Genomic DNA, 57,671 nt, shown 5'->3' on the forward strand with positions numbered 1-57,671 from the left:
GGAGTGCCGCTGAACGTGCTCGACGCCGGACCCGAGGACGCGCCGGCCGTCATACTGCTCCACGGCTTCGCCCAGTCCGCCCGCAGTTGGCTCCACCAGCTCACCGCGCCCCGGTCGATCCGGGTGGTCGCACCCGATCTGCGTGGCCACGGTCATTCCGGCAAGCCGGACTCCGGCTATCTGGACGAGCGGGTGTGGGCCGACGACGTGGCGGCCGTGATCGAGGAGCTGCGGCTCGACAGGCCGGTCCTGGGCGGCTGGTCCTACGGCGGCCTGGTGGCCCTCGACTACGTCGCGGTGCACGGCGACTCGGCGCTGTCGGGGCTGCTCACCGTGGACGCGAGCCTGCTGGCGGGCGTTCCGGGCGCGGAGCGGATGTTCGGCCCGGACTTCGTGGCCCTGCTGCCGGAACTGGTGAACGACGACGGCGGGAGCATCACCATCGAGGCCCGCCGAAAACTACTGGAGGTGTCGACCGAGCGCCCCCTTGCGGACGACACGGCAGGGACTCTGCTCGACGCGAGCCTGCGGACTCCACCCCGCGTCTGTGCCGCACTGCTGCAACGCGCGCTGGACCGCAGTGCGGCGGCGGCCGGTGTCACCGTGCCCTGGCTGGCCGTCCAGGGCGGCAGGGACCGGATCGTCGCACCGGCCGCGGCGGAACACATCGCCGCAGTCCAGCCCGCCGCGCAGGTGCGGCTGTGGGAAGGGTCGGGGCATTCCCCGTTCCTGGAGGAACCCGACCGTTTCAACGAGCAGTTGATCGCCTTTGTCACGCGTTCCACCTCCCGGGCCTAGGGAATTCCCTTACCCGAACTGGTTCAAGTCCCAATGGCGGGCGGTCGGTTGACACGCCTAGCGTGACGGCAGGGCGGCAAAGTGAACCGCCCGGAAATCCGAGGAGATTTTCTCATGACGCAGACGCTGAATTCCTCGGCGGCAGCCGAAAGCGGTTCGTCCTCCGGAGCGGGGCTGGACCGGGTGCTGGCGGTGGTCGAGGAGCGGCGGGCCGAATTCGAGGAGAAGCGGCACGTTCCGCGGGATGTGATCGCCGTGTTCAAGGGCGCGGGAATCTACCGGGCGAGCACACCGAAGCAATTCGGGGGCGACGCCCTTCCGCCCGCGGAATTTCTGGGCCTCATCGAGCGGATTTCGGCCGTGGACGCCTCGGCCGGCTGGGTTGCGAGCTTCGCCTGCTCCGGCGTCTATCTGGCCGCTCTGCCGCTCGACACCCAGGCCGAGCTGTACGCGGACGGTCCCGATGTCGCCTTCGCGGGCGGCCTCTTCCCCGTACAGCCCGCCGAGCACGTCGAGGGCGGCTACCGGGTCTCGGGCCGCTGGAAGTTCTCCAGCGGATGCAAGGGCGCGGACATCGTCGGCGTCGGCATCAAGGCGGGCGAGGACAAGGCCGGCCGGCCCCTTACCGCCGTACTGCGGGCGGACCAGGTGGAGATCGCCGAGAACTGGGACGTCGTCGGCCTGCAGGGCACCGGCAGCCACGACCTGGTGGTCGACGGGGCTGTCGTACCGGAAGCGTGGACGTTCGTCCGCGGCGGCGATCCCACCGTCGACGAGCCGCTCTACCGCTATCCGACCGTCCCCTACGCCGCACAGGTCCTGGCCGTCGTCGGTCTCGGAACGGCCCGTGCCGCCCTCGACCACGTCATCGCCCAGGGCGGCCGCTCCGGCTACACCGGCGCACCCAAACCCGCCGAACGCGCCACCTACCGCATCTCGGTCGGCCAGGCGGAGGCCCAACTCCGGTCCGCGCGCGCCTTCTTCTACGAGGCCACGGAGGAGGCGTGGGCGACCGTCGAGGCGGGAGACCCGGCGACGGACGGTCAGGCGAGCGCGCTGCGCCTGGCTTCCGCGCACCTCGCCAAGACCTCCTTCGAGGTCGTACGGGCCGCCTATCAGCTCGGCGGCATCGGCGCCGTCGCCGACGGCAGCCCCCTCCAGCGCCACCTGCGCGACGCGTCGGTCGTCCCGCAGCACGCCTTCCTCCAGGAGGGCATGTACGACGGCGCGGGCGCGGTCCTCATGGGCGTCCAGCCCTTCCCCGGCTACCTCTGAAAGGCGGGCATTCCATGCCTGAATCCCCCCTGCGGGTGCTCTTCTGCATCGGCGTCAACCAGAACTTCTTCGACCTGCCCACCGGCCGGGGCAAGTCCGTCTGGGACGGCTTCACGACCATGCTCACCCAGTTGTACGAGCTGCCCGGCGTCACCGTCCTCGGCAGCATCGACGACGACCAGCACTTGGTCGGCCCGTCCGACTCCTGGCCGTGGACCTGTTACCTCCTGGCCGACGTCGTCGACCAGCCGGCCGTCGCGGCGGCCTGCAACCTCTTCCGTACCGTCCAGGTCGGCGAGCACGGTCTGTGGCGCTACATGAAGATCGAGGCGCGCATCGGCCGTCCGCTGCCCGAGCCGGAGGTGACCCGATGACGCACCCGTACTCGTCGCTGGTCGAGTCAGACCGTGTCGCCGGGACCCTGTACACCGACCCGGCCCTCTTCGAACGGGAGATGGACCGCATCTTCCACCGCACCTGGGTGTGGGTCGCGCACGAGAGCGAGATCGCCAAGGCCGGCGACTTCAAGATGGCGTGGGTCGGCCGCCGTCCCGTCATCGTCAGCCGGGACCGACGCGGTGGTATCAACGTCCTGCTCAACCGCTGCCGTCACCGCGGCGCCAGCGTCTGCGAGACCCCCAAGGGCAACGGCAACGGCTTCACCTGCCCCTACCACGCCTGGTCGTACGCCCTGGACGGCACCCTGCGCGGCATCCCGTACCCCGAGGGCTACGAGGACGTCGTGGAGAAGAAGGACCTGCCGTTGCAGCGTCTGAAGGTAGGCAGTTACGCGGGGATGGTCTTCGCGAGCTTCAGCGAGGACATCGAGCCGCTGGAGGACTTCCTCGGCGGGGCCAGGCTGTGGATCGACCGCTTCATGAAGCAGGGCGCGGGCTATCCGATCAAGGTGCAGGGCGAGCACCGGTTCCGGTTCAACGGCAACTGGAAGATCCAGCTGGAGAACACCACCGACTGGTACCACTTCCCGATCGTGCACCGCTCCTGGATGGCGTCGGTCGACGCGGAGACCGCGAGCATGCTGTCGATCATGACCGACGAGAGTGCTGTCACGCACGCCCTCGGCAACGGACACAGCGTCTCCATCTCCGTCCAGGAACACGCCGACCTCGACGTCGACGACGGCACGGAGAAACTCCAGGACCGTTTCAGCCACATCGTCGAGGAGTTGTCCAAGGACAAGGACATGCCGCCGGAGAAGATCCGGCGCATCGTCCGCTCCCTCCACGGCGCCGGATTCAACCTCAACCTGTTCCCGAACGTCGCGATGTCCATGTCCTTCTTCCGGGTCCTGCGCCCGGTCTCGGTCACCGAGACGGAGATCCGGCACGTGGCCCTGGGCCTGGACGGCGGCCCGGAGATCGTCAACCGCGAACGGCTGCGCATTCACGAGCACTTCCAGGGCCCCTTCGGCTTCGGCAGCCCCGACGACGCCGAGGCGTGGAACCGCGTCCAGCGCGGGGTGGCCGGCGGCATCGACATGCCGATCCTGGTCAACCGCGGCCTCGGCCGCGAGAAGCCCAACGACCTCGGACAGCCCACCTCCCACGCGACCGACGAGACCGGGATGCGGGAGGCGTACGACATGTGGAAGAGGATGATGACGGATGGCAACTGAGGCCCCCCGCACGGAGGTTGAGCTTCCGCTGGACGACCCGCGCGCCCTTTCCGCCGTCTCCCTGATCTGGCGCGAGGCCCACCTCCTCGACGCCCGCCGCTACGACGACTGGGACGGGCTGTGGGCCGAGGGCGGCGAGTACGTCGTACCCATCGACCGCGAGGCGACCGACTTCGCCTCCCGACTCAACCTCGTCTACGACGACGACCGGATGCGCCGGATGCGCGTCGAGCGCCTCACCGGAGGATTCTCCATCTCGGCCGCCGCGGCGGCACGCACGGTCCGCTCGGTCTCCCGCTTCGTGGTGACCGGCCGCGAGGAGGACACCATCGAGGTGTGCTCGGCACAGATCCTGGTCGGCTACAAACGCGAGGAGACCTTCGTCCTCGCCGCGGACGTCACCCACCGGATCCTGTTCGGCACGGACGGCCCTCGTATCGCCCGCAAGATCGTGCGGCTGGTCAACTCCGAGGACGCCGTCACGGCATCGGGGTTCCTGCTGTGAGCCCGCACCCTCACGAGGAGGATCGCCGCCGTGTCGCACTCGTGACCGGCGCGGCACGCGGCCTCGGTGCCTGCATCGCCGCACGGTTCTACGACCGCGGCTACTGCGTCGCGCTGACCGACCTGGACGAGGAGGCCGCGACGAAGGCGGCCGCGGAACTCGACCCGGAAGGCCGGTACACCGTCGGGCTCGCGCTCGACGTCCGGGACAAGGACGCATTCGCGCGGGTCCGCGACCAACTCGTCGAACGCTGGGGCACGGTGCACGTCCTGGTGAACAACGCAGGGCAGTCCAGAGTCGAGGCACTGATGGAGATCAGCCCCGAGAGCTTCGACGCCGTCGTGTCGACCAACCTGAATGGCGCCTTCTTCGGCTGCCAGGTCTTCGGCGCCTACTTCGCCGAGCGCGGCTACGGGCGCATCGTCAACATCGCCTCGCTCGCCGGACAGAACGGCGGTACGGCGACCGGCGCGCACTACGCGGCCGCCAAGGGCGGAGTCGCGACTCTCACCAAGGTGTTCGCCCGCGAACTCGGCCCGTCCGGAGTGACCGTCAACGCAATCTCGCCGGGGCCACAGGAACTGCCGATCGTGCGCGAGACGGTCCCGCCGGACCGACTCGCGGCCATCGAAGAGTCCATTCCCGTACGGCGGTTGGGCCGCCCGCGGTTCATCGCCGACATGGCCGTTCTGCTGGCCTCCGAGCACGCGGACGCGGTCACCGGAGCCTGCTGGGACGCCAACGGCGGCCTGTACATGCGCTGACAGCGCCGTCAACTCCCCACCCGAACCACCTGAAGGCAGACGGATGTTCACAGTCACCGTCACCGAGACCCACGACGAAACCGACACGATCAAGGTCCTCCGGCTCGCCCGCTCCGACGGCGCCGCCCTCGCCCCGTACCCGGCCGGCGCACACATCGACGTCACCGGACCGACGGGGATCACCCGCCCGTACTCGCTGTGCGGTCCGCCGCACGACAGCGGCGCCTACACCATCGCCGTGAAACGGGAGGCGGACTCGCGTGGCGGTTCCCAGGCGCTGCACGACAAGACCGTGCCGGGCACGAAGCTGACCATTGGCGCACCCCGGCAGCTCTTCGGCCTCGCCCCGGACGCGGCCCGGCACCACCTGGTGGCGGCGGGCATAGGCATCACGCCCCTGCTGGCGATGGCGTACGAACTGCACGACAAGGGAGCCGAGTTCACGCTGCACTACGTGGCGAGGAGCCGTGCCGAGGCGGCCTTCGCCGGGCTGCTGGAGAAGTCCGCCTTCGCCGGTCGCGTGGTCCGTCACTTCGGGCGCGGTCGACAGGCGTCCCGCGACGCGCTGGCCGGGGCACTCCAGGGGCTTCGGGAGGACACCCACGTCTACACCTGCGGGCCCCACGACTTCATGACGTACGTCCGTGCACTCGCCGCCCGCAGCCTGCCCGAGGAGCGGATCCACTCGGAGTTGTTCCAGGCCGGTGACGTGTCGGACGCCGCCGACGAGCCCTTCGAGGTCGAACTCGACACCGGCGAGGTCTACCCCGTGCCGCCCGGCAGGACCATCGCCGAGGTGCTGGAGGAGAACGGCGTCCCGCTGGACACCTCCTGCCGCGAGGGCATCTGCGGGACCTGCGTCCTGCGGGTCGTCGAGGGCGAACCCGACCATCGTGACCACTGCCTGTCCGCCAAGGAGAAGACGGCCGGCGACCAGATCGCCGCTTGTGTGTCACGGGCGAAGTCACGGCGGCTGGTGGTGGAGCTGTGGTGAGCCGGCCCCGCCCAACCCGGTCCCTACCGAACCACGAGAGGAGCGGCACCGCCGTGACCCCCGACCAGAACGAGTTCCGCGAGGCGATGGCGCACCTCCCGGCCGCTGTGAACATCCTGACCACGGACGGGCCGAACGGCCTTTGCGGCATCACGCTCAGCGCCGTCTGCTCGGTGACCGACGATCCACCGACCGTCCTGGTCTGCGTCAACCGCGCCAGCGCCATGCACGATGTCTTCAGGGCGAACGGGCGGATCGGCCTCAACGTCCTCGGCGGGGAGCAGCAGGAACTCGCCCTGCACTTCGCGGGCGCCACGAAGGTTCCCATGGCCGAACGCTTCACCTGGGACGTCTGGGACCGCACCCAGGACGTTCCCGTCCTCAAGGACGCCCTCGTCACGGCTGTCGGCACGATCAAGCACACTGTCCCGATGGGTTCCCACAGCGTTCTCTTCGTCGAGATCGAGCAGATCCGCACCCGCTCCGGCGGCCAGAGCCTCGTCTACTTCGGCCGCGCCTTCCACCGTCTCGATCCCACGCCGCTCCTACCGGAAGGCGCCCGGTCATGACCCCCGTCGAGGATGCGCTACGGCGCCTGGAGCAGACCGAACCCGAGATCCGCGCCTGGGTGCGGGTGGACGCCGCGGGTGCTCGCGCGGCAGAGCTCGGCGCTCCCGACGGGCCGCTGCACGGCATGCCGTTCGGTGTCAAGGACATCATCGACGTCGCCGGGCTGCCCACCGAGTGCGGCTCGCCCCTGCGCCGGGGCCGTGTCGCCGCAGCCGACGCCTGGCTGGTGGACCGGCTGCGCCGGGCGGGCGCCGTGCCGCTGGGCAAGACGGTCACCACGGAGTTCGCCTACTTCCAGCCCGGGCCGACCCGCAATCCGCACGACCCCGCCCACACCCCGGGCGGTTCCTCCAGCGGTTCGGCCGCGGCCGTCGCCGCGGGCGTGGTGCCTCTCGCCCTGGGCTCGCAGACCGCCGGCTCCCTGACCAGGCCCGCCTCCTTCTGCGGGGTCGCCGGATACGTCGCCCCCGTGGGCGCCTGGTCACTACGGGGCTTCACCGGGCTGAGCCCGAGCCTGGACGCCCCGGGACTGCTCACCACCCGGGTCTCCGAACTGGCCACGGTGATCGAAGCCGTCGACGGCACCAAGGCCGAAGACCCGGACTGCGTACGGCTGTTGGAGTGGCACGGCACCGAGCTGGCGGACGTCGACCCGGCGATGCTCGACGCGGTGCGGCACACCGGACGCGCACTGCACGCCGACAGCCCGGAATTCCCCTTCAGCACAGCGGAATTGGCCGCCTCCCATGCCGTCGTCATGGCCTACGAGGCCGCCCGCACCCTCGCCGACGAAGCCCGGCGTCCCGAGTCCTTGAGCAGCCACCTGAACGAACTCCTCACCCGGGGACGCGAGACCACCGACGACGAGTACGGCACGGCACTGGCCACGGCCCGCACCGCACGCACCGCCGCCCTGGCCCTCCTCACCCGCGTCGACGCGATCCTCGGCCCGGCCGCTCCCGGCCCGGCTCCGCACGGCCTGGACTCCACCGGCACCCCCGTCCTCAGCCGCCCCTGGCAACTGCTCGGCCTGCCCGTGGTCACCGTCCCCGGACACCGCGACCCGCACGGCATGCCGCTCGGCCTCCAGCTCATCGGCCACCCCGACCGCGTGAGCCGGCTGCTCGGCGTGGCCCGTATCGTCGAGGGGGCCGGCCAGTGAAGATCACCGCGATCGAGACCAGGTCTCGACAGCACTTCCGTCGTCCATGTCGTGGACGATGACGAGGAGATACGTCAGTGCCTGCGCTTCCTGCGGCAGAGGGCCCGCAGCAAGGAGTAGCCTTCCGGTGCCAGTTCGAGAGATCTCCGCTCCGCGCCGTCGGCGGTGCTGAGACGCGACAAGCATGGCGACTGGCACGCCTCGGCCTTGCGCTCGAACTCCCGTCGATCGTGGCCGCGGTTGCGTGTGCCTCTTGAAGTCGGCCCGGTGGCGGACGACGAGCGGAGCGTGCGATGGGCAACCGCGTTGGCGTACGCGTTTCAGCTCGTTGTGGCGGGATCCCTCGATGCCACGCGGGCCCGCAGCGCGCTGAGGGCGTAGTACTGGCGCGACTTGACCGTTCCGGCGGGAATCCTGAGGATGCGGGCCGTCTCCTCGATGGTCCGGCCGCACAGATAGGTGAGCACCAACACCTCCCGGTGGTGGTGGGAGAGCTGACGCAGCAGGGAATTCGTCTCGACGGAGAGCAGCACGGATTCGGAGTGATCGGGCAGGACGACGTCGCGGTTGTCGATGCCGACGCTCTCCCGGCGGACACAGGCACTGCGCATGCGGTCGACAATCAGGTTGCGCGCGACGGTCAGCAGCCAGCCCCGCACGGATCCCTCGGTGCTGTAGAGGCGTTCCGTGTGCGGCCACGCACGGATGAGGGTCTCCTGAACTATGTCCTGCGCGGTGTGCCGGTCGCTCAGCAGCTTCTCCGCGTAGGCGAGCAGCGCCGTCGTGTGGTCGGAGACCAGGTCGTCGAGCAACTGCTTCTGATGCGCGGGCGAGGAGATCTCCGCGCCGATGATCGTGTTCATTTTCCAGTTCCTGAGGGGGAGTTCGGTGCGCTCCTCTCCCTCACGCCGGTGCCCGTACTCGCCGCGCATGCGCGGCGAGCAGGGGAACGCGGCCGTAGCGGGGTCACCGGCACGGCATACACAGGGAAGGGCCGGATGGGCCCCGACGAAGCGGCACGGCGAGCGTAGGCAGGTCCCTCTTCCGGAACAGTGACGGTCTTCTGACGCCGGACCGCAACGCCCCGCGCGGAAAGCGATCCGTCCCGGATCGGCCGATCCCTCCTGGGCGGGCCTCTCCCCCGGTCAGGGGTGAGCGGGCTGCTCCCCGGCGCCGGCAGCGGCTGCGTCCTTCAGCTTCCCGCGCACCGCCTCGGCGTCCGGGTGGCCGATGTCGTCGAGAATGTCCAGCGCCTGACGCCAGGCGTCCGCGGCCCGTTCGTGCTCCCCTGCCAAGTAGCGGCTGTCACCGATGTGCACGAGCGTGTCCGCCTCCAGGGAGCGGTCGCGGATCGCCCTGTAGAGCTCCAGCGCGTGCTCGTAGCACGTCAGTGCGCGGTCGTGTTCGTGCAGGTGGTGGTGGGCGTAGCCGAGGCTGTCCCACGCCGCGGCCGCACCGTTGCGGTCGCCGATCTCCTGGTGGACGGTCAGGGCCCGGCCGCACTCCTCCAGCGCCTTCCTGTACCGGCCCGTCAGGATGTGGGTCCAGCCGACCTCGTTGGCCACGCTGGCCTCCCCGCTGCGCCGTCCGGCCTCCCGGTAGAGGACACCCGCCCGGGCGTAGTGCTCCAGAGCCTCCCCGTGGCGGCCGCGCGCGTTGGCGAGAAAGGCCGCGTAGCGGTGCACGCGCCCCTGTCCGGCCTGGTCCCCGATGTCGGCGAACAGGTCCAGGGCGCGGGCCAGATGCTCGGCCGCGTCCTCCCAGCGCTCCAGTCGGCCGTTGGCGAAGCCGAGCGCCCGGTGGGCGTGGGCCTGTCCACGCAGGTCGCCCAGCCGCTGTGCCGCCCTCGCCGCCGTCGTCTGGGCGATGAACTGTTCCTGACGGCGGCCGTTGCGGTCGAGGTACAGCTCGATGGTGGCCGCAAGCTGCCAGCTCTGTTCGCCGCAGCCGCGCCGGGCACTCTGCTCGACGGCGGCGAGCAACACGGACCGGTTGGTCTCCAGCCACTCCGCGGCGCGGGTCTGGTCGGCGAATTCCGACACGATCGTTCCGGGCAGGGGTGGGCCCAGGGTGAGGCGTTCCCGGCTCGTCGCGAGGACGCCGGCCGCCGCGTGCGCGCTGTGCAGGTAGTGGTCGAACATGCGGCGCCGGGCCGCCCTCCGCTCCGGCGGGGCATCCAGCGCCTTGCCCAGTTCGGTCCCGTAGGCGCGCAGCAGTTCGTGGCAGCCGAAGCGTCCCGGCCCGGTCTCCGACACCAGGTGGGCCCGGCACAGCTCGGCCAGCAGCGGCTTAACCTGGGCCCGGCGCTGTCCGGCCAGGCTCGCAGCGGCGGCAACAGAGCAGTCGTCGCCCGGATGGAGCGCGAACAGCCGGAACACCCGTGCCGCCTCCGGGCTGAGGAGCCGGTACGACCACGAGAAAGCGCTGCGGGCGTCGGCAGTGGGCGCCTCGCCGGAGAACGCATGAAGGCTGCCCTCGCTCTCCGCCAGTTCCTCGGCGATGGCGGACAGCGGGAAGGCGGGGTTGATCGCGGCACGGGCGCTGACGACAGCCAGCGCGAGCGGCAGACCCCCGCACGCGGCGACGATGGCGCGGGCAGCGCCCGGGTCCCGCGCGATCCGGTCGGGCCCCAGGCGGTCGGAGAGGAACCGCAGGGCGTCGTCCTCGCCAAGGACGTCCAGCGTCAGAAAGTGCGCGCCCTCGGCGGCCACCAGTCCGTAAAGCTGGTGCCGGCTCGTGACGACGACGAGGCATCCGGGCGCTCCGGGCAGCAGCGGACGCACGTGCTCGGTGTCGCGGGCGTTGTCCAACACGATCAGCACACGGCGCCGGGCGAGCAGGCTGCGGTACAGGGCTGCCTGCGCGTCCAGCCCGGCGGGGACTCGCTGGGCGGGCACCCCGAGGGCGTCGAGGAAGGAGCGGATGGCCTCGGCCGGACTCATCACCGTCCCGCTGGGGTGGAAACCGCGCAGGTCGACGTACAACTGGCCGTCCGGGAAGCGGTCGGCCACCTGGTGCGCCCAGTGCACGGCGAGGGCGGTCTTGCCGACACCGGCCATGCCGCCGATCGCGCTGATGACCACCGTGGAGGCCGAGCTGCCCGGCAGCAGCCCACGGAAACGGGCGAGCTCGTCGAGTCGGCCGGTGAACGAGGGGAGTTTCGCGGGGAGTTGGGCGGGCGGGACCACGAGTGACATCCGGTGGTCCGGGTCGAACGGCTCGGCCGTCTCACTCTCGCGGCCAGTACCGGCCGTCTCACTCTCCCGGCCGGTACCGGCCGTCTCACTCTCCCGGTCAGTACCGGCCGTCTCACTCTCCCGGCGGGTACCGGCCGACTCTGTCCGCGCGTCCACGCTCGTGTGGTCGGCGGATCGGGTTCCCTCGGCAGGAGCCGAGTCGTCCCAGACGTACGTCTGTGCCAGCACCCGCCGTTGCGCGGCCTGGAGCTCCGGGCCGGGCTGGACGCCCAGATCGTCGGCGAGCCGGGCGCGGACGGTCCGGTAGACCTCCAGAGCTTCGGCCTGGTGGCCGGTGGCGGCGAGCATGAGGATCAGCCGGGCCTGCAACGCCTCGTCGAGCATGTGCAGGGCGGCGGCCTGACGCAGGGTCACCAGCACACGTGCGCGCGGTTCCCGCCCTGTCTCCAGCGCCCGCTCGGCCGCGTGCTTGACCGCGGCCAGGTGTTCGCCGTCCACCGCGCCGAAGGCCGGATGAGCCCGTACCTCCGGCGCTATCCCGGAGGCCGTGGGACCTCGCCACAAGGTCAGGGCCTCCACCAGCAGTTCGGTGGCCTCGGCCGGTTCCCCGGTCCTGGACGCGCGCTCCCGCAGGTAACGGAAGCGCAGCAGGTCGAGGGATTCGGGATCGGCGTCCAGGCGGTAGCCGCCCGACGCCCGCACCAGCCACCGTGACGTTCCCCTGCTCGGCATGTCGGGTTCGAACAGGCGGCGCAGTGCCCCGATGTGACGGTGCACGACGTTCACTGCGCTGTCCGGCGGGTTCTGTCTCCACAGGGCGTCGACGATCTCGTGCGTACCAACCGGGTGGTTGGGTTGCGCGAGGAGAAACGCCAGCAACGCGCGCTGCTTGGGCGGTCCCAGCTCGAGCTCGATCCCGCCCCGCCAGGCCCTCAGCGGGCCGAGCACGGTGAAACGCGTATGCACAGTGTCCCTTGTACCGACAAGCGAAGCCGATGAGGGTCGACGACGCCCGGTCACGGGCGTGAGCCGACGGGCCGGGTCCGCTCCGCTCGACAGGACCGGGCCGAAGGGAGCCTACCCCCATCGGTGCGACGGGCCGCCGCCCCGGCGGTCCCACTCCGGAGGCCGTCCTGGGCGGGGAAACCGATGCCGTCTACAGCCGTTCGGCCGTTTCCGGGCCACCGTGCAAGAGCGGCTCACCGTCCCAGCAGCTGCGGCCCTCGTGAAGCGCCACGGCGGCGAAGCGCGGTCACCGGCCCACGGGTTCCGTTGCTGCCTGCGTCGCCGCTGGCACGGCGGCCGTGCACGAGGGCAGGCGGGCAAGGGGGGGTGCTCCCCCGTGCACGGCCCATTTCCGCACGCGGCCGAACGTCGCCGCCCCACACGTGGAGGGCGCCGGACGCAGCAGCAGATTTCTTTCGCCCAGTTGAACTCTCGAGGCTTCCTCCCACGTGTAGCACGTAGCAGCTTCTGGCCCGGTCCGGGAGGTGAGCGCCGCCGCGGTGTCGCGATCTCGTTCGGTCCGCGGGAAGCGGACTCGCCGGGCGGCCGTCTCCGTGCTCGCTCCGGCCGCTTCATGAAGAGAGGAAAATCGCCCCGATGAACAACGAGGAGACCGTGCCGGTGGAGCCGGGCCCTGAGCGCGTGATCGCGGGTCGCTACCGACTGCTGTCCCCCCTCGGCGAGGGCGGCATGGGCACGGTGTGGCGCGCCCACGACGAGGTGCTGCAGCGCGAAGTCGCTGTCAAAGAGGTGCGTGCCCCCGCGGGTCTGCCCGCTCCGGACGTCGAGCGCATGTACACCCGGCTGGAACGCGAGGCCTGGGCCGCGGCCCGGGTGACCCACCCCAACGTGGTCACCGTCTTCGATGTCGCCACGGAGGACGGCCGTCCGTGGATCGTCATGGAGCTCGTCCGCGGACAATCCCTGGCCGACCTGCTCCACCAGGGACCCCTCAGCCCCGCGCGGGCCGCGGAAATCGGCGCCGAGATCCTGGCCGCCCTGCGCGCCGCGCACGCCGCCGGGGTACTGCACCGCGATGTGAAGCCGGCCAACGTCCTACTCGCCGGCGGCGGCAGAGTGGTCCTCACCGACTTCGGCATCGCCACGGTCGAGGGCGACTCCTCCCTCACCAGGACCGGTGAGGTCATCGGCTCACCCGAGTACCTGCCACCCGAGCGCGCCCTGGGCCGCAATCCCGGCCCGGAGTCCGACCTGTGGTCCCTCGGTGTCCTCCTCTACGCGGCGGTCGAGGGCATCTCCCCCTACCGCCAGGACACTCCTCTCAGCACCCTGCGCGCCATCGTCGACGAGAAACTGCCGCCCGCGCGCAGAGCAGGGCCGCTGGGCTCCGTGATCGAGGGGCTGCTGCGCAAGGAGCCGACGGACCGTACGCCGGCCGAGCAGGCCGAGAAGACTCTGCGTCTCGTTGCGTCGGGCGGCACACCCGAGGTCCCCGCCACGCCGACCGTGGTGGATACTCCCCTCGCCGAGGACCCGCGCATCTCCCGGGCCCAGGACGCGCCCGCCGCCGCTGAGCTGCCCACGGCCGGGACGGTCGCGTCGTCGTCCGCCGGGACGGCCGCCGCCCCGCCCACGCCGACACCGGCGGTCGTGACGGGTGCGCCCGAGTCGGCACCGACCGTCACGGGAGGACCCGCGCAGCCAGTGCCGACACACTCCGCCTCCAAAACACCACCCGCCCCCGAGGCCCCTCGGCACAGCCGACGCATTACCGCGGTTCTCGTCGCCGGAGCGGTCGCCTGTGTCATGGGCATCGCCGGGCTGGGCTACGCCCTGACCGGACAGGGGGACGACGGCACGGCGGACCCGAACCGGGCAACCGCGACCGGTTCCCCGTCCACGAGCGCGGACGGCAGCTCGAAGGACGACGCCGAGCCCGCCGCCGCGCCGAGCGCTGACCAGCAGGAGCAGGAAAGTGCCGGATCCCAGATGATCCGTGTGACGGTGACCGGGGCCAGCACCACCTACTCGGGCGCCTGTCCACCGCCGGCGGAGCAAGCGCCCACGTTCACGGTCACGTTCGCCGTGGACCAGGCACCGGCCGAGCTCACCTACCGCTGGGTGTCCAAGGACGGCTCGGTCGTCGACCGGGAGTGGCGGACCGTCACCTTCCCGGAGGGCGGCGACCGTACGGGGCAGGACACGGTGCGGCTCACGGCGTGGCACAAATCGGGAACCTTCAAGAGCGAGATCGGGGTGCAGGTCAAAGGTCCCGAGCTGACGAGTTCGAACACGGTGCCCTTCTCCATCACGTGCACGGACGCGGGGGCATAGCCAAGTCCGGTCCGAGAAGGATCCGCACCGGTCCCGGAACCATTGAACTCGGTCCCGGATCACCTACGTGTTGGCGTCGTACGCGTCCGCCCTCGCGCCGGAACGGCCACGGGGGCGGGCGGGTCTTCGCAGCCGAGCGCCATCACGAGGAGTACGCAGTGCCATCCGTCATCGTGAGCGCCAGCGCCTCATGTCTGCACGCCGAGATCGTGACCGAGGACGCCGGTCCCGTGCTCTACGACCGCGGCAGCCGCAACGGAACACACGTCAACGGGCAGCGCGTCACACGGCACGTCCTGCGCCCCAACGACAGCATCCGGATCGGCGACGAGACCTTCCTCTACGAGGCGTAGGACGCGATGGAGACGGTCATGGGCCTCTACCTGCTCGACACCCCGCGCGTCACCTCCGTCGCCCCGGCACGCTCCGGGTCACCGCCAGCGGGGGGCGGGCCGGTCGGTCTCGCGTTCGCCCCGGCGCTCGAGGAACAGTTCCGGGGCCGGGTGACCGTGACCGTCCACGACGGGCGCTGGGCCACCGACCGCTTCGACGCAGCCGACGCCTCGATCTACTCCCTCGACGACCTGCTGGTCGAGCGCATGGGCGCCATCCGTGAGCGGCTGGCGCCCCGCCTGCCCGGGCAGCCCACTGACGAAGCACTGCGCGAGCACTTCTCGACGCTGAGGCCCGACACCCTGCGGACCCTCCTGGGGAGCGGGGCGTGGGACACCCTGATCGTCGGCGGTGATGAGGCCGACATCGGCCTCTTCTTCCAGACAGATACCCCCGCCGTCGTCGGAGTCGGCGACGTTCGCCGACACCGCTGCGGCCGTGTTCGTTCATGACTACGTACGCCGGACCGAGTTGAGTTCGCAGAAAAGAATCAAGAACAAATCTCGCCGTGCGGAGACCCGGTCCCTGCCTTCGCTGCGTAGGACAGGTTGCAGCTGCTGAAGTGGCGGCGATCTACGGAAAGTTGGAAGACGATGCGCGCGACCGCTCTTGCCAGGGGCCCGGCCGGTCACCCACGTGTCACGGATGGCCCTGGCGCATCGTCATTCGGTAACAAGACACACGGTGCTTGAACACTAAATATCAGTGACGCAGGTCACTGTGCGACTCCGAACTCTGGCCCGACGGCCCTCCGTGTCTCTGGTGAACCCACGGGGATGGAGTAACCAGATGGCGATCCTACGATCTCGTGGCCCACAGGCCACGAGTCATGAAGCATTGATCCGCACGCTCTACGCGGAGCACGGCAAGGCCCTGCTCGCCTACGCGACGCGACTGACCGGCGACCGGGCCTCCGCCGAGGACGTGGTGCAGGAAACACTGATCCGGGCCTGGCGACACCCCGAGGTCATCGCCGACCCTCAAGGATCACTGAGGGGTTGGCTGCTCACGGTGGCCCGGAACATCGTCACCGACCGGTACAGGGCGAAGGCGGCCCGCCCCAACGAGGTGGCTCAGACCGAGACGGTCACGCCGGTCCACCGTGACCACTCCGAGGAGGTGGTCGACTCGGTGGTCATGATGAACGCGCTCAACCAGCTCAAGCCCGAACACCGGGACGTCCTGGTGGAGATCTACTACCGCGGCCGCACGGCGTCGGAAGCCGCGGGACGGCTGGGCATACCGGAGGGTACGGTCAAGTCCCGCGCCCATCACGCCCTCAAGGCATTGCGCAAGTTGTACACCCCCAGCAACCCCGGGAGTGCCCTGAAGCTTCGAAAGGTGGGGGCGGCGTGAGCACGCAGCAGCATCCGAACGGCGAACTGCTCGGCGCCTACGTTCTGGGCGTCCTGGAGACAGGCGAGCGGTCGACACTCGAGGAACACACCGCCGAGTGCGAGGAATGTCGAATGGAACTGACCGCGCTTCAGGAGATGGAGGCGGCACTCGGCGAGGTTCCACCGGAGGCGTTCCTCGAAGGCCCGCCCGAGGACGGGGACCTGCTGCTCCAGCGCACCCTGCGTCAGGTGCGCGCCGAGCAGGCGAGCGCTTGGCGGCGCCGGTCCCTGGCCGTGGGGCTGGGTGCCGCCGCGTCGGCGGCGATCCTGTTCCTCGGGGGCTACGCGGCAGGGGGCAACGACCCTGGAGGCGCCACAGCGGCCCTTCCCTCCGCTTCTCCCTCCACCTCACCGTCCACGTCGAGCTCGCCACCCCCCGAGGGGATCAGGGTCGCGGCGGCGACGGACAGCGGCACGAAGGCCTCGATGACGGTGGAGCTCACTCCGGCGAGCGAGTGGGTCCGCGTGAACGCCTCGGTCGCCGGAGTCCCGGTCGGTGAGCGGTGCCGGCTGGTGGTGGTCTCCAAGGACGGACACCAGGAGACGGCCGCGAGTTGGGTCGTCTCCCCCGGCCCCGCCCCGACGGCCAGCCCCCGGCCCGGCGAGGGCGGCCTCAACGGCTCCGCGGCCGTGGCGCCCGACGAGGTCGATTCGGTGCTCGTGGTGAACGACCAAGGCAAGCAGTACGTCGGCGTCGACATGTGAGATCCGGCCCGAGACAGCAGGAGATCCCCCGGACGCTTCGCCGGGGGATCTCGCTGTGGACGCCCCGGCCGTCGTTGCCGGTGTCGTAGATCCGCGAACTCCGGGTGATGCCGTCGGGGCTGGACCAGCGGAAGCGGACGCCCTGCGAGGACGGCCCTGGACGAGCCGGTGAGGGTGATGCGGGAACCGGACAAGAGGGCCCCTCGGCGGCGGGGATCACCGACAAGTCGGCACGTGCGTCCCGACGTTCACTCCCGGATGTGAACGCCCCGAACTACGGATGCCGTCAGGGCTCTTGATACGGACGGGGTCCCTTGCTTCTCTACTGATAGGAAAGTTTCCTATTGGATAGCTATGTGATCGGAGTTCGCATGACGGCACCCCCACGGTCGTTGCGCCCCGCTGTGCTCGCGGCCCTGCTCAGCAGCGTCCTGCTCCTGCTCGTGAGCGTCCTCCCCACCACCTCCGCCTCCGCGACCACCGACCGGAAGGCCGCGACACCCGCGGCGACCACACCGGTCGGCATCAACGGACAGCTCCAGGTCTGTGGCACCAAGCTGTGCAACAGCCGCGGAAACCCCATCCAACTGCGCGGCATGAGCACACACGGCACCCAGTGGTACCCGCACTGCCTGACCAGCGGTTCGCTCAACGCCCTGGCGCAGGACTGGACGGCCGACGTCCTGCGTGTCTCGACCTATGTGCAGGAGGGCGGGTACGAGACGAACCCGCAGCACTTCACCAACCTCGCCCACTCGCTCATCCAGCAGGCGACGGACCGTGGCATGTACGTGATCGTCGACTGGCACATGCTCACCCCCGGTGACCCGAACACCAACCTGAGCAAGGCGCGGCAGTTCTTCACCGACATCGCCAACCGCAACAAGGACAAGAACAACATCCTCTACGAGATCGCCAACGAACCCAGCGGGGTGAGCTGGTCGCAGATCAAGAGCTACGCGGAGCAGATCATCCCGACCATCCGCGCCATCGACTCCGACGCCCCCGTACTGGTCGGGACCCGCGCGTGGTCCTCGTTCGGCGTCTCCGAGGGCGCCGACGAGTCCGAAGTGGTGAACAACCCGGTCCGGGCGACCAACATCATGTACACCTTCCACTTCTACGCGTACTCGCACCGCGACGAGTACCTGGAAACCCTCTCGCGTGCCGCCGACCGGCTCCCGGTCTTCGTCACCGAGTTCGGCACCCAGAACTACGCCGGCGAAGGAAGCAACGACTTCGCCATGTCCCAGCGCTACCTCGACCTCATGGCGAGCAAGAAGATCAGCTGGACGAACTGGAACTTCTCCGACGACAACCGTTCCGGGGCCGTCTTCAAGACCGGAACCTGCGACAGCAACGGGCCCTGGACCGGCACCTCGCCCCTGAAGCCCGCGGGCGTGTGGATCCGTGACCGCATCGCGACACCCGACAACTTCCCGGTCACTGACTCCTGATCGCCGAAGTCGTTCGGACCGGGACCGGGCCCGACACGCGGCAGGGAACCGGCGGCGGATACCGGAGGTGCACACCCTCGCCTGACCGAACGCCCGTATGGGGCGGCGCCATCGACGAACCGGCCTCGTGGAAACGAGACCGACCTCGGGCGCCGCCCCTCTGGATTCTCCCGGCCGCCGCCGCAAAAGCATCCGATCAGCCCACAGTTACGCAGCCGATACTGAGCTTGATATCTGGCGGCAGCGATGTGCCGGGTTCTCAGGCAGACACTCACACGCTGGGAGGGGCCGTCCGGGCGGGCTGGTGGGTGTGACGGTTACTCGGCGCTCTTGACGAGGGAGTTGAGGGTCGCCTCGGTCATGGTGTCGGGGACGTGGACGCTGGGAGAGAGCTTGTAGCCCTGACCACGGACGGCACCGCCAGGGAACTCTGCGGTGTGGATGTTGAAGTACCAGTTCTGGGCGTTGGCCTTGATGCCGTCCAGCAGATCCTGGTCATCCACGGTAACCGTGCCGTAGACGAACTTCTTGCCGTCCTCGAGCTTCTTCGTGAAGAACGGGATCTTCACATCGCCGTTGACACCCTTGACACCCTTGTGGAGGTGACCGAGGGTCGGCGTCCCGATTCCGGTGAAAGTGAACGCATAGGAGACCTGGTCGCCCTGGATCCGCATCAGGGCGAGCGCGTGCCCGTCCTTGTCACCCACGGCCGGCCCGCCCTCGATCGGCACCTCGTTCGCACCGTTGAGGACCGACGTGAAGAAGGTCGCGTTCTCCTCGTTCTTGTCCCACCGGCCGGCACCCTGCACGGTCTTGCCCCCGGCAGCGTGCTCGCTACCGGCTGACGCGTGCCCGCCGGCAGTCGGGCTACCGGCCGCGCCGCTGGCCCCGGCGCCGGTCGCAGCGTCCTCACCGTTGCAGGCAGTCAGCACGAGCGCACCGGCAACGGCCGATACGACGATCATCCCAAAACGCTTGTTCTTCATGGCAGTTGAGGCCTCTCAAGTAGTGCGGCCACGGTTGTTTCGCGGTCCGTCACCCACCACACGGACGGTCCTCACGACCCAGGTCACCCGATGACACTCCTGAGACACTCCTGAGACGATCCACGATCACTCGGAACACGATCTTGACAGAGAACGCGCACCGAGCGAGCCCGCGAGTGGCCAGTAGGACTCGACGGTTGCGCCGTCCTGCCTTGGCCGGCGCATGGCAGGCGATGCGCCGGCCCTGGCGAACCGAATGGAGACGCGTGCCAGACGCAACTCTCCCTCCAGCGGGGCCAGGTGGTGCTGACCACGGTTCGCGTCCGAAGCCGAGGGCGTGCGCTGGCCACGCCGCATGCCACGGAACGCAGTGGCGCTGGTTGATCACCACCGCGCTGATGGGATCCGGAGTCCGAACGAACGCGTCGGTCGACGCGTCCCACGCTCGACGCGACGCGGGGATTCGGCTACCACTACGGCGTGGACCTCATCGCCGGAGTGGAATTGACTGCGAAGTACTGGTGCCTCACCAACCGGTGGGTTCCTCAGCCCAGGTCCTCCGGCTGGCAGCCGGCCAATAGGGTGCCCACCGTGACTGCCACCCTGAGTTCCACGAAGGCCCGCGCCGCTCTCCGTACATCGGCACGTTTTTCTGCGGAGTTGCTGCTGATATTCGCGATGCTCGCGGTGTCTTTGTGGCTTCTGGGCCGGATGTGGTCGGTGGTGTGGCCGCTCGTCGTCGGCCTGCTGCTGACCACACTGACCTGGCCCCTGGCTGGTTTCCTGCGTCGTCACGGGTGGAAGCCCGCCCTCGCCGCGTCGGCCGTGACCGTGCTGTCCCTCCTCGTCGCAGGCGGCGTCGTGGCACTCATCGCCGTACCGGTGGCGTCCCAGTCCGGTGAGCTGACCGACGGCGTGGTCGAAGGCATCCAGAAGCTGCGTGATTGGGCCTCCGGGCCGCCGTTGAACATCGGCGACGACGACATCACCAAGGCCATGGACAACGCGGTCGCCCGCGCTCAGGAGGGCCTCGGCAGCATGGTCACCACTGTGATCACGGGAGTGAGCACCATCGTCAACGGCGTGGTCACCGCGGTGCTGGCGCTCTTCCTGATGTTCTTCTTCCTCAAGGACGGCCCGCGCTTCCTGCCGTGGCTCGCCCGTCAACTGCCGGGCCGGCTCGCCACCGACATCCCCACCGTGGCCGCCCGTGGCTGGGCAACCCTGGGCTCCTTCGTACGTTCCCAGGCGGCCGTCGGCCTGCTCGACGCCGTTCTGATCGGCCTGGGCCTGTGGGTTGTGGGGGTGCCGCTGGTGCTCCCGTTGGCGGTGCTGACGTTCGTCTCCGCGTTCGTACCGATCATCGGCGCCCTGTTCGCCGGTTTCGTCGCCGTCCTCATCGCGTTGGTCTTCAACGGCCTGACGGACGCGCTGATCGTGCTGGCCATCATCATCGTGGTGCAGCAGCTCGAGGGGAACGTGTTCCAGCCGATGATCCAGAGTCGTGGACTCGGCCTCCATGCGGCCGTGATCCTGCTGGCGGTGACATTGGGCGGCAGCCTGGCCGGCATCGTGGGCAGTCTGCTCGCCGTACCGATCGCCGCGCTGATCGCGGTGGTATGGAACTACGTGCGCGAGCAGCTCAGTGAGCCGTCACAGGAGCCAGTGCCCGAGGGGTGACCTGCCGGTCAGGCCGCGACGGCCGTGGCCGGCGCGCGAACGGCCCCTCCCAGGTCGCGGTGCTCCACTTCGCTTGCGAATCTGCAAGCGAAAGGAGTTCCCTCTCATGGTTCCTGTCACCGCGTCGCCCGTGCGTATCGAGGCATCCGTCGATCCCCGGCTCTCCCGATGGCTGTGGCTGGTGAAGTGGCTCCTCGCCATCCCGCACTACATCGTGCTGTTCTTCCTGTGGATCGGGTTCGTCCTCGTCACAGTGATCGCGTTCTTCGCCATCCTGTTCACCGCTCGGTATCCCCGGTCCCTCTTCGACTTCAGTGTCGGCGTACTGCGATGGAACTGGCGGGTCAGCTACTACGCCCACACCGCGCTCGGCACCGACCGGTACCCGCCTTTCACCCTCGCGGATGTGCCGGACTATCCGGCGCGTCTCGACATCGCCTACCCCGCGCGCCTCTCGCGTGGCCTGGTCCTGGTGAAGTGGTGGCTGCTGGCGATCCCGCAGTACATCGTCGTCGCGATGTTCGCGGGTGGCTGGGGATGGGGCGGAGGCTGGGACGACGACGACGGCGGCTGGCGGGGCGGCGGGCTGATGCCCTTCCTCTCTTTCGTCGCCGTGGTCATCCTGCTGTTCACCGCCCGGTACCCGCTGCACCTCTTCGACTTCCTGGTGGGCCTCGCCCGGTGGGTCGCGCGGGTGACCGCCTATGCCGCGCTGATGACCGACCAGTACCCGCCGTTCCGTCTCGACATGGGCGGGCAAGAGGCCACGCCGGGCCCCCGGCCGGACTCACCGCCGACCGCGCCGCCGGCCTCCCCCATGACAAAGAGCTGAATCCACAAGGGAAACCCCGAAACCGCCCTGCCAGACGATCCACCCGGCAAACTGCCGCCCCCGGCCGGCACGAGCACCCCCCGAACAACGTCACACCAAGTCCCTGAGCCGCCCTCAAGATGACGGCAGCTCAGTGTTGGGTCTGTCGGCAGGCACTCGCTCGATGCGGGTCCAGCCCTTCCAGGAGCTGTTCGGCTTCGTCGAGGTAGTGCGTGGTGAGCAGCACCGTCGTTCCGTAGCCTGCTAGCTCCTTGACCGCATGCCACACCTCGATACGTGCCTCGGGGTCGAGCCCGGCCGATGGATCACCCACGGCTCAGATCCCGGATGGGCCTGGATCAGCGTCAGTGGAAGCAGGAGCGGGTGAAGCGGTCGGCGACCGGCAGTACCGGGTCCTGTCAGGAACTGCTGCGCTGTCAGGTGCGGGAGAGGGCCCGCCGATCAGAGGACCCGTTCCTGGTGGTGATCGACACCCCGTCCGTGCGCGCGGCCGCCTCATGGGGATTACACCGGCCGCTGCCCGACTCGGGCTTCCCCCGTACAGGCCCCCGGGAAGCACATGACGTCGTCGGCCAGGGCACCGCGTCCCTTCCGGCCTTCCGGTACGTCGGCCTACTTCAGGCCACCGGTCACCAGGTCGATACGCCAGTACCGCTGCAAGGACAGGAAGAGCGCGATGACGGGGACGACGGACAGCAGTGTGCCGGTGATCACCAGCGAGTACAGGGATGCCTGGTTGGCGCCATGGCGCAGCAGGCTGTACAGGCCGACCGTCAGCGGGAACTTGTCGTCGCTCGTCACCATGACGAAGGGCAGCAGGAAGTTGTTCCAGATGACGATGAACTGGAGCAGGAAGACGGTGATCAGTCCGGGTGCCATCAGCCGCAGCCCGATCGCGGAGAACATCCGCCACTCGCTCGCCCCGTCCATCCGCCCGGCGTCGAGCAGTGAGTCGGGTACGGAGGCGGCCGCGTAGATGCGGCACAGGTAGATGCCGTAGGGGTTGAACAGCTGGGGCAGGATCACCGCCGGGTAGCTGTCGGTGATGCCGACCCGGGCCAGCAACAGGTACTGCGGCACGGCCAGCACGACCTGCGGCAGCAGGACGCCCGCCAGGATGGTCTTGAACAGCAGGGTGCGGCCGCGGAAGCGGTACTTGGCTATGGCGTAGCCGGTCGCGGCGGAGACGGCGGTGGCCGCGAGCCCGCCGACCCCCGCATAGAGGAAGCTGTTGAACATCCAGTGCCAGAACACGCCCGAGTCGTACGAGGAGAGGTCGGCGATGTTGTCCACGAGGCCCGAGCCGAACGAGGGCAGATAGGTCGCGGTGGAGAACAGTTCGCTGCGTGACTTGGTGGACGCGATCAGGATCCACAGCGTCGGCACCAGGCAGTAGACCGAGCCGAGGAGCAGTACGGCGGTGGGCAGTACGGCGATGCCTCGGCGGCGGGGCCGCTCGGTCCGGGTGGCGGTCACCGGGGGCGCCACGGGACGGGCGGGCGAGTCGATCGTCATCGCTGCTCCTTGCCTACGGCTCCGGCGGCGCCCCAGCGGGTCTGGGCGAGACGCCCGACGAGCAGGGAGACGGCGAGGATGCCGACCGCGAAGACGACCGAGGTGGCCGCCGCGAGATGGATGTCGGAGTCGACGAAGGCATCGGTGTAGATCTTCATCAGGGGAACCCAGGTCAGGGAGATGGCGTTCGACAGCGGCTGGAGTGTGTTCGGCTCGTTGAACAGCTGCAGGGCGGCGAGCACGGTGAACAGGGTGCACATGGCGATGGCGGGACGGATCAGCGGGACCTTCACCCGCAGCGAGATCTGCAGTTCCGAAGCCCCGTCGATCCTTGCCGCCTCGTAGATCTCCGGCGGCAGCCCGCGCAGGGACGTGTACATCACCACCATGTTGAAGCCCACCGCGCCCCACACCGCGATGTTCGCAACCGAGACATAGACCATCGAGGTGCCGAAGAAGTCGACGTCCCGCCCGCCGATGGGGCTGGTCGCGGGCAGATAGAGGAAGCCCCACAGGAGTGTGGCGATGACACCGGGCACCGCGTACGGCAGGAAGATGGCCAGCCGGGTGAACCGGGTGAAGCGGGCCCGTGCGGTGTCCAGGAGGAGTGCGAACAGCAGGGCGAGGAGCACGGTCGCCGGTACGGTGATCGCGCCGACGAGCAGCATGCGCAGCACGCTGTGCCACAGCTCGGAGTCATGGATCACGGCGGAGTAGTTGTCCGGACCCGCGAAGACCGTTCTGCTGCCGGTGCCCAGCATGCCCCCGCTGACCTTGCGCTGCTGGAAGCTGAGGAGCAGTGCGTAGGCACCGGGGGCGACCACGAACAGCAGGAGGAGCAGGGTCGCGGGCAGGACCAGCAGATACGGCAGCCGGCTCTGGCCCGCCCTGCGGCCCCGCCGCGAAGTGCTTGTCGCCATCGACGTGTCGTCCTCATCGGATGAGTGGCTGGTTCGGTCACTGATGCCCGTTGCCGGTCTCAGTGCTTGGTGCCGGTACGGTCGCCCGGCGCGGGAGTCAGGGAGGCGCGCCGGGCGACCGGGTCGTCGGGGTCAGTGGAGGGTGAACCCGAGCTTCTTCATGCCGGCCGTCGTGTTGTTCTGCATGGTGTCGAGCGCCCCGGTGAACGAGCTGCCGGACTGCAGCGCCGCGCCGAAGCTGTCCCGGTACGCGGAGAAGGTCACTGTGACATTCGGGCCCCACATCGAGAAGCTGCGTGCGCCCGGTGCGACCTTCCTCACCTCGGCGTAGTAGTCCGGCTGATTCGGGAAGAAGGCCGGCGGCTGGTCGAGGATCGGCAGGGCGCGCCCGGAGGTCGAGGCCGGGTAGATGTTGATGTTCTTGACCTGGGCCGTCACCGCCTTGGCGTCGGTGTTCAGCCAGCTCGCGAACTCCGCGGCCTCGGTGGGGTGCTTGGAGTCGGTGGTGACCGTGATGGCCGAGCCGCCCCAGATGCCGGTGGTGGTGTCGCCCGCCGTCCAGGCCGGGAGCGGCGCGGCGGTCCACTTCCCCTTGGTCGACGGGGCGATGCCGCCGATCTGCGCCGGGGCCCAGGCCCCGGAGATCCAGGTGAGCAGGGTGCCGTTGTTCATCTCCTTGTTCCACTGCGGGGAGAAGGAGGGGTTCTTCTTGACCAGCCCCTTGTCGACCAGGCCCTGCCAGTATTCGGCGGCCTTGTCACTGGCCGTGCCGTTGATGTCCACGTGCCAGGAGTCGCCCTTCGTGGTCCACCAGTCCGCTCCCGCCTGCTGGGCGAGGCCGGTGAACCAGCCGGGGTCGGCGGCGTCGAAGTTGGTCATCGAGGCGCCCGGTGCCTTGGTGTGCAGCTGAGCGGCCACCTCCTCGTACTCCTGCCACGTGGTGGGCACCTTCAGGCCGTACTTCTTGAACAGATCGGACCGGTAGAACATCATCAGCGGGGCGAAGTCCTGCGGGATGCCGTAGACCTTGCCCTGGAAGCGGGTCTGGGCCAGCGTCGCCTCGTCGAAGTCCGCGACCGCCTTCTTCGTGTCGGCGGTGATGTCCCGGACCACGCCGTTCGCCACCAGGCCGGGCAGCGACTGGTACTCGACCTTCGCGATGTCGGGGGCGGTCTTCGCCTGGTGCGCGGTGATCATCTTGCTGACGAGCTGGTCACCGCCTGCCGGGTTACTGAGGGCGACCTGGACGTTCGGGTGCGTCGAGTTCCACAGGTCGACGACCTTGTCCATGCCCGGGTCCCAGGCCCACATGGTCAGGCGGACCTTGCCGCCACTCGGTGCTGATCCGCTGTCGGAGCCCCCGTCCCCGCCCCCGCAGGCGGCGAGAACCAGTGTTGCGGCCAGCGTGGCGCCTGCGACTGCGGCGAATCTGGTCTTCATTGGCCAGTGCTCACTTTCGTGTCAGAAGAGGGCCTGCTGCGGTCGTCCCGTCAGTGAGGCCGTCGCCCGGTGGTCCTCCTGGGACCTGAACCCATGGCCGACCACGAGTCGACCTGTTCCGACTTTGACTTCGACTTAAGCTAAGTCGCGGCAGAGGTCGGGTCAATATGGCCGACGTACCGAATTACGACGTGTCGATTTCTTTATGAGAGGAAGTCCGCGCCGGGCGGCGGACGCAGGGGCCGGCTCGCGCAGCAGGGCCGCCTGACCTCCTGCACCGTACGCGCTGGGGCGTGTGGACGGGAGCCCCCCGCAGGTCGCGGATCAGGGCGATACGGACAGCGTGTCGTACTCCACCGGGTGGGCGAGGGACAGCCCTGCGGCCACCCCCAGCACCTCGTCCACGGCAGCGGCGCCCCGCCGCGTGGGCTCTCCGCCGAGCGAGCCCGCGATGTGCGGGGTCAGCACCACGTTGGGCAGATCGCCCCAGCGATGAGGCGGCGGCCAGCGATGAGGCGGTCGCCGTCGGCACGCCCTTGTCGGCCCTGCAGGATCATCGCCGACGTGTACTCCGTGACCGGGATCGCGTTGCCCCAGGCCGCCGAGCCCGGATGCCCCGCTCGAAGCCGGCCCTGTCCAGGTGCCCCTTGACCGTGCCCGCCGCGTGCAGCTCGACAGGCAGCCGTGGCGCCAGGGCCAGTACATCGGCGTCCACCCGTGGACAGCCCCGGCCGGTCAGCGGGATGTCGGCCCTGACGAGCGCGGCACGCGCGTGCCGAGCGGAACTCCCGCAGCGGCGGCCCCGGCTCGATCTCGCAGCGCGCCGAGCTCGGCGACCGCGGTGATCGCTCCGGGCGGGCGCGGACGTCGCGGGGGAAGAGCCGGTCGGGCAGGTGCCCGGCCATGGCCGCCGCCACGAGCGACTGCCCGTCCCCCGCCGGGTCGTTCACCGGGCTGCCCAGAGCAGCCCGCGCGTGGTGAGCGCCCTTACGGTGGGCTCGCGCAAGTCGTCCGGCCGGTGCCCCAGGGCGGAGAAGAAGACGCGCCCCCGCCCCCACTGCCTGGTCCATACGACGGGCATGCTGACCGGCCGCTCGCCCTGCCCCGCGGCGCCCGGAGCGACGGTGGTGGACGCGAGTACCGTGCTGAACGCGTCGGTCAGCATCCAGTACTGCTCGGTGACCACCGTCATGTCGGGCAGCCCGGCGACGACCGGGTGCTCCCGGTGCTCCGGCTCGACACGGACCCGGTACTCCAGGAACTCCTCCGGATGGTGCAGGAACAGGCCGCCGACCATGCGCAGGTACGCGGGACTGTCGTAGAACGTCGCCACCACGCCGCCGTGCCAGCCGGCGAAGCCGGTGCCCGCCTCGACGGCCGAGACGAGCCCCGCGCTCTGCTCCTCGGTCAGCCGGCCCTCGCTCCAGCACTGCACGACGAGATCGGTCCGCGCCATCAGGTCCGCGTCCGCGTAGACCTCAAGGTCCTCCCGCACCGTGACCGCGAACCCGGCGTCGGCCAGCGCGGGCAGGAACAGGTCGGTGCACTCCCGTGGGGAGTGGCCCTCCCAGCCGCCGCGGACCACCAGCGCCGTACGCGCCGCGGCCATCAACGGGTCGCGGGGTCGGCGGTCCACGACGGCAGGGTGAGCGGTGTGCGCTGGAGACCGATCCACTGCCGTTTCGTGAAGCCCGCCATCTGGTCGTCCGCGCCGTGCCGCGCGTGGGCGTCGTTGACGTGCACCTCGCCGGCGTCCAGCCGCTCGGCCACCGACAGGCCACGTATGAGGTCGGCGGAGAACACCGAGTTCATCAGCATGGGAAGCCCGTTGGCCACGGCCACCGCCTCCTCCTGGTCGTCCACGGCGGTGACCGGGAGGACCGGGCCGAAGATCTCCTCGGTGAAGGCGGGCATCTCGGGCGTCACCTTGGCCAGCACGGTGGGCCGGTAGAACAGTCCGTCGAAGGTGCCACCGGTGAGTACCTCCGCACCCATCTCCACCGACGCCTGCACGATGGCGTGCACGCGGTCGCGCTGGCGTGCGCTGACCAGGGGGCCCAGATCCGCCGTCCCGCCCATCGGATCCCCGACCCGCAGGGCGGCGGCGCGGCGGGTGACGGCGTCGAGATAGCGGTCCGCCACCGCCCGGGTGACGATGTGGCGGCTGGCGCTGATGCAGGTCTGCCCCTGGAACTCCAGAGAGGCGACCATCGCGCACGAGGCCGCGAGGTCGACGTCGGCGTCGTCCAACACCAGGAAGGCGTTGCTACCCCCGAGTTCGAGCCGGACCGGCCGCAGCGTGGCAGCCGCGGAGGCCGCGATGGCGATGCCGACCTCACGGGATCCGGTGAAGTCCAGCAGATTCAGGCCGGTGTGCTCGGCGAGCGCGCGTCCCGCCTCCGGACCGTCGCCGGTCACCACGTTGAACACACCCGGCGGCAGTCCGGCGGCCCAGGCCGCCTCGGCGAGCACCTGGCCGCCGATGATCGGGGTGAGCTCGGCGGGCTTGAGCACGACGGTGTTGCCGAAGGCCAGCGCCGGCGCCACCGCACGCATGGCCAGGTTGACCGGATAGTTCCAGGGCGTGATCACACCGATCACCCCGAGCGGCACCGCCCGGGACATCGAGAGCTTGCCCGCCTTGTACGGCGGCAGCACGTCGCCGGCGTTCTCGCTCGCCTGGATCATGGAGATCTGCAACTGACGGATGCCGGTGGACACCTCGTCCTCGGCCTTGGCCCGCACCCCGCCGGTCTCGCGCATGCTCTGCTCGACCAGCTCCGCGTGATGCGCCTGGAAGAACTCGGCCATCCGCCGCAGGCCCGCCGCGCGCTCGGGAGCGCTCAGCGCCGCCCAGCCCGGCTGAGCGGCCCGCGCCGCGCCCACCGCCCGCCCGACATCCACGGCGCCGCCGAGGGCGTACGTACCGATCACTGCACCCGTGGCCTTCTCCACGACGTCGGCGGTGCGCCCCGATGACGCCGGGCGAAACGTTCCGTCGATGTAGAGCTGTGCCACGGGGAACTGAGACGTCATGAAGACTCCACGGAGGTCAGGGAGACTTTGGCTTTGACTTAAACTAAGAGGCGAAAGTCATCGGCGTCAACCAGTCCCACCGCACAGCAGATCTACGAAAGGGCTACGCCCAGGCCTCGGCGCCGGACCCCGACCCGGACACGACCGTCGGCCGCCGGCCGCCAGTCCCCAGCAAGTGCGCCACCGGCAGGGTGGCGGCCCCCATCGCCACAGCCTCCTGCCCCAGCCGCCCGACCTCGATCCGGGTACGCCCGCGCAGATACGACAGGGCGTGCCGCTCGGCCGTCTCACGCACGGTGGGCAGAACCACCCCGCCCATCACCGAGCCCGCCCATCCGGAGAGCACCACGAGGTCGGGGTGGAGCAGGTTGATCAGGTTGCCGATCCCGATGCCGATGTACTCCCCGACCTTCTCCAGGGTCTCCATCGCGACCGGGTCGGTGGCCGCCCGTGCCGTCAGTTCCGCGAGCCGGCTCTCGGTCCCGGAGGCACGGAACGGCTGACTGCCCAGCGTGGCCTGGTACCGGTGGAGGATGGCGTCGGCTCCGACGTACGCCTCCAAGCAGCCCCGCGAACCGCAGCGACAGGGCAGCCCTCCGGCGTAGATCACCGTGTGTCCCCACTCGATCGTGGCGGGGGCCAGGCCCGCGACGCCCCCCTCCGTGCCCGACCCGAGGGCCGCTCCCACCCCGACCCCGATGAGCGCGGTGACCACTCGGTCGGCGCCCTGCCCCACGCCGCGCCACATCTCCGCCTGCCCCAGGGTCCGGGCGCAGTTGTCCAGCATGAGCGGTGCGGCGACCCCGGGGGCGAGCATCTCGCCGAGCGGGACACCGGACCAGCCGAGCGTCGGCGCGTGCACCAGCATGCGCCCGGGAATCCGTTGGTCGGGCTGGACCGCACCGGGCACACCGAGGCCGACGCCGAGCAGGTCGGCGGGGTCGACGCCCGCGGCGCGGGTCACGTCGGAGATGCCCTGGAGCACCAGTGCGGCCACCGATTCGGCATCGAGCCGGGTGTCGGCGATCGGGTAGACCTCGGAGGTGATCACGGACAGGGTCCAGTCGAACAGCCCGATCCGGATGTGCGTCTCACCGATGTCCACCCCGATCACGGAGCCGTAGTCCGGGCGGATCTCGAGCACCGAGCGTGGCCTGCCCCCGTCGGAGTCCTCCGAACCGCCCTCCGCGATCAGGCCCTCGGCGAGGAGTTGGGAGACGACATTGCTCACCGTCGCGGAGCTGAGGCCGGAGGCACGGGTCAGCCTGTTCCGGCTGGTGGGTCCCTGCACATACAGCGCGGAGAGGATGACGGACCGGTTGTGCCGCCGCAAGTCGCTGGTCGTTCGCTTCACCACGGGTTTCACAGGACAGAGTCTGCCAGTCCACGGCTCCTCGGATCCTGCCACGTCCGCCTGGCCACCTCCGCCCATGCCCCCACCCCCTCGCGGCCGCCGCGATGTGCGCGCGGTTCCCGGATTGACCGTTGTACTCGCGGGTCCCGCTCGGCGTATCGGACCGGGTCATCGCAGCTGGTGGCAGGCCTGTGGATCCGCACCGGCGACCCGGCGCGGTCACCGGCCCGGCACGAAAGCCCGGCAGCCCGCCCATGGCGGCCCGGCGGTCATCAGGACGCCCACGGCTGACGAAGCCGAGCCCGGTCCCCCTTGTCTACGGGATCCCCACCTCGAACAGCACATACCCGGCGTACGATCCCGACGCGACGGCCGCGATGCCGAGCAGCAGGCACAGCGTGGGCAGGCCGAGGGTGCGCAGTTTGACGGCCAGGGGGATGAAGAGGGGGAAGCACGGGAGCAGATAGCGGGAGACGTTGCCGAATATCTGTTGGCTGCCCAGGACCAGGGCGATGGTGAGCACTGTGTGGACGAGCAGGACGGCCGGTGGGCGCAGCCGGATCAGGAGAGGGAGCAGGAGTGCGGCCAGCAGGACGACGGCCACGCCGATGACGTCTTCGAGGGGGTACGCGAACAGGTAGTCGAAGTCTCCGACCGCGATGGAGCTGAAGACATCGACGGTGTGTTCGCCGTAGTCGAAGGTGTGCGCCCAGGCGCCGGTCTGGAGCGTGAAGTAGCCGGCCGGATCGCCCATCCGGTTGCCGACCCAGAGGAGGTAGCCGACCAGACCGAGCGGCGCTGTCGCCATCGCGATCCATGGGCCCGCGAGGTTCTCCCGGCGGCGGTGGAGCGTCCGCAGCGCGGCGACGGTGAGGGCGGCGATGAGCGCGACGGCGGTGGGGCGGCCCAGGCCGGCAGCGAACGTGAGGACGCCCGCGGTGAGCCAGCGATCGGTCATGACGGCGTGGCAGGCCCAGACGGCGAGGGCGATGTAGAGGGAGTCCGAGTAGGCCGACCACTCTGTGCCGGAGCCGGGCCAGACGGCCCACAGTCCGGCGGCCGCCAGTCCGGCCCGTCGGCCGCCGAAGCGGGCGGTGACGGCGTAGATGCCGAGTGCGGCGGCGAACGAGGCGACGACCGAGACCAGCATCCCGGAGCCGTACAGACCCAGGCCGGTGCCGTCGGAGACCAGTCGCATCGTCGCCGGGTAGAGCGGGAAGAAGGCCGCCGAGTTGCCTTCGAGGGTGATCAGTCCGGTGGCGCCGGGGACTTTGACGAGCGCGGGGTGGTAGCCGTGTGCGGCGATCTGCTGGTACCACCAGCCGTCCCAGGAGGCGAGTACGTCCCACACGTGGGCGCCGCCGCCGAAGCGCGGGTTCCTCGTCCGGAAGCCACCGTCCGAGTCCAGCAGGTACATGAAGACGGAGAAGCCGATGAGCTTCAGCACGCCGTACAGCGCGAGCACGGGGCCGTAGTGCCTGACCGTACGGCGCAGGTGTGTGCCAATGTCCTTGGAGAGCAAGGCAGTTGAGGTGCCGGGCGCGGCTTCGGCGACGGGCGGGGCCAAGGTCGTCGTGTCGCTCATATCGCGGTCTCCTCCGCCTCTCGGCGGTGCCTGGCGGGGAACACCCAGGCCCGAAAGAGCAGGAAGCGTACGAGAGTTGCCACCAGGTTGGCGGCGATCAGGACCCCGACTTCGGTGGTGCGCGCGGGAGTTGGTGTCGTGTGGTGCAGGAGTGCCAGTGAGCCGCTGGTGAGGGCCAGGCCGACCGTGAAGACCAGCAGGCCCTGGGCCTGGTGGCGCAGTGCGCCGGTACGGCCGCGCAGTCCGAAGGTGAGGCGGCGGTTCGTCGCCGTGTTGGCGAGGGCGCAGACCAGCAGGGCCAGCGCGTTGGCGGCCTGTCCTCCCGTCCGGGGGCGCAAGGCCACGTACAGCAGGACGTATCCGACGGAGCTCACCGCTCCCACGGCGGCGAAGCGCAGCAGTTGACCGGCCAGGCCGCCCGAGGGTGAGCCGTCGGTGGCCCGGCGCAGTCCCGCCGTCGGGAGCGTGCCGTACGCCAACTCCCGTCCTATGCGGGCGATTCCGCGCAGGTCTGCCAGTGCCGTGGCGAGGATGTCGACCCGGCTGTCGGGGTCGTCCACCCAGTCGACCGGCACTTCGTGGATGCGCAGTCCGGCCCGTTCGGCGATCACCAGCAGTTCGGTGTCGAAGAACCAGCCCGAGTCCTTCACCAGGGGCAGCAGCCGCTCGGCGACATCACGCCGTACCGCCTTGAAACCGCACTGCGCGTCGGAGAAGCCGACGGCGAGGGTGGAGCGCAACAGGGCGTTGTAGCAACGGGAGATGGCCTCCCTCCTGGGGCCGCGCACCACCTGGGAGCCATGGGCCAGACGGGTGCCGATCGCGATGTCGGAGTGGCCGGAGATCAGCGGGGCGACCAGCGGAAGGAGCGCCGCCAGGTCGGTCGACAGGTCCACGTCGACGTAGGCGAGCACGGGCACCCGTGACCGGGACCAGGCCGCGTGCAGCGCCCGGCCCCGGCCCTTCTCGGCGAGCCGCAGCCACTCCAACTCGGGTAGCTCGGCGGCCAGTTGAGCCGCGATGCGCGGGGTCGCGTCGGTGCTGGCGTTGTCCGCGACGGTGATGCGGAACGAGTACGGGAACGTCTCCAGCAGGTGCGCGTGCAGCCGCCGTACGCTCGGCTCCAGGTCCCTCTCCTCGTTGAACACGGGGACGACCACTTCTAGGACGGGTTCGCGGTGGTGTGCCGACACCGGTGTGCGGAGCGGTAGTTGACTCACCTGATTCGTCGGTATTGTCACGTTCCATCCAAGTCTGTGGGCCGTCGAAGGGCATGCCGATATCGCCGGCGGGCAGTACCGCGGTCAGGGATTACGGGTGGGGGTGGCTGGCGGGACGGGTTACCCGGAGCCCGCCGTGCCCGCGGTCGCGGACGTCTCCGTCGTCGGCGGTGCCGTGGTCGGCCTCGTCGAGGTGTCGTACCCCGTGGACGCGCCGGCCGTCCGCGTGCCGGAGAGCGGCGGTACCGTGCCGGTCGCGGTCAGGTCCGAGGACGGGGTGGTCGAACTCCCGGTCGGGGTCCCGGTCGGGGTGGTGGGTGGCACGGTGATGTCTGTGGGTGTCGGGTCGGTGGCCCCGCTCTGGGGCGCGTCCGGCGTCCGGGTCGGAGTGGGGCTCGGGAGTGTCGGGCTCACGGCGGGGCGCGGCAGCGGGGCCTGCGGCCTGCTGTCCACCCAGTCGTTCGGAAGCAGGAAGAAGCCGAGGCCGATTCCGGCGGCGGCCAGGACTGAGCCGACGGCCCTCCGCGCCACACGGACCCGGCGCCTGGCCCGCACACCGGACCGGAGACGCGTCCGGTGCCTCGGTTCGAAGGGGGTCGTTTCCTGGGCGTCGCGCATCATCCGCGCGAGCTCCCGCTCGAATTTGTCCATCAACTCCCCCTCATCCCACCGGCTCGATGACATCGCCGAGGATCCGGCGCAATCGCGCCACGCCCCGCGACGCATGGGACCGGGCGGTGCCGACCGGACACCCCAGCGCTTCGGCGACCTGCTTGTCGGGCAGGTCCAGGTAGTAGCGCAGGACCACGGCGGCCCGCTGCGCCGACGGCAGTTGGGCCAGCGCCGCCTCCAGTCGTGAGCGCTCCGCCACGGCGGCGGACACATCGTCCACCTCCGCGAGGTCGGGCAGTTGCTCGACCGGGCGCTCACCCCACCAGCGCCGCCGCGCCGAACGGGCCGCCGCCCGCGCCAGGATCTTGCGCACGTACGGCTCCGGTGCCTCCTCCGCAACCCTCGGCCAGGCGAACCAGAGCTTGACCATGGCCTCCTGGAGCAGGTCCTCGGCGCGGTGCCGATCACCTCCAACAAGCAGACAGGCCAGATGGAACAACGCCGACCAGCGCGCTGCCACGAACCCGTCGAACCCGTCGGCCCGACTCTGTTCCATCCGTACCGTCCCCGTTCAGGCAAGCCCCTTACACAGAGAGAAAGGCAGTGAACCCCTCACCGCGCTGCACCTCAGTACTGTGATCTGGGTTACATCCCGCTCCGGGGTGCGGCGAGTACCCGTACTCGTGCCTTGGGCTACGAGGTCGTCGAACGCCCGTCGCAACGCATGCGACTACGAGCGACTGCCCCAGCACTCCGAAGCCCAGCCATATCGCACCTTCGTGGCCGAGATCGCGAACGGTACCGACGATGGTCCGCCTGACGAAGGTGGTCTGCTGCCCCTGGGAGAGCAGCCGGACGGCTGGGGGCAGCGGCTGTCCCCAGAAGCCAACAGCCGGGCGGCCGTCGCGTGGTCGTGTCCGGCCCCTGCCTGGACCCCTATCACCGGCCCCCGCAGGATCAGGGGTGTCCCAGCGCCCGCCGGACGCCCTATCTCTTTCGTGTGCCCTCGTACCGCGGGGCCGCCCGGCGCACGGACCACCCCGTGCCCCACCGATCTGCCGGCCGATTCCGACCCCACGGGGGTTATCCAGTGACGGACGAAGCACAGCTCGTCGAGTACATCCGACGCCTGACCGGTGACCTGCGCCAGACCCACAGACGGGTGAAGCAGTTGGAGGACGCCGGCCGCGAGCCGCTGGCCGTCGTCGGTATCGGCTGCCGTTTCCCCGGGGGCATCGCGGGCCCGGACGAGCTGTGGCGGCTGGTGGACGAGGGCCGGGACGCCGTGGGCGCGATGCCCACCGGGCGGGGCTGGGACTTCGACGCCCTCTTCGCCCCGGACCCGGACGCGCCAGGGACCAGCCACGCCCGCGAGGGCGCCTTCCTGCACGACGCGGCCGAGTTCGACGCCGGCTTCTTCGGAATCTCCCCGCGTGAGGCACTGGCCATGGACCCGCAGCAGCGGCTGCTCCTGGAGACCGCCTGGGAGGCGCTGGAGCACGCCGGGATCGATCCGGCCTCCCTCGCCGGCAGCCGTACCGGCGTCTACGCCGGGCTGATGTACCACGACTACGCCGGTGAGTTGTCGACCATGCCGGACGAGGTGCAGGGCTTCCTGAGCACCGGGAACTCCGGGAGCGTGGTGTCCGGGCGGGTCGCGTACGTCCTCGGCTTCGAGGGCCCGGCGCTGACCGTCGACACCGCCTGTTCGTCGTCCCTGGTCACCGTGCATCTGGCGAGCCGGGCGCTGCGGTCCGGCGAGTGTGATCTGGCGCTGGCCGGCGGTGTCACCGTCATGTCGACGCCGTCGACGTTCGTGGAGAACTCCCGGCAGGGCGGGCTGGCCGCCGACGGCCGCTGCAAGTCGTTCGCGGACGCCGCCGACGGCACCGGCTGGGGCGAGGGCTCGGCGATGCTCGTCCTGGAACGACTGTCCGACGCACAGCGCGACGGCCATCGGGTGCTGGCCGTCGTACGCGGCTCGGCCGTCAACCAGGACGGCGCCTCCAACGGGCTCACGGCGCCCAACGGGCCGTCCCAGCAACGGGTCATCCGGGCCGCGCTCGCCGATGCCCGGCTGACCGCCGCCGACATCGACGCCGTGGAGGCCCACGGCACCGGCACCACACTGGGCGATCCGATCGAGGCACAGGCGCTGCTGGCGACGTACGGCAAGGAGCGTCCCAAGGGGCAGCCGCTGCGGCTCGGGTCGGTCAAGTCGAACCTGGCCCACACTCAGGCCGCCGCCGGTGCCGCCGGGATCATCAAGATGGTGATGGCGATCCGGCACGGCCGGCTGCCCCGCACCCTGCACGTCGACACGCCCAGCACCCAAGTCGACTGGAGCGCGGGAGCGGTGACGCTCCTCACCGAGCCGTGCGACTGGCCCGACCTGGACCGGCCGCGCCGCGCGGCCGTCTCCTCCTTCGGAGTGAGCGGCACCAACGCCCACGTCATCCTGGAACAGGCCCCCGAACCGGACGAGACCGACGAGACGGACCCCGCCCGCTCCCCCGCGCTGCCCGCCGTCCCCGTCCTGCTGTCGGGCCGTGACCCCCAGGCACTGAGAGCTCAGGCCTCACGCCTCCACGATCATCTGACCCACGCCGGCGCACCGCCCCTCCTCGACGTCGCCCACTCCACCGCCGTCACCCGCGCCGCCCTGGACGAACGGGCCGCCGTCGTCGCGGACAGCACCGAAAGCCTCCTGGCCGCGCTCAAGGCGCTCGCCTCCGGTGAACCCGCGCCCGGGGTGTTCACCGGGCACGCCGAGGACCGCGCCACGGCGGTCCTCTTCACCGGGCAGGGTGCCCAACGCCCCGGTATGGGACGTGAGTTGCACGACGCCTTCCCCGCGTTCGCCACCGCCCTCGACGAGGTCTGCGGCCACCTCGACACGCACCTCGGCGGCTCGCTGCGGGCGCTGATGTTCGCCGAGCCGGACACGGCGGAAGCGGCCCTGCTCGACGAGACGCGGTACACACAGGCCGCCACGTTCGCGCTGGAGGTCGCGCTCCACCGGCTGGTCGAGGGGTGGGGCGTGGTGCCCGGCCACCTCGCCGGGCACTCGATCGGCGAGCTGACCGCCGCACATGTCTCGGGGATGCTGTCGCTGCCGGACGCGTGCGCGCTGGTCGCCGCCCGGGGCCGGCTGATGCAGGCGCTGCCGGAGGGCGGCGCGATGGTCGCGCTGGAGGCCGCCGAGGACGAGGTGGCCCCGCTGCTGGCAGGCCAGGAGGACACCGTCGCGCTGGCCGCCGTCAACGGCGAGCGTTCCGTCGTCGCCTCCGGTACGACGGCCGCCGTCGCCGCGATCGCCGAGCACTTCGCCGGAATCGGCCGCCGCACCCGGCAGTTGAAGGTGTCCCACGCCTTCCACTCGCCGCTCATGGAGCCGATGCTGGACGAGTTCCGGGCCGTCGTACGGACCCTGGAGTTCCATCCCCCGGCCGTACCCGTCGTCTCCAGCGTCACCGGCACACTCCAGGAGCCGGACCGGTGGGCCGACCCCGACTACTGGGCCCGGCAGGTCCGTGACACGGTCCGCTTCCATGACGTGCTGCGCACCCTGCGCGCGGCCGGTACGACCGCCCAGTTCGAGCTGGGCCCGGACGGCGCCCTGACCGCGCTGGCCGAACCCGGCGACGACACCCTGCTGAGCGTCGCCGCGCAGCGCCGCGACCAGCCCGAAGCACGGGCCCTGGTCGGTGCGCTCGCCGCCCTTCACACCGGCGGCGTCGCCGTGGACTGGGCGGCGTTCTTCGCGGGCCGGGGTGCCCGTGCCGTCGCCCTGCCCACCTACGGCTTCCAGCGGCGCGACTACTGGCTGCGCCCCAAACCCGGGGCCCGCGGCCGGTCCGCCGCCGGACTCGCCGCCGCCGGGCATCCGCTGCTCACCGGGGCCACCGGCGTCGTCGGCACCGGGCTGCACATCCTGACCGGCCGACTCGGCCTGGACACCCACCCCTGGCTCGCCGACCACGCCGTCGGCGGCACCGTCCTCGTCCCGGGCACCGCCTTCGTCGACCTCGCCCTGCACGCCGCCTGCCACAGCGCCGTCGGCGCGGACGTCGGCGCGGACACCCTCACCGTCGGCGAACTCGTCCTGCACGCCCCGCTGACACTGCCCCCGACCGGCGCCGTCCGCGTCCAGGCCGTCCTCGACGCCCCCGACACCGAGGGCACTCACACCTTCACCGTTGCCTCCCAGCCCGAGAACGCGGTCGACGACACCTGGACCGTGCACGCCGAAGGCACCCTCGGCACCACCCCGGCCACTCCCCCACGGCCCCTCGACGCCTCCTGGCCGCCCGCCGGGGCCACCGCCCTGCCCATCGAGTCGCTGTACGACGGCCTCGCCGCCGGCGGCTTCGCCTACGGCCCCGCCTTCCAGGGCGTACGACGGGCCTGGCGGCACGGCGACGACGTGTACGCCGAGGTCGCCCTCCCCGAGGCCGCGTCGGCCGACGCCGACGCGTTCGCGCTGCATCCGGCGCTGTTCGACGCCGCCCTGCAGGCGGCCGTCCACGCGGGCGGCCCCCTCACCGAGGGCGGCGACGGGGGCAGGCTGCCGTTCGTCTGGGACGGGGTCGCTCTGTACGCCACCGGCGCGACCGCGCTGCGCGTCCGGATCACCCCGACCGGCCCCGACACCCTCGCGCTGGCCCTCGCGGACCCGGCCGGTGCACCCGTGGCGACGGTCAACTCGCTGACAGTGCGGGCCGCTCCGGCCTCCCTGACCGCCGCGCCGGTCACGGACGCCGCCGAGGGGCTGCATCTGCCGGGCTGGGAGGAACTGGCGCTGCCCGAGGAGCCCGCCGTCCCGCACGAGCGCTGGGCTCTGGCCGGGGTGGAGAGCGACCTGCTGCCCGGCGCCGTCCATTTCCCGGACCTGACGGCCGAGGCGGACGCCGACGCCGTACTCGTCGCCCTCGATACTCGAGGCGACGTTCACGACGCGACCGGGCGTGCGCTGGGTGTCGTACGGGACTGGATCGGTGCCGAGCACGACAAACGGCTCGTCGTGCTGGTGCGGGGCGCGGTGCGGGTCGGCGAGGACGAGCCCCCGCCCGACCCGGCCGCAGCGGCCGTCTGGGCGCTGCTCGGATCAGCCGCCCACGAGAACCCCGACCGCATCACCGTCCTCGACTGGGACCGTGACGAACGCTCGGCCGCGGTCATCGCCCGCGCGGCGTCGCTGCCCGAGCCCCGCCTCGCCCTGCGCGCCGGTGCCGTCCACACGCCCCGGCTGGTGCCGCTGGCCGGGCACCCGGCGCTGCTTCCACCCGCCGACGGGCCGTGGGTCCTGGACCGGACCGGTGACAGCGGCACCATCGACGACCTGTCCCTGACTCCGGCGGCGGACGATGTCACCGCGCCGCTCGCTCCCGGGATGGTCCGGGTCGACGTCCGTGCCGCGGGCGTCAACTTCCGGGACGTCGTCGTCGCCCTCGGGATGGTGCCGGCGCTGCGCGGCCTCGGCGGTGAACTCGCCGGTGTGGTCCGCGAAGTCGGCCCCGATGTGCCCGGTCTGAAGCCTGGTGACCGGGTGCTCGGGCTCGCGCCGCGCGCCTTCGGGCCCGTCGCCGTCACCGACCACCGCTGGCTCGCCCCGATGCCCGACGGCTGGACCTTCGCCCAGGCCGCCGCCATACCCGTCGCCTATCTCACCGCCTACTACGGGCTCGTCGACCTCGCGGGCGTCCGGCCCGGTCACAAGGTCCTCGTCCACGCCGGCGCGGGCGGTGTCGGCACCGCGGCCGTCCAGTTGGCCCGGCATCTGGGCGCCGAGGTGTTCGCCACCGCCAGCTCCGGCAAGCGGGACGCGCTGCGCGCCGCCGGGCTCGACGACCAACACACCGCCGACTCCCGCACCTTGGGCTTCGCCGACCACTTCCTGGCCGCCACCGGCGGGACCGGCCTGGACGTCGTCCTGGACTGCCTCGCCGGGGAGTTCGTCGACGCCGGTCTGCGGCTGCTGCCCCGCGGCGGACGCTTCCTGGAGATGGGCAAGACCGACATCCGCGAACCGGAGGCAGTGGCCGCCACCCATCCTGGCGTGGCCTACACCGCGTACGACCTCAACGAAGCACCGCCGGACCGGATGCAGGAGATGCTGCACACCGTGCTCGCGCTGTTCGCCGACGGCGCGCTGACCCCACCGCCCCTCACCACATGGGACGTACGCCGGGCCCGGGACGCGTTCCGGGCACTCAGCCAGGCCACACTGGTCGGCAAAGCCGTCCTCACCCTGCCTCCTCCTCTGAATCCTGACGGCGTGTTCGTCGTCACCGGCGCGAGCGGAAACCTCGGCGGGCTCCTCACCCGACACCTCGTCAGCCGGCACGGCGCCCGGCATCTGCTGCTCCTGAGCCGCCGGGGCCCCGAGGCACCCGGCGCGGCCGAGCTGGAGACGGAACTGCGGACCGCCGGCGCTGTCGAGGTCACCACGCTCGCCTGTGACGTCGCCGACCGGGCCGCCCTGCACGGCGTACTCGCGGGACTCGACCAGCCGGTCACGGCCGTCGTGCACACCGCCGGTGTCCTCGACGACGGCCTCGCGGCAAGGCTCACCGACGAGCAACTGCACCGCGTACTGCGGCCGAAGACGGACGCCGCCGTCCACCTCGACGGCGTGCTGCGTGAACTCGGCCACGACCCCGCCCTGTTCGTCCTGTTCTCCTCCGCCTCCGGCCTCACCGGCAACCCCGGGCAGGCCAACTACGCCGCCGCCAACGTCTCTTTGGACGCCCTCGCCGCCCGCCGCCGGGCCGTCGGCCACGCCGGGCTCTCGCTCGCCTGGGGCGCCTGGGAGCAGTCCGGTGGCATGACCGCCGCACTCAGCGATACCGACCAGCGCCGCATGGCCCGCTCCGGACTGCGCGCGCTCACCGCCGAACACGGACTCGCCCTCTTCGACGCCGCGCTCGGCGCCGACACCGACACCCTCGCCCCCATCGCCCTGGACACCGCCGCCCTGCGAGCCCAGGCCGAGGCCGGCACCCTGCCGCCCGTCTTCCGGGGCCTGGTCCGCAACCCCCGGCTGCGGCGCGCGGCGACCGCCGGCCCCGGCACGGCCGAACCCGGCCTGGCCGAACGGCTGGCGGCGCTCTCCGAGGCGGAGCGCGACCGGCTGCTCCTCGACCTCGTCCACCGGCACACCGCGACCGTCCTCGGCCACAGCGCCCCGGGGGCCGTCGCCCGACACCGCACCTTCCGTGAACTCGGATTCGACTCTCTCACCGCCGTCGAACTGCGCAACAGCATCGGAGCCGCCACCGGCCTGAAGCTGCCCGCCACACTCGTCTTCGACCACCCCACCCCACAGGCCGTCGCCACGCTCCTGCTCGACGGACTCGCACCGCCCGCCGCCTCCCCGGCCCAGAACGCCCTGGCCGCACTGACCGCACTGACCGCGGCGCTCGCCGAGGTCCCGGCCGACGATCCGGACCACGGCCTGCTCGACGACCGGCTGAACCGACTCTGGGAGGGCCTGCGCGAGCCCGGCACCACCGCGGAGCAGAACCTCACCGCGGTCACCGACGACGACCTGTTCGCCATGGTCGACGACGGCTACCGCTGAGCCCACCGCACGCCCTCCGCACATCCCGACCCGCTCCCCGAGGAAGTGACGCCCGCATGCCCAGCACAACCGCCACCGAGGAGTCCGGCAGCACCGAGAGCCGCCTGCGCGACTACCTCAAGCGGGCCGTCGCCGACGCCCGCGACCTGCGCGAGCGACTCGCGGCGAGCGAGAGCCGGGGCCGGGAACCGATCGCGATCGTCGGCATGGCCTGCCGCTTCCCCGGCGGCGTCACCAGCCCCGAGGAACTGTGGCGGCTCGTCTCCGAGGGCCGCGACGGCGTCGGCGACTTCCCCCGCGACCGGGGCTGGCCCGTCGACGACCTGTACGCGGAGACGGACGGCACCGCCTCCTCCACCACCCTCGAAGGCGGCTTCCTCGACGACCCTGCGGGCTTCGACGCCGAGTTCTTCGGCATCTCGCCGCGCGAGGCATTCTCCATGGACCCGCAGCAGCGGCTGCTCCTGGAGGTCTCCTGGGAGGCGGTGGAACGGGCCGGTCTGTCCCCGGCCGCGCTGCGGGGCTCCCGCACCGGCGTCTACTTCGGCGGCGGCTCCGAGGACTTCGTCAGCCTCCTGACGACGCTCCAGGGCTCCGAGGACGCCCCCTCGCTGACCGGCATGACCAGCAGCGTCATGTCCGGCCGGGTGGCCTACACCCTGGGCCTCGAGGGCCCGGCGCTGACCGTCGACACCGCTTGCTCGTCCTCCCTGGTCTCCCTGCACCTCGCCGTCCAGGCGCTGCGCGCGGGCGAGTGCGACATGGCGCTCAGCGGTGGGGTGACGGTGATGGCGACGCCCGGCATCTTCCCGGAGTTCGCCCGGCAGGGCGGCCTCGCCTCCGACGGCCGCTGCAAGGCGTTCGCCGAGGCCGCCGACGGCACCGGCTGGGGCGAGGGCGTCGGCGTGCTGGTCGTGGAGCGGCTGGCGGACGCCCGCCGCCTGGGACACCCCGTGCTGGCCGTCGTACGCGGCTCCGCCGTCAACCAGGACGGCGCCTCCAACGGCCTCACCGCCCCCAACGGACCCTCCCAGCAACGCGTCATCCATGACGCCCTCACCAACGCCGGGCTCACCCCCGACGAGGTCGACGCCGTCGAGGCCCACGGCACCGGAACCAAGCTCGGCGACCCGATCGAAGCCCAAGCCGTGCTCGCGACCTACGGACAGAACCGTCAACACCCCCTGTATCTGGGGTCGTTGAAGTCCAACATCGGGCACACCATCGCCGCCGCCGGCGTCGGCGCCATCATCAAGACGGTGCTCTCGCTCCAGGCCGGGGTCCTGCCGAAGACCCTGCACGTCGACGAGCCGAGCAAGCAGGTCGACTGGTCGGCGGGCGCGGTGGAACTGCTGACCCAGGCACGCGATTGGCCCAAGACCGGGCGACCGCGCCGGATGGGTGTCTCCTCGTTCGGCATCAGCGGCACCAACGCCCACCTCGTCCTGGAACAGGGCGACGATCCCGCGACGACCGAGGCGGACACCCTTGCGGGCCCCGTGCCCTGGCTGCTGTCCGCGCGCAGTACGGCGGCCCTGTCGACACAGGCCGCCCTCCTCGTCGACCACCTCGCCGAACATCCCGAGACCCGGCCTCAGGACATCGGGTACGCGTCCGCTGTGTCGCGGGCGGGGTTGGAGTGCCGGGCGGTGGTGGTCGGTGGGGACCGGGAGGCGTTGGAGCGCGGGGTTGCTGCCGTCGCGGACGGTTCGGCTGATCCGGGAGTTGTGCGGGGGCGTGCGGGGACTGGTGGTGTGGTGTTCGTGTTCCCGGGTCAGGGCTCGCAGTGGACGGGGATGGCGCTTGAACTCCTCGACTCCTCCCCGGTGTTCGCGGCACGGATGGCCGAGTGTGAGCAGGCGCTGTCGGGGTTCGTGGACTGGTCACTGAAAGACGTCCTGCAGGGTGAGTTGGAGCGGGTGGATGTCGTTCAGCCCGTGTTGTGGGCGGTGATGGTGTCGTTGGCGGAGGTGTGGCGGTCGTACGGCGTCGAACCGGCCGCTGTCGTCGGCCATTCGCAGGGTGAGATCGCGGCGGCCGTGGTCGCCGGGGCGCTGTCTCTGGAGGACGGTGCCCGGGTGGTGGCGTTGCGGTCGAGGGTGATCCTGGCGCTTTCGGGCCAGGGTGGCATGGTCTCCGTGCAGCTCCCCGCCGGCCTCGTCCGTGAGGAACTCAAGCGCTGGGACGGCCGGATCGACCTCGCTGCCGTGAACGGGCCCGCGTCCGTCGTCGTCGCGGGTGAACCCGGGGCGCTGGACGAGTTGTTGGCGTGGGCGGAGGAGGACGGGGTGCGTGCCCGGCGGATCGCCGTGGACTACGCCTCCCACTCCGCCCATGTCGACGCCGTACGCGAGGAGTTGGCGGATCTGCTCAAGGACGTTGCCCCGAAGCCGTCCCGGGTGGCGTTCTACTCCTGCGTCACCGCCGGCCGGCTGGAGACTGTGGGTCTGGATGCCGCCTACTGGTTCCGCAACCTGCGCCAACCGGTCGAGTTCGAGCAGACCACCCGGGCCCTGCTGGAACAGGGACACACCCTGTTCGTCGAGGTCACCCCCCACCCGGTCCTCACCAGCGCCGTCCAGGAAACCGCCGAGGACCACGGCCGCCAGATCGCCGTCACCGGCACCCTGCGCCGCGGTGAAGGCGGCCCGCAGCGGCTGCTGTTGTCGCTTGGTGAGGCATACGTCCACGGCGCCCCCGTCGACTGGACCCCCTGGTACGAGGGGAGCGGGGCGCGGCGGGTCGCGCTGCCGACGTACGCCTTCCAGCGGCAGCGGTACTGGACGGAGTTGCCGGGTGCGCGGGCCGGGGACGCGGGGGCGGCGGGGCTCGGGCGGGCCGGGCATCCGCTGCTCGGGGCCGTCGTGGAGCTGGCGGAGAGTGAACGCACGGTGTTCACAGGGCGGTTGTCGACCGGTGAACAGCCCTGGACCGCCGACCACGCGGTGTTCGACACGGTGCTGCTGCCGGGCACGGCCTTCGTGGAGCTGGCACTGTGGGCGGGCGACCGGTTGGGCGTGCCGGGCCTCGACGAACTCGTCCTGGAGGCCCCGCTGATCCTGCCCGCCTCCGGTGGCGTGCATCTTCAGGTGGCCGTGGACGAGCCGGACGAGGAGGGGCGCCGGGCCGTGCGCTTCCACTCCCGTCCCGACGGCACGGACGGCGGGCCGTGGACCCGGCACGGCAGCGGGGTGCTCAGCGGGGTGCCGGGGCCGGAGTTCGACCTGGGGGTGTGGCCGCCGGCCGGTGCCGAGCCCGTCGATCTCGACGGCGCCTACGCGAAGATGGCCGAGGAGGGCTTCCGGTACGGGCCGCTCTTCCAGGGGCTGCGGTCCGCCTGGCGGCGCGGTGACGAGGTGTTCGCCGAGGTGGACGTCGACGGCGGTGATCCCGCCTTCCTGCTGCACCCGGCGCTGCTGGACGCGGCCCTGCACGCCTCCGGGCTCCTGCCGGGCAGCCGCGGGACCGGCGGGCTGCCCTTCTCCTGGTCGGACGTGGCGTTGCACGCGACCGGCGCGGGGAGTCTGCGCGTGCGGCTCGCGCGGGCCGGGGCGGAGAGGCTGACTCTGCATGCCACGGACGCACTGGGCGCTCCGGTCGTCAGCGTCGGCGAGCTGGCCTTCCGCCCGGTCACCGCCGGGCAGCTGGCCGTGCCGAGCGGTGCGGTGGACGCGCTGCTGAGCGTCGTGTGGCCCGCGCTGCCGGCCGCTGCCGCGACCGCTGGGAGGTATGCCGTGCTCGGTGGGGAGGCGCTTGAGGGATTCCCCGCCTACGGGACGCTCGCCGAGGTGGACGGTGCCCCGACCGCGGTGGTGGCACTCTGCCCGGTCGAGGCGGTCGACGGGGAGGAGGCGGAGGCCGCCGAGCGTGCCGTCGTCTGGGGGCTGGATCTGCTGCACGGGTGGCTGGCCGGGGAGCGGTCCGGGGTGCTGGTGATCGGTACCCGGGACGCCGCCCCGGTGCCCGGTACTCCGGTCACCGCGACCGGTATCGCGCATGCCGCGCTGGCCGGGCTGGTGCGCTCCGCACAGGCCGAGGAGCCGGACCGGCTGGTGCTGCTGGACACGACCGGGCCGCTCACCCCGGCCGGGCTGGACGCGGCGCTCGCCGCCGGGGAGCCCGAGGTCGCGCTGCGCGGCGGCACGGTGCACGGGCGTCGGCTGGAGCGATGTACCGCGCAGCCGCTCGCCGAGCCTGCCGGGCATGAGCAGTGGCGGCTCGACGTCACCGAGCCCGGCTCCTTCGGCAACCTCGCGCTCGTCCCGGACACTGCGGGGACGGCGTCACTCGGCGCCGGTCAGGTGCGGGTGGCCGTGCGTGCGGCCGGGATGAACTTCCGGGACACTCTCATCGCGCTGGGCATGTACCCGGACGCGGCCCCGCTGGGAAGTGAGGGCTGCGGTGTCGTGACCGAGGTCGGGCCGGGGGTGACCCGGTTCGTGGTCGGCGACCGGGTGATGGGCACACTGGACACCTCTTTCGCGCCGCTGTCCGTGGCCGACGCCCGGCTGCTCGCGCCGGTCCCGGACAGTTGGAGCGACATCGAGGGGGCCGCCGCGACGGTGGCCGCGCTCACCGCCTGGTACGGGCTGGTCGATCTGGGCCGACTGCGGTCCGGGCAGCGGGTGTTGATCCACGCCGGGGCGGGCGGGGTCGGTACGGCCGCCGTGCAACTGGCCCGGCATCTGGGCGCGGAGGTGTTCGCGACCGCCTCACGCGGCAAATGGGACGCGCTGCGCGCCGCCGGACTCGACGACGCGCACATCGCCGACTCCCGCACCCTCGACTTCCACGACACCTTCCTCACCGCCACTGACGGCGCCGGCATGGACGTCGTACTCAACTGCCTCGCAGGCGAGTTCACCGACGCCTCCCTCCGACTCCTCCCACACGGCGGGCGATTCGTGGAGATGGGCAAGACCGATCTGCGCGACCCCGGCCGGCTGGGCGTGGACCATCCCGGAGTGGTGTATCTCCCGTTCGACCTGGCGGAGGCCGGGCCCGAGCGGATCGAGGCCATTCTGGACGCGTTGGGCACGCTCTTCGCGGCCGGGGCGCTCACCCCGCCCCCGACCACCGTCTGGGACGTCCGGCAGGCTCCGGAGGCCTTCCGGGCGCTGGCCCGGACGGCCCTCGTGGGCAAGGCGGTGCTCACGCTTCCGCCGACCGGCTTCACCCCCGGTGAGACCGTGCTCGTGACCGGCGGTACCGGAACGCTGGGGGCGCTCGTCGCCCGGCGTCTCGCCGAACGGCACGGGGTACGCCATCTCACCCTCCTGTCTCGTGGCGGCCCGCAGACCCAGCGGGCCGACACGCTTCGCACCTCGCTGACCAGCATCGGCGCGGATGTGGAGGTCCTGGTCGTGGCCGGCGACATCGGTGACCCCGATTCGCCGGCCCGGCTGCACACCATACTGTCCGGACTCGGGCTCAGGCTCGCGGCCGTCGTGCACTGCGCGGGTACCACCGACGACGGCGCCGTCTCCGCGCTGACCCCCGAACGGCTGGCCGGAGTGCTGCGTCCCAAGGCGTACGGGGTCCAGCACCTGGCGCGGCTCGCCGAACAGCACCCGGGGATACGCCGGTTCGTGCTGTTCTCCTCGGCCGCGGCGGCCCTCGGCTCGCCGGGGCAGGCCAACTATGCGGCGGCCAACGCGTTCCTCGACGCCTACGCCCGTCGGCTCGACCAGGGGGGCCGGTCCGCCGTGTCGGTCGGGTGGGGTCTGTGGGAGGCGGCGAGCACCCTGACCGCCGGTCTCACGGCCGCGGACCATCGGCGGTTGCGCTCGGGCGGTTTCAAGGCACTGTCCGACGAAGAGGGACTGGCCCTGTTCGACGCGGCGCTGGCCGGCACGGTCGCCCAGGCCGCCGTCGTCGCGGCCCCCGTGGACGCGGCCGCGCTGCGTGCCTGGGGTGCGCGGGGATCGCTGCCCGCGCTGCTGCGGTCCCTGGCGGGTTCCGGCGGCGCCGGTGCGCGCCGTCGGGCCGCGCGGGAGACCCGGGAGCCCGGGGATGTGCTGCGTCGGCGTCTTGCCGCCCTGCCTCCGGAGCGGCGGGGCAGTGCGCTGCTCACGCTGGTGCGCGCCGAGGTGTCCGCGGTGCTCGGGCATGCGGCGCCCGCGCTGATCGACCCGGAGCGGTCGTTCCGGGAGATGGGCTTCGACTCGCTGACCGCCGTGGAGTTGCGCAACCGGCTGAACGCGGCCGCGGGGCTGCGGCTTCCGGCCACCCTGGTGTTCGACCATCCTCGGCTGGACGCCCTCGCCGCGTATGTCGGCGGACGGCTCTTCGACGGCGAGGAGGCGGCGGGCGGGGCGCGGGCGGAGGCGAGCGAGGCGCAGGTGCGCAGTCTGCTGTTGTCGGTGCCGCTGCACCGGCTGCGGGAGAGCGGCCTGTTGGACTCGCTGCTCGCGCTGGCCCCGGGCGCCCCTGAGCCGACGGCGCCCGACGTGGTCGAGGAACCCGCGGAGCGGATCGCGTCCATGGATGCCGCCTCCCTCGTGGAGATGGCCAGGAAGCTCTCCGCCGGCTCGGCCTGACTCCGCGGCCGGTCACCGTGCGAGCCGAAGACCCGCCCGGTGACCGGCCGGCGAGGGAGTGGTGTGGTGTTCCGTGCCGTCAGGCCGCTTCGCGTAAGGCTTCCTTGACGTAGAGCGGGAGTTCCTGCCGGGAGGTGATGTCGAGCTTGCGGTAGACCCTGGTGAGGTGCTGTTCGACGGTGCTGACCGTGATGAAGAGTTCCTCGGAGATCTCGCGGTTGGTGGAGCCCCGGGCCGCGAGGACGGCGACGCGCAGCTCCGACTCGCTGAGTTTGGCGGCCGGGTTCAGGGACCGGGGGCCGTGCAGGACGCGGTGGGCGGGGCGGTCGCCGACGGTCAGGGCGGCGATGCGTTCGAGCAGGGCACCGCAGCGGGACTCCTCGGCGAGTTGTCCGGCCTCGCGCAGGACGAGTTCGGCCGGGCCGGTCTGGCCGAGGTCCTGGTACGCCTCGGCGAGGTCGGCCAGGGCGTCGGCCAGCACCCAGCCGCCGCTGATCTCCCGCAGCCGCTCGACGGCGTGGCTGAGCAGGACAGGACGTTCCTGCTGTCCGGCGAGCCGGGCCCGGACCCTGAGCCACTGTCCGGGAAAGAGCATGCCGGTGTTGTCGGAAGCGCGGGCTTCGTGCGCGGCGAGCAGGTGGGCGCACTCCTGGTCGTTGCCGATCCTGAGCCAGGTCTCGGCCGCGTCGATGCGCCAGGCGGGCTCGAACCAGTCGGGCAGCAGCCAGCGCTCGGCGCACTTGCCGATCGTGAGGAAGTCCGAGAGCGCGAGGTGGGGGCGATCGATGCCGGCCAGGAAGTGACCGCGGGCTTGCAGGTAGGAAAAGGAGAAGACGCTCTGCGCGAAGTCGTCCGGCAGTGGCCGGTCGAGCAGCCGGGTGGCCTCCTCGTAGCGGCCGGTGGCGACGCAGACGTCGATGAGGACGGCGAGGGGGCTGCCGTAGAGCCAGTAGCTGGGTTCGCCGGTGCCGGCCGCGAGGACGTCGCGGGCGTAGGTCTCGGCCTCGGTGAGCCGGCCGCGGACGAGCGCGACCTCGGCGCGGACGCCGGTGAAGATCTGCCGCCAGCCCTCGACGCCGCGTTCGGTGGCCTCGCGGATGAAGTGCGCGGCCCACGCGTCGGCGAGGTGGGGGCGTCCCCGGCTCAGGCAGATCAGCGCGGAAACGATCAGTGGGAAGGTGGTGTCGCCGAGCGCGAGGGTGCGCAGGTGTTCCTCCGCGTCGTGCGTCTCGGGGCTGCGGGCGCTCAGTCGGCTGAGGCAGAAGTCGAACTTCAGCAGATCCGTCAGGGACTGTCCGGCGCCGGGACCGAGGGACGAGGTGTCGCAGAGGCCGGGGACAACTTGGAAGAGCCAGGGCCAGTTGTCGCTCTCCGGGTCGTGGCATCCGATGTGGGCGTCCTCGGCCTGCGGGAATGTGGACCGGAGGACCGTGACGCCCTCCTCCATCCGGCCGCATTCGAGCAGCAGCCGGGCGCGTAGGACACTGCGGGCGTGACAGGGTTCGTGGCCGTGGGGGCAGGGCTCTCGCATCGACTGGTCGAGGAATCTGGGAGCGGCTGTCCAGGGTTCGGTGCGCATGCTCAGGACGTAGCGTTTCAGCACCAGGCGGACGAAGTCCCGGCAGTCCGTGGTGTCTTCCTGGGCCAGGGCTAAGCAGTCGTCGGCGAAGCGGGCGTCGTCCTCGTCGAGCGCCTCGGCTGCGGCGCGTTCCAGAACCGCGGCCTGCCAGGTGCCGCCGACGGCGCGGGTCCGCAGGAGCAGGCGGGCCAGTTCGGTGGCGCCGGTGCCGCGTCGGTACAGCAGTTCGCCGGCCTCGGCGTCGAGGCCGGCCCGCTGCGCCTCCCCGACGTGTTCGAGGATTCCGGCGGCGACCAGCGGGTGGCGGATGTGCCAACCGCGGACCAGCCCGGCCGCGTCCAGCAGATTGCGGCCGTAGTCGATCGCGGTGGGACTCAGCCGCAGGACGGCGGCCAGGCTGTCGGGGTCGGAGAACTCGCCGAGCACGGCCATACCGGCGGCGACCTTCAGGGCGAGCGGTCCGCTGTCGCGCGCGCAGTCGACGGCCTCCTGGACGAAGAGGCCGTGCGGTTGGGGCCACTGGGCCATGGACAGCGCCATGCGCAGTTCCTCGGACAGGGCGCGCAGCAGGAGGGGATTGCCGCCGCTGGCGGTCAACGCCTCCTCGACGCTGTCCAGGGAGGAGCTGCCGCGCAGCCAGGTCCACAGTTCGTGGCCCTGCTCCACGGTCAGCGGGCGCAGCCGGACCCAGTGGACATGGGGCTGGCGCAGCAGGTCGCGGTGGAGGGCGGGGGCGAAGGCGCCGCCGAACGGCAGCAGGGTGAGGACCAGCATCACCCGCCTGTTGCCCAGGCGCCGCAGCGCGTCGAGGAGGAGACGGGTGCCGTGTTCGTCCTGGCCCTGTGGGTCGTCACGGCACACGACGATGGGTGCGTCGCGGGACAGGTCTTCCAGTCGGTCGACGAAGTCCTCGACGTCGTGGGCCGTGGCCGCTTCCCCTGCCGGCGCCGTGCGGGGGATCGTGAGGACGGTCGCCCCCTGTTCGGCGCAGTACTGGGCGAACAGGTCGAGGATGCGGGTCTTCCCGCAACCGACGCCGCCCTCCAGAATGACGCTCAGTGCGCTGCCGCGCTGGCACCAGGCATACAGGGCTTTCATGGACTGGAATTCGCCATCTTGGCTGTTAGGCATCATCGTATTCCACCTCTGATCCCACACCCACCGCGAACGCGGCGTGAACACTGTTGGCACGCTAGACAATTAGCCCGGCCACTGCCAAGGAATGTGCCGGAAACCAGCACGCTCACCTTAGTTAACCATTTCGGCGGCCAATCACCGGGCACACCACGACTATAGACGGACCTCTCTGACTTTCAAGTAAAATTTGACGCCTTAAGAGAGTCCTAACGCTCGCATTCGTACCGACACCCCAGAATGGATCTACTGATACCTCACGCCCACCTGACCATTAACGACAGTCCATCCCCCACTCATTTCCGCCATTCTGCTAGCGCAATATATGGGCCAGTGCAGCCCAGCTCCAGTAAATGTGACGAAGAACGCAAGTGGAAAGTGGTTTGCGAAAGGAAAACTTCAAAAAGGCTATTTCACGATCCAAGTCCGGTGAGCCAGTCGTGGATCACCGCGGCGGTCGTCTCCCCGTGCTCCTCGATCATGGAGTGGTGGTCGCCGGGCACGTCCGCCACCTTCAGCGGCACCGGCCACACCGTCTGCCACTCGTCTGGGACCTCCTGAGGGTGCTCCGGGTCCGGCTGGACCGGCCGGGAGGCCCGCAGCAGCAGGCCGGGGGTGGCGAGCGGGTTGGGCTGCCAGGTCTCGAAGAGCGAGAAGTACGACGCCATCGCGGTGAGCCTGAGACCGGTCATCCGGCCGAACTCGGCCTCGCGTTCGAGGGAGCGGGACTCCATGACGTGAACCATGTACTGGGTCTGCGGCATGCCCGCGAGGTAGGTGTCGAGCATGGCGACGCCCGCGGCCGGTGAGCCCAGCTCCTCCAGACGGGTGGCGACCGCGTAGGCGAGGGAGCCACCGGAGGAGCGGCCGGCCAGCGCGAACGGGGCTCCGTCCAGTGTGCGCAGGATGGTCCGCGCGGCGTGCTCGGCCGCCGCCTCGACGCTCCTGGCGACGAGTTCACCGGAGGCGAAGCCCGGCATCATCAGGGAATAGGTGTCCCGCAGCCCGCGCAGCGGCCGGGCCAGGGCGACGAACTCCTGGTCGCTGGCCCACACCGAGGTCGACGGCAGGCCGATCAGCGCCGGTCGGCCGCTGCCGTCGCCGTCGCCCAGTCGCACCAGGCCCGGCGCACGCCCCACGTCCTGCGCCGAGGTGAACGAAGGGCGCAGGCCCGCGGAGTTCATCAGGACCTTGGCCGCCCGGCCGTACTCTCCGACCGAGACGGCGTGCCGGTAGAGCGCCTCCACCGCGTCGGCGACGGACGTCGTGGGATCGGCCGGTGCGGCGGTGGACCCGGAGCGCGGGGCCGGGTCGGTGAACCGGCGGTCGAGGGCGACGGCGAGGGCGGCCGGGGTCGGGTGGTCGAAGACCAGGGTGGGCTGGAGTCGCAGCCCGGCGGCGTCGGCCAGCCTGTTGCGCAGTTCGACGGAGGTCAGCGAGTCGAACCCGAGGTCGCCGAAGGCCCGGTCGGCGTCGATGCCGTCGGGGCTGTCGTGACCCAGGACCCGTGACGCCTCGACGCGCACCAGGCGCAGCAGGGCGTCCGCGCGGGCGGCGGGCTCCAGCGCGGCCAGGCCGCCGCCCGCGACCGGCCGGCCGGCCTCCGCCTGCCTGACCGGGCGGCGAGTACCGCGCACCAGGCCGCGCAGCACTGCGGGGATCTGCTCGGCGGGCAGCCCCGCGGCGGCCTTCAGGGCCAGCCGCAGCGGCACGAGCACCGGCTCCCCCGCGACGGTGAGGGCCTGGTCGAGCGCGGCGAGTCCGGTGTCGGCGGTGAACGGCAGCAGTCCGCCGCCCGTGCCACGGGCCCGTCCGTCGGCGGCGTCCGCCATGCCCCCGACGCCCTGCCAGGGGCCCCAGGCCAGGGACACCACGGGCAGGCCGAGCGCCTGGCGGTGCTGGGCGAGAGCGTCGAGGAACGCGTTGGCGGCGGCGTAGTTCGCCTGTCCCGGGCTGCCCAGAACACCAGCCGCCGAGGAGAACAGGACCAGCGGGACGGGGTGGTCACCGGCCGTCAGCTCGTGCAGGTGCCAGGCCGCGTCCGCCTTGGGCCGCAGGACGGCGTCGAGGCGCTGCGGGGTGAGGTCGAGGGCAAGCCCGTCCTCGACGACACCGGCCAGGTGAAGGACCCCGGCGAGGGGCGCGTCGAGTCCGGCCAGCAGGGCGGAGAGCGCCGCGCGGTCGGCGACGTCGCAGGCGGCGAGGGTCACCCGGGCACCGGCCGCCGTCAGGTCGGCGGCCAGCCGGCCGGCGCCCGGGGTGTCGGGGCCGCGCCGGCCGGTGAGCAACAGGTGCCGCACGCCGTGGTGTTCGACCAGGCGGCGGGCGACCAGGGCGCCGATGCCGCCGATCGCGCCGGTCACCAGGACAGTGCCGTCGGGGTCGAACGCGGGGGCGGCGGCGCCGCCCGCGGCCGGGGCGGCGACGGCCGTCCGGGCGAGCCGGGGCGCGTGGACGGTGCCGGCCCGCAGCGCCAGCTGAGGCTCCCCGCCGGCCACGGCGGCCGGCAGGGCGGCGAGTGCGGTCGCCACTCCCTCGGGGTCGCCGGAGCCGTCGAGGTGGGCGCCGAGGTCGGCCAGGACCAGCCGGCCGGGGTGCTCGCTCTGCACGGCGCGGGCGAGGCCCCAGACAGCGGCGCGGGCCGGGTGCGGGGCGTCGTCGTCCGGACCGGTGGCGACCGCGCCGTGGGTGATCAGGACGAGCGGGACGTCCGTCAGACGGTCGTCGGCCAGCCATTCCTGGAGCAGCGCGAGCGTGTGCCCGCCGAGCGCATGGGCGTCGGCGGCGGGGTCGCCGCTGTCCGGCGCGTCGCACCAGGCGAGGGCGACGGCGGGGACGGGCGCGCCGGAGGCCAGCGCGTCGGCGAGGACCCGGCTGTCCGGGTACGGGACGACGTCACGGCCGGTGGCGGCGGCCAGGCAGGACCGCAGCTCCCTCGGGTCGAGGCCGACCAGCGCCCAGCTCGCTCCGTCGGAGGCGGCCGGGACGGGCAGTTGGGGCCACTGGAACCGGTACAGGTCCGCTCCGGCGGCCGGGGCCTGCGGGGCGCTCGGGGTGCGCAGGGTCAGCGCGTCGACACTCAGCACGGGTTGTCCGTCGGGCGTGGTCAGCTCCACCGCGACCGTGCCGTCGCCCGCGGCGGTGAGCTTGGCCCGCAGTGCGTGCGCCCCGGCGGCGTGCAGGCTGACGCCGGACCAGGCGAACGGCAGTCCGGCCGGGACCGGGGTGGCGTCCCCGTCCTGAGCGGCCAGGATGCCGAGGCCGAGGGGCTGGAGGGCGGCGTCGAGCAGGGCCGGGTGCAGGGCGTGGTCGTCGTCCGAAGCCTCTTCGCGGGCAAGGGACTCGGGCAGGACGACGTCGGCGTGCAGGGCGCCGTCGGTCTGCCACAGGCCGGTCAGCCCGTGGAAGGCGGGCCCGTACTCCAGGCCGCGTTCGGCGGTGGCGAGGTAGAAGTCGTCCAGCGGTACCGGCCGGGCGCCGGGCGGCGGCCAGGTGGCGTCGGCGGCCGGGGCGGGCACGGTGGCCGCGGTGAGCACACCGCCGGCGTGCCGGGTCCACTCGGCGCCGGGCTCCTCGGTGCGGGCGTGGACAGTGAAGGCGCGCCGCCCGGCGGAGTCCGCGGGGTCGACGCCGAGACGCAGGGCGGTGGTGCCGGTCAGCGCGAGCGGCGCGTGGACGACGAGTTCGTCGACCCGGTCACAGTCCGCGTACCGGCCCGCGTGCAGGGCGAGTTCGAGGAAGGCCGAGCCGGGCAGGATCGGGATACCGCCCAGGGCGTGGTCGGCGAGCCAGGGGTGGCGGTCGGCGGCGAGGGAGCCGGTGAACAGCAGCCCGCAGGTCTCCGGGAGCGTGGTGACGGCGCCGAGCAGTGGGTGGTGGGCCGCGTCGAGGCCGAGCGCGGTGACGTCCTGGGCTGCGCCGCCCAGCACGCGCAGCCAGTACCGGCGGTGCTGGAAGGTATAGGTCGGCAGGTCGACGGCGCGGGCGCCGCGGCCTGCGTAGTAGGCGGCCCAGTCGGCCGGGCGGCCGGCGAGGGCGAGCCGGGTGACAGCGGTGACCAGCGCGTCGGCCTCGCCCCGGCCCGCGGAGCGCAGCGCCGCCACACAGGTCACCGGGTCGGGGGTGTGCTCCGCCGCGGTCTCGTCGGCCATCGCGGTCAGGGCGCTGCCGGGCCCTGCCTCCAGGAAGGTGCGCACCCCCCGGTCGAGGAGGGTGCGCACACCGTCCGCGAACCGTACGGAGCCACGGACGTGCCCCACCCAGTAGCCGGGGGAACGCAGTTCGGCGGCCGAGGCCACGCCGCCGGTGACGTTGGAGATGACGGTGAGGTTCGGCTCGTGGAACTCGACCCGGGCCAGTTCGGCGGCGAAGTCGGCGAGCATGGGCTCCATGAGCGCGGAGTGGAAGGCGTGGCTGACCGGGAGCACCTTGGTGCGGTGGCCGCGCCCGACGAACTCGGCGGCGGCCCCGAGTATTGCGGGCTCGGGCCCGGAGACGACGACGGCGGTGGGGCTGTTGACGGCGGCGATGCCGATGTCGCCGCCGTCCGCGCGGGCGGCGAGCACCCCGACAACCTCGGTCTCGGCGGCGTGCACGGCGAGCATGGCGCCCCCGGCGGGCAGCGACTGCATCAGCCGGGCGCGGGCGGCGACCACCCGGCAGGCGTCGGGCAACGTCCAGACTCCGGCGACATGGGCGGCGACGAGTTCTCCGATCGAGTGCCCGATGAGCACGTCCGCGCGCACGCCCCAGCTCTCCAGCAGCCGGTACAGGGCGACTTCCACGGCGAACAGGGCGGGCTGGGTGTATCCGGTGCGGTCGAGGACGGCGCGGTCGGTGTCCTCGGCCAGGACGAGGTCGCGCAGCGGGCGGTCGAGCAGCCCGCCGAAGGCGGCACACACCTCGTCGAAGGCCGCCGCGAACCCGGGATGGCGTCCGTACAGCTCCCTTCCCATGCCGACGCGTTGGGAGCCCTGGCCGGGGAAGACGACCGCGAGCGGGGTCTCCCGGGCGGTGTCCGTGAGGACGTCGGCGTTCGGGGTGCCCGCGGCGAGGGAGCGCAGCCCGTCGAGGAACACGGCCGGGGAGTCGGCGACGACGGCGGCGCGGTGGGCGAGGCCGCTGCGGGTCGTGGCGAGGGAGTGGGCGACGTCCAGCGGTACGACATCGGGGCGGGCCTCCAGATCGGTGAGGAGGGCGGCGGCCTGGTCGCGCAGGGCGGCCTCGGTGTGCCCGGACAGCAGCCAGGGCACGAGCGGGGTGGCCGGCTCGGATGGCTCGACCGGCTCGGGCTCGGGCTCGGGCTCGGGGGTGTGCTCCAGGATGACGTGCGCGTTGGTGCCGCTGATACCGAACGAGGAGACACCCGCCCGGCGCGGCCCGTCCGTCTCGGGCCAGGTCTGTTCCTCCGTCAGCAGCCGTACGCCACCGGCGGACCAGTCGACCTGGCGGGTGGGCTCGTCGACGTGCAGGGTGCGCGGCAGGACGCCCGCACGCATCGCGAGGATCGTCTTGATGACACCGGCGACCCCCGCCGCGTACTGGGTGTGCCCGATGTTCGACTTCACGGACCCGAGCCACAACGGCCGCTTGGGGTTCCGCTCCTTGCCGTAGGTGGCCAGCAGCGCCTGCGCCTCGATCGGGTCGCCGAGCTTCGTGCCGGTGCCGTGCGCCTCGACCGCGTCGACATCGGCCGGGGTGAGCCCCGCGCTGTCCAGGGCGGCCCGGATGACCCGCTGCTGCGAGGGCCCGTTGGGCGCCGTGAGACCGTTCGAGGCACCGTCCTGGTTGACGGCCGAGCCCCGTACGGTCGCGAGGACCCGGTGCCCGTTGCGGCGGGCGTCCGAGAGCCGTTCGAGGACGACGATCCCGACGCCCTCTCCCCAGCCGGTGCCGTCGGCCGTGTCGGCGAACGCCTTGCAGCGGCCGTCGGAGGACAGGCCGCCCTGGTTGGCGAACTCGGCGAACGAGCCGGGCGTGGCCATGACGGTGACGCCGCCCGCGAGCGCGAGGTCGCACTCCCCCGCGCGCAGCGCCTGCCCGGCGAGGTGCAGGGAGACCAGGGAGGAGGAGCAGGCGGTGTCGACGGTGACCGCCGGGCCTTCCAGGCCGAGGACGTAGGAGACGCGCCCGGACATGACGCTGCCTGAGGAGCTGGTCAGGGCGTAACCCCCGGCCAGGGAGGCCGAGTTCATCAGCAGGGCGCCGTACTCCTGCGGGGTGCCGCCGACGAACACGCCGGTGCGGGAGCCGCGCAGCGAGAGCGGCGCGATGCCGGTGCGCTCCAGCGCTTCCCAGGAGACCTCCAGGAGCAGCCGCTGCTGGGGGTCCATGGAGAGGGCCTCGCGCGGCGAGATGCCGAAGAACTCGGCGTCGAAGTCGCCCGCGTCGTACAGGAACGCGCCCTGCCCGGAGAGCGTCGTCCGGCGGCCGGGGTCGTAGAGGGAAAGGGCGTCCCAGCCGCGATCGGTGGGGAAGTCCGCCATCTCGTCGCGGCCCTCGGCGAGCAGCCGCCACAGGTCCTCGGGGCCGCGCACACCGCCCGGGTAGCGGCAGGCCATGCCGACGACGACCAGCGGGTCGTCGTTGTCGGCGGCCCGGCCCGCACGCGGGGTGGCACTCATCTCCACGGCGGCGCCGAGGAGTTCGTCGCGCAGGTACTCGGCCAAGGCGGTGGGGGTGGGGTGGTCGAAGACGAGGGTGGCGGGCAGCTTCAGACCCGTCGCCGCGGCCAGCCGATTGCGCAGCTCGGTCGCGGTGAGCGAGTCGAAGCCGAGGTCCTTGAAGGGCCGCCCACCGGCGATCTGGGCAGGTTCGTCATGGCCGAGGACGGCGGCGGCCCGGCCGCGCACCAGGTCCAGCAGAGCGGCGCGCTGTTCGGCGGTGCCCAGACCCGCGAGGCTCGCCCGCAACTGCCCTGCCGCACTGTCGTCACCCCCGGACGCGCTGTCGCCGGACGGGGAGAGGACGCGAGCGGCCTCCGGGATCTCCTCGATCAGGGGGCGGCGCCGGGACATCGCGTAGACGGGCGCGAACCGCTCCCAGTCCATGTCGCTGACGGTGAGCGTCGTCTCGCCGTACTCGACGGCCTCCCACAGCACGTCCATCGCGGACTCGGGGCGCATCGGCCGTACGCCCATGCGCTGGAGCTGGTCCGCGAGCTGGTCGAAGTCGCTCAGCATGCCGCCGTCGGCCCATCCGCCCCAGGCCACGGAGGTGGCCGTCAGGCCCCGGGCCCGGCGCTCGTGGGCGAGGCCGTCGAGGTAGGCGTTGGCGGCGGCGTAGACACCGTTGCCCGCGCTGCCCCAGACGGCGGCGCCGGAGGAGAACAGGACGAAGGCGTCCAGGTCCAGATGGGCCGTCAGCTCGTCCAGGTGCCGGGCGCCGTCCGCCTTCGCGGCCATGCCGGCGACCAGTTCGCCGGTTTCGACGCCGAGGACGGGGCCGTAGCTGGTGGAGCTGGCTGTGTGCAGGACGGCGGTCAGCGGCCACTGTTCGGGCACGC

General features: G+C 71.5%; 35 protein-coding genes and 2 pseudogenes (2 of these 37 cut by a window edge). 20 read left to right on the top strand and 17 right to left on the bottom strand.

What is annotated here, in order from left to right:
- The 9 genes from OHA11_RS00465 to OHA11_RS00505 form a co-directional block, all read left to right on the top strand.
- On the top strand, window positions 1–798 hold the 3' portion of the coding sequence (locus OHA11_RS00465) for an alpha/beta fold hydrolase (protein WP_266490805.1). The gene continues 90 nt to the left of window position 1, outside the view; 798 of the gene's 888 nt are visible here — the last part of the coding sequence; the start codon falls outside the window, past its left edge; it ends in the stop codon at window positions 796–798.
- A gap of 114 nt (window positions 799–912) precedes the next feature.
- On the top strand, window positions 913–2,073 hold the full coding sequence (locus OHA11_RS00470) for an acyl-CoA dehydrogenase family protein (RefSeq protein WP_266490807.1): 1,161 nt from the start codon (window positions 913–915) through the stop codon (window positions 2,071–2,073).
- A gap of 14 nt (window positions 2,074–2,087) precedes the next feature.
- The gene (locus OHA11_RS00475) at window positions 2,088–2,447 is read left to right on the top strand and encodes a hypothetical protein (RefSeq protein WP_266490809.1); all 360 of its coding nucleotides are present in this window, start codon (window positions 2,088–2,090) and stop codon (window positions 2,445–2,447) included.
- Window positions 2,444–3,709, top strand: a complete 1,266-nt coding sequence (locus OHA11_RS00480; protein ID WP_266490810.1) for an aromatic ring-hydroxylating dioxygenase subunit alpha — start codon at window positions 2,444–2,446, stop codon at window positions 3,707–3,709. The genes OHA11_RS00475 and OHA11_RS00480 overlap by 4 nt, the downstream gene beginning before the upstream one ends.
- On the top strand, window positions 3,699–4,214 hold the full coding sequence (locus tag OHA11_RS00485; RefSeq protein WP_266490811.1) for an aromatic-ring-hydroxylating dioxygenase subunit beta: 516 nt from the start codon (window positions 3,699–3,701) through the stop codon (window positions 4,212–4,214). Before OHA11_RS00480 ends, OHA11_RS00485 begins: the two co-directional genes overlap by 11 nt.
- On the top strand, window positions 4,211–4,978 hold the full coding sequence (locus OHA11_RS00490; RefSeq protein ID WP_266490813.1) for an SDR family NAD(P)-dependent oxidoreductase: 768 nt from the start codon (window positions 4,211–4,213) through the stop codon (window positions 4,976–4,978). The genes OHA11_RS00485 and OHA11_RS00490 overlap by 4 nt, the downstream gene beginning before the upstream one ends.
- A 43-nt stretch (window positions 4,979–5,021) precedes the next feature.
- Entirely contained in the window at window positions 5,022–5,972 is a 951-nt protein-coding gene (locus OHA11_RS00495; RefSeq protein ID WP_266490816.1) for a PDR/VanB family oxidoreductase, read from the top strand.
- Window positions 5,973–6,025: 53 nt separating this feature from the next.
- Entirely contained in the window at window positions 6,026–6,541 is a 516-nt protein-coding gene (locus tag OHA11_RS00500; RefSeq protein WP_266490818.1) for a flavin reductase, read from the top strand.
- Window positions 6,538–7,704 carry an amidase gene (locus tag OHA11_RS00505; protein ID WP_266490820.1) on the top strand — a complete coding sequence of 389 codons (1,167 nt, stop codon included), beginning with the start codon at window positions 6,538–6,540 and terminating at the stop codon, window positions 7,702–7,704. Before OHA11_RS00500 ends, OHA11_RS00505 begins: the two co-directional genes overlap by 4 nt.
- Window positions 7,705–8,024: 320 nt before the next feature.
- Here the strand turns inward: OHA11_RS00505 and OHA11_RS00510 are convergent, their stop codons facing one another.
- Window positions 8,025–8,567: a sigma-70 family RNA polymerase sigma factor gene (locus OHA11_RS00510; protein ID WP_266490822.1), complete on the bottom strand. Its 543-nt coding sequence runs from the start codon at window positions 8,565–8,567 to the stop codon at window positions 8,025–8,027.
- Between the two features lie 282 nt (window positions 8,568–8,849).
- On the bottom strand, window positions 8,850–11,867 hold the full coding sequence (locus tag OHA11_RS00515) for a BTAD domain-containing putative transcriptional regulator (protein WP_266490824.1): 3,018 nt from the start codon (window positions 11,865–11,867) through the stop codon (window positions 8,850–8,852).
- A gap of 636 nt (window positions 11,868–12,503) precedes the next feature.
- Between OHA11_RS00515 and OHA11_RS00520 the strand changes: the two genes are divergently transcribed.
- From OHA11_RS00520 to OHA11_RS00545, 6 genes are all read left to right on the top strand, one after another.
- Window positions 12,504–14,201 carry a serine/threonine-protein kinase gene (locus tag OHA11_RS00520; RefSeq protein ID WP_266490825.1) on the top strand — a complete coding sequence of 566 codons (1,698 nt, stop codon included), beginning with the start codon at window positions 12,504–12,506 and terminating at the stop codon, window positions 14,199–14,201.
- Window positions 14,202–14,359: 158 nt separating this feature from the next.
- Window positions 14,360–14,554, top strand: coding sequence for an FHA domain-containing protein (locus tag OHA11_RS00525; protein ID WP_266490826.1), 195 nt, complete (start codon window positions 14,360–14,362; stop codon window positions 14,552–14,554).
- An 18-nt stretch (window positions 14,555–14,572) separates the two neighbouring features.
- Window positions 14,573–15,046: a hypothetical protein gene (locus OHA11_RS00530; protein WP_266490827.1), complete on the top strand. Its 474-nt coding sequence runs from the start codon at window positions 14,573–14,575 to the stop codon at window positions 15,044–15,046.
- A 337-nt stretch (window positions 15,047–15,383) separates the two neighbouring features.
- Complete coding sequence (locus OHA11_RS00535; protein ID WP_266490829.1) at window positions 15,384–15,950, top strand: sigma-70 family RNA polymerase sigma factor; 567 nt, start codon at window positions 15,384–15,386, stop codon at window positions 15,948–15,950.
- Entirely contained in the window at window positions 15,947–16,696 is a 750-nt protein-coding gene (locus OHA11_RS00540) for a zf-HC2 domain-containing protein (RefSeq protein WP_266490831.1), read from the top strand. The genes OHA11_RS00535 and OHA11_RS00540 overlap by 4 nt, the downstream gene beginning before the upstream one ends.
- Before the next feature lie 371 nt (window positions 16,697–17,067).
- Window positions 17,068–18,153, top strand: a complete 1,086-nt coding sequence (locus OHA11_RS00545; protein WP_266490833.1) for a glycoside hydrolase family 5 protein — start codon at window positions 17,068–17,070, stop codon at window positions 18,151–18,153.
- Between the two features lie 317 nt (window positions 18,154–18,470).
- On the opposite strand, the gene OHA11_RS00550 is transcribed toward OHA11_RS00545, so the two are convergent.
- On the bottom strand, window positions 18,471–19,118 hold the full coding sequence (locus tag OHA11_RS00550; protein WP_266490835.1) for a CHRD domain-containing protein: 648 nt from the start codon (window positions 19,116–19,118) through the stop codon (window positions 18,471–18,473).
- 612 nt (window positions 19,119–19,730) lie between these two features.
- Between OHA11_RS00550 and OHA11_RS00555 the strand changes: the two genes are divergently transcribed.
- Together OHA11_RS00555 and OHA11_RS00560 are read left to right on the top strand one after the other, a co-directional pair.
- Window positions 19,731–20,819, top strand: coding sequence for an AI-2E family transporter (locus OHA11_RS00555; RefSeq protein ID WP_266490837.1), 1,089 nt, complete (start codon window positions 19,731–19,733; stop codon window positions 20,817–20,819).
- A 106-nt stretch (window positions 20,820–20,925) separates the two neighbouring features.
- Window positions 20,926–21,651 carry a DUF4389 domain-containing protein gene (locus OHA11_RS00560; RefSeq protein WP_266490838.1) on the top strand — a complete coding sequence of 242 codons (726 nt, stop codon included), beginning with the start codon at window positions 20,926–20,928 and terminating at the stop codon, window positions 21,649–21,651.
- Between the two features lie 172 nt (window positions 21,652–21,823).
- On the opposite strand, the pseudogene OHA11_RS00565 reads toward OHA11_RS00560, so the two are convergent.
- Window positions 21,824–21,964, bottom strand: a pseudogene (locus OHA11_RS00565) (ABC transporter ATP-binding protein); the annotation flags it as partial.
- An 89-nt stretch (window positions 21,965–22,053) separates the two neighbouring features.
- Between OHA11_RS00565 and OHA11_RS48270 the strand changes: the two are divergent.
- Window positions 22,054–22,146: pseudogene (locus tag OHA11_RS48270) on the top strand (IS5/IS1182 family transposase); the annotation flags it as partial.
- Window positions 22,147–22,263: 117 nt separating this feature from the next.
- Here OHA11_RS48270 and OHA11_RS00575 read toward each other — a convergent pair.
- The 11 genes from OHA11_RS00575 to OHA11_RS00625 form a co-directional block, all read right to left on the bottom strand.
- The gene (locus OHA11_RS00575; protein ID WP_266490840.1) at window positions 22,264–23,166 is read right to left on the bottom strand and encodes a carbohydrate ABC transporter permease; all 903 of its coding nucleotides are present in this window, start codon (window positions 23,164–23,166) and stop codon (window positions 22,264–22,266) included.
- Window positions 23,163–24,086, bottom strand: coding sequence for a carbohydrate ABC transporter permease (locus OHA11_RS00580; protein WP_266490842.1), 924 nt, complete (start codon window positions 24,084–24,086; stop codon window positions 23,163–23,165). Before OHA11_RS00580 ends, OHA11_RS00575 begins: the two co-directional genes overlap by 4 nt.
- Window positions 24,087–24,218: 132 nt before the next feature.
- Complete coding sequence (locus OHA11_RS00585) at window positions 24,219–25,526, bottom strand: ABC transporter substrate-binding protein (protein WP_266490843.1); 1,308 nt, start codon at window positions 25,524–25,526, stop codon at window positions 24,219–24,221.
- A gap of 324 nt (window positions 25,527–25,850) precedes the next feature.
- Window positions 25,851–25,997 (bottom strand): hypothetical protein, encoded by a 147-nt coding sequence (locus tag OHA11_RS00590; protein ID WP_266490845.1) that lies wholly within the window; start codon window positions 25,995–25,997, stop codon window positions 25,851–25,853.
- Between the two features lie 475 nt (window positions 25,998–26,472).
- On the bottom strand, window positions 26,473–27,162 hold the full coding sequence (locus tag OHA11_RS00595; RefSeq protein WP_266490847.1) for a ThuA domain-containing protein: 690 nt from the start codon (window positions 27,160–27,162) through the stop codon (window positions 26,473–26,475).
- A complete protein-coding gene (locus OHA11_RS00600; RefSeq protein ID WP_266490849.1) occupies window positions 27,135–28,562 on the bottom strand; it encodes an aldehyde dehydrogenase family protein in 1,428 nt (475 codons plus the stop codon). Before OHA11_RS00600 ends, OHA11_RS00595 begins: the two co-directional genes overlap by 28 nt.
- Before the next feature lie 103 nt (window positions 28,563–28,665).
- Window positions 28,666–29,919, bottom strand: coding sequence for an ROK family transcriptional regulator (locus OHA11_RS00605; protein WP_266490850.1), 1,254 nt, complete (start codon window positions 29,917–29,919; stop codon window positions 28,666–28,668).
- 313 nt (window positions 29,920–30,232) lie between these two features.
- Entirely contained in the window at window positions 30,233–31,501 is a 1,269-nt protein-coding gene (locus OHA11_RS00610; RefSeq protein WP_266490853.1) for a hypothetical protein, read from the bottom strand.
- A complete protein-coding gene (locus OHA11_RS00615) occupies window positions 31,498–32,721 on the bottom strand; it encodes a bifunctional glycosyltransferase family 2/GtrA family protein (protein ID WP_266490856.1) in 1,224 nt (407 codons plus the stop codon). Before OHA11_RS00615 ends, OHA11_RS00610 begins: the two co-directional genes overlap by 4 nt.
- Window positions 32,722–32,841: 120 nt before the next feature.
- Window positions 32,842–33,372 carry a hypothetical protein gene (locus tag OHA11_RS00620; protein WP_266490858.1) on the bottom strand — a complete coding sequence of 177 codons (531 nt, stop codon included), beginning with the start codon at window positions 33,370–33,372 and terminating at the stop codon, window positions 32,842–32,844.
- A gap of 10 nt (window positions 33,373–33,382) precedes the next feature.
- The gene (locus OHA11_RS00625; protein WP_266490861.1) at window positions 33,383–33,889 is read right to left on the bottom strand and encodes a SigE family RNA polymerase sigma factor; all 507 of its coding nucleotides are present in this window, start codon (window positions 33,887–33,889) and stop codon (window positions 33,383–33,385) included.
- A gap of 534 nt (window positions 33,890–34,423) precedes the next feature.
- On the opposite strand from OHA11_RS00625, the gene OHA11_RS00635 reads away from it, so the two are divergent.
- The gene (locus OHA11_RS00635) at window positions 34,424–40,915 is read left to right on the top strand and encodes a type I polyketide synthase (RefSeq protein WP_266490863.1); all 6,492 of its coding nucleotides are present in this window, start codon (window positions 34,424–34,426) and stop codon (window positions 40,913–40,915) included.
- Between the two features lie 56 nt (window positions 40,916–40,971).
- Complete coding sequence (locus OHA11_RS00640; protein WP_266490865.1) at window positions 40,972–47,454, top strand: type I polyketide synthase; 6,483 nt, start codon at window positions 40,972–40,974, stop codon at window positions 47,452–47,454.
- 79 nt (window positions 47,455–47,533) lie between these two features.
- On the opposite strand, the gene OHA11_RS00645 is transcribed toward OHA11_RS00640, so the two are convergent.
- Complete coding sequence (locus tag OHA11_RS00645) at window positions 47,534–50,131, bottom strand: LuxR family transcriptional regulator (RefSeq protein WP_266490868.1); 2,598 nt, start codon at window positions 50,129–50,131, stop codon at window positions 47,534–47,536.
- A 449-nt stretch (window positions 50,132–50,580) separates the two neighbouring features.
- Window positions 50,581–57,671: the 3' end of a type I polyketide synthase gene (locus OHA11_RS00650; protein WP_266490870.1), read on the bottom strand. Its footprint extends 7,792 nt past the window's final position; the window shows 7,091 of its 14,883 coding nt (coding positions 7,793–14,883); its start codon lies off the right edge, out of view — the gene reads right to left on this strand; the stop codon is at window positions 50,581–50,583.

Source organism: Streptomyces sp. NBC_00878 (genome assembly GCF_026341515.1).
Classification (GTDB): domain Bacteria; phylum Actinomycetota; class Actinomycetes; order Streptomycetales; family Streptomycetaceae; genus Streptomyces.

Coding starts and splice junctions, on each gene's coding strand:
- OHA11_RS00470 (WP_266490807.1), top strand. CDS start 913: ATGACGCAGACGCTGAATTCCTCGGCGGCAGCCGAAAGCGGTTCGTCC.
- OHA11_RS00475 (WP_266490809.1), top strand. CDS start 2,088: ATGCCTGAATCCCCCCTGCGGGTGCTCTTCTGCATCGGCGTCAACCAG.
- OHA11_RS00480 (WP_266490810.1), top strand. CDS start 2,444: ATGACGCACCCGTACTCGTCGCTGGTCGAGTCAGACCGTGTCGCCGGG.
- OHA11_RS00485 (WP_266490811.1), top strand. CDS start 3,699: ATGGCAACTGAGGCCCCCCGCACGGAGGTTGAGCTTCCGCTGGACGAC.
- OHA11_RS00495 (WP_266490816.1), top strand. CDS start 5,022: ATGTTCACAGTCACCGTCACCGAGACCCACGACGAAACCGACACGATC.
- OHA11_RS00505 (WP_266490820.1), top strand. CDS start 6,538: ATGACCCCCGTCGAGGATGCGCTACGGCGCCTGGAGCAGACCGAACCC.
- OHA11_RS00510 (WP_266490822.1), bottom strand. CDS start 8,567: ATGAACACGATCATCGGCGCGGAGATCTCCTCGCCCGCGCATCAGAAG.
- OHA11_RS00520 (WP_266490825.1), top strand. CDS start 12,504: ATGAACAACGAGGAGACCGTGCCGGTGGAGCCGGGCCCTGAGCGCGTG.
- OHA11_RS00530 (WP_266490827.1), top strand. CDS start 14,573: ATGGGCCTCTACCTGCTCGACACCCCGCGCGTCACCTCCGTCGCCCCG.
- OHA11_RS00535 (WP_266490829.1), top strand. CDS start 15,384: ATGGCGATCCTACGATCTCGTGGCCCACAGGCCACGAGTCATGAAGCA.
- OHA11_RS00545 (WP_266490833.1), top strand. CDS start 17,068: ATGACGGCACCCCCACGGTCGTTGCGCCCCGCTGTGCTCGCGGCCCTG.
- OHA11_RS00550 (WP_266490835.1), bottom strand. CDS start 19,118: ATGATCGTCGTATCGGCCGTTGCCGGTGCGCTCGTGCTGACTGCCTGC.
- OHA11_RS00560 (WP_266490838.1), top strand. CDS start 20,926: ATGGTTCCTGTCACCGCGTCGCCCGTGCGTATCGAGGCATCCGTCGAT.
- OHA11_RS00575 (WP_266490840.1), bottom strand. CDS start 23,166: ATGACGATCGACTCGCCCGCCCGTCCCGTGGCGCCCCCGGTGACCGCC.
- OHA11_RS00580 (WP_266490842.1), bottom strand. CDS start 24,086: ATGGCGACAAGCACTTCGCGGCGGGGCCGCAGGGCGGGCCAGAGCCGG.
- OHA11_RS00585 (WP_266490843.1), bottom strand. CDS start 25,526: ATGAAGACCAGATTCGCCGCAGTCGCAGGCGCCACGCTGGCCGCAACA.
- OHA11_RS00600 (WP_266490849.1), bottom strand. CDS start 28,562: ATGACGTCTCAGTTCCCCGTGGCACAGCTCTACATCGACGGAACGTTT.
- OHA11_RS00610 (WP_266490853.1), bottom strand. CDS start 31,501: ATGAGCGACACGACGACCTTGGCCCCGCCCGTCGCCGAAGCCGCGCCC.
- OHA11_RS00620 (WP_266490858.1), bottom strand. CDS start 33,372: ATGGACAAATTCGAGCGGGAGCTCGCGCGGATGATGCGCGACGCCCAG.
- OHA11_RS00625 (WP_266490861.1), bottom strand. CDS start 33,889: ATGGAACAGAGTCGGGCCGACGGGTTCGACGGGTTCGTGGCAGCGCGC.
- OHA11_RS00640 (WP_266490865.1), top strand. CDS start 40,972: ATGCCCAGCACAACCGCCACCGAGGAGTCCGGCAGCACCGAGAGCCGC.
- OHA11_RS00645 (WP_266490868.1), bottom strand. CDS start 50,131: ATGAAAGCCCTGTATGCCTGGTGCCAGCGCGGCAGCGCACTGAGCGTC.